This is a genomic window from uncultured Frigoribacterium sp., assembly GCF_963515265.1.
Lineage (GTDB): Bacteria > Actinomycetota > Actinomycetes > Actinomycetales > Microbacteriaceae > Frigoribacterium.
In genome coordinates this window covers 1-44081 of record NZ_CAUPYL010000008.1, presented here as the reverse complement: position 1 = coordinate 44081, position 44081 = coordinate 1, and the positions used below count along the sequence as shown (strand labels likewise).

Here is a 44081-nt window from a genome sequence, read left to right as displayed (position 1 = left end):
GTCATGCGAGGCACGAGCGCACCTCCTCCGCGGCGTCGCGGACGGCCGCGGCCATGCCGTCGGGGCCGGCGGCGAGGACGCCCCGGGAGGTCGAGACGAGGACGGTGCGCGCCGCCGCGCCGTAGAGGGCCGCCAGGTCGGAGACGCGAGCCCCCTGGTGGCCGAAGCCGGGCGCGAGGACGGGGACGCCGGTCAGCGCCGCCGTGTCGATGCCGTACGACGCGAGGTCGACGGTCGCCCCGAGCACGAGGCCCACGGAGCCGAGTCGGGTCTCCCCCGCTGCCTGGTCGTCGTCTCGCACCTGGTCGACGATACCTGCCGCCAGGGTCCGTGACGTGCCGTCGGGGCCGGCGACGCTCGCGGTCTGCCCGTCCCGCGCCTCCGGGTTGGAGGTCGCGGCGAGGACGAAGACGCCCGCGCCGACCTGACGGGCCCGGTCGATCGTGCTGCGGAGCGAGTCGAAGCCGAGGTACGGGGACACCGTGAGGGCGTCGACCCGGAGGGGCGAGTCGGGGGCGAACCAGGCCTCGGCGTAGCCGTCCATCGTGCTGCCGACGTCGCCGCGCTTGGCGTCCCCGATCACGATGAGCCCGGCGTGCCTGGCAGCCGCGAGGACGTCCTCGAGCGCGGCGAAGCCGGCCGAGCCCCAGCGCTCGAAGAAGGCCACCTGGGGCTTCACCACCCCGGCCGACCCGGCGGTCGCCTCGACCGCGCGCAGGCCGAGCTCGCGCGCGCCGGCCGCGCTGGTCGGCAGCCCCCACTCGTCGAGGAGCCACGCGTGCGGGTCGATGCCGACGCAGAGGCCCCCGGTCGTCTCGAGGACGTCGGCGAGGCGGGCGCCGAAGGAGGCGGCCGGGACGGCAGCGGCGACGGAGGCGCCCGTCACCGCCGTGCCGCCCGCGCCAGACCGTAGTCCTGCAGGCTCGTGACGTCGAACGGAGTGTGGATGGCCTCGATCGAGGCCACCGCCGCCCCGAGCTGCGCGATCGTGGTGAAGAGGGCCTTGTCGGCCGCGACGGTGGCGGCGCGGATCTCGTAGCCGTCCGCGCGGGCGCTAGAGCCGCTCGGCGTGTTGATCACGATGTCGACCTCGTCCCGGTTGATCAGGTCGACGACGCTCTCGCCGCCGGCGCTGTACTTGCCGACGATCTCGGCCGCGATCCCGTTGCGGATGAGCACGGTCGCCGTGCCCTCGGTCGCGAGCACGCGGAAGCCGAGCTGCTGGAGGCGCAGGACGGGCAGCACGATGGCGCGCTTGTCACGGTCGGCGACGCTGACGAAGACGGTGCCCGTCGTGGGCAGCCCGCCGTACGCCGCCGTCTGGCTCTTCGCGAAGGCGCGGGGGAAGTCCCGGTCGATGCCCATGACCTCGCCGGTGGAGCGCATCTCGGGGCTGAGGACGCTGTCGACGACCTGGCCCTCCTTCGTGCGGAACCGCTTGAACGGGAGCACCGCCTCCTTGACGGAGATCGGGGAGTCGAGCGGCACGTCCGAGCCGTCCTGGGCGGGCAGCAGCCCGCTCTCGACGAGCTCGCGGACGCCCTGGCCGACCATGACGAGCGACGCCGCCTTGGCGAGCGGGATGCCGAGCGCCTTCGAGACGAACGGCACCGTGCGGCTCGCCCGGGGGTTCGCCTCGATCACGTAGAGGACGCCGGCCGCGATCGCGAACTGCACGTTGAGCAGGCCGCGGACGCCGATGCCCTCCGCGATGGCGAGCGTGGCCTCGCGGACGCGGTCGATCTCGCCCTTGCCGAGGGTCACCGGAGGCAGGGTGCAGCTCGAGTCGCCCGAGTGGATGCCCGCCTCCTCGATGTGCTCCATGACGCCGCCGACGTAGAGCTCGGTGCCGTCGTAGAGGGCGTCGACGTCGATCTCCACCGCGTCGTCCAGGAACCGGTCGACGAGCAGGGGCGCGTCCGGTCCGATGATCGCCTGGTCGCTCACGCGGACGAAGTAGTCGGCGAGGGAGGGGCTGTCGTAGACGATCTCCATGCCGCGGCCGCCGAGCACGTACGAGGGGCGGACGAGCACGGGGTAGCCGATCTCCTCGGCGACGGAGACGGCGGTCTCGTAGTCGGTCGCGGTGCCGTTGCGCGGGGCCAGCAGGCCGGCCTCGTCGAGGATCGCGGAGAACAGCCCTCTCTCCTCGGCGGAGTCGATGGCGTCGGGCGAGGTGCCCAGGATCGGGACGCCGGCCGCCTCGAGGCCCTTGGCGAGGCCGAGGGCGGTCTGGCCGCCGAGCTGCACGACGACGCCGACGAGCTCGCCGCTGGCGGACTCGGCGTGCACGACCTCGAGGACGTCCTCGAGGGTGAGCGGCTCGAAGTAGAGCCGGTCGCTCGTGTCGTAGTCGGTCGAGACCGTCTCGGGGTTGCAGTTGACCATGATCGTCTCGTAGCCCGCGTCGCTCAGGGCGAAGCTGGCGTGCACGCACGAGTAGTCGAACTCGACGCCCTGGCCGATGCGGTTCGGGCCCGAGCCGAGGATGACCACCTTGCGGCGGTCGCTCGGGGCGACCTCCGTCTCGAGGTCGTAGCTCGAGTAGTGGTACGGGGTCAGCGCGGGGAACTCCCCCGCGCAGGTGTCGACCGTCTTGAACACGGGGCGCACGCCGAGCGACCAGCGCAGCTCGCGCACCTCCTGCTCGCCGAGCCCGCGCAGCTGGCCGATCTGGACGTCGCTGAAGCCGTGGTCCTTGGCGTGCGCGAACAGCTCGGCGTCGAGCTCGGCCGCGGCGGCGATCTCGTCGGCGACCTCGTTGATGAGGACGACCTGGTCGATGAACCAGGGGTCGATGGCGGTCGAGTCGAAGACCTGCTCGGCCGTGGCGCCGGCACGGAGGGCCTGCTGGACGGTGACGATGCGGCCGTCGGTGGGCGTGTGCGCCAGCGCGAGCAGCGCCTCCCGGTCGCCGGGCTCGCCCTCCCAGTGGAAGCTCGACCCGCGCTTCTCGAGCGAGCGCAGCGACTTCTGCAGCGCCTGGGCGAAGTTGCGGCCGATGGCCATCGCCTCGCCGACGCTCTTCATCGTCGTGCTGAGGGTCGTGTCGGCCGCGGGGAACTTCTCGAAGGCGAACCGGGGCACCTTGACGACGACATAGTCGAGGGTGGGCTCGAAGGAGGCGGGCGTCACCTTCGTGATGTCGTTCGGGATCTCGTCCAGGCGGTACCCGAGGGCCAGCTTCGCGGCGATCTTGGCGATCGGGAAGCCCGTCGCCTTCGACGCCAGCGCGCTGGAGCGCGAGACGCGCGGGTTCATCTCGATGACGATGACACGGCCGTCGGCAGGGTCGATGGCGAACTGGATGTTGCAGCCTCCGGTGTCGACGCCCACCCGGCGGATGATGTCGATCGAGATGTCGCGGAGGTTCTGGTACTCGCGGTCGGTGAGCGTGAGCGCGGGGGCCACCGTGATCGAGTCGCCCGTGTGCACGCCGACCGGGTCGACGTTCTCGATCGAGCAGACGACGACCGTGTTGTCGGCCGTGTCGCGCATCATCTCGAGCTCGTACTCCTTCCAGCCCAGGATGCTCTCCTCGAGCAGGACCTCGGTGGTGGGGCTCTGGTGGAGGCCGTCGGTGACCATGCGGACGAGCTCGTCGCGCGTGTACGCGAAGCCCGAGCCGAGGCCGCCCATCGTGAACGACGGACGGATGACGAGCGGGTAGCCGAGGTCCTCGGCGAAGTCGACCGCCTCCTCGACGGTGTGCGCGATGTACGACTTCGCGACGTCGGCGCCCGACTCGAGCACCAGCTCCTTGAAGAGCTGGCGATCTTCGCCCTTCTGGATCGCCTCGACCTTGGCGCCGATCAGCTCGACGCCGTGCTTGGCGAGGATGCCCTCCTCGTCGAGCGCGATGGCGGCGTTGAGCGCCGTCTGGCCGCCGAGGGTCGGCAGGATCGCGTCGGGTCGCTCCTTGACGATGATCGCCTCGAGGACCTCGGACGTGATGGGCTCGACGTAGGTGGCGTCGGCGAAGTCGGGGTCGGTCATGATCGTGGCCGGGTTCGGGTTCACGAGGATGACGCGCACCCCCTCCTCGCGGAGGACGCGGCACGCCTGGGTGCCCGAGTAGTCGAACTCGGCCGCCTGGCCGATGACGATCGGCCCGGAGCCGATGACGAGGACCGAGTTGATGTCTGCGCGCTTGGGCATCAGTTGCTGCTTTCGAGGTCGGAGCCGAAGTCGACGGGCTGGCCGGACTTGCGGGCCACGACCGCCTCGCGGAAGCGGTCGAAGAGGTGGTTGCTGTCGTGGGGCCCGGCCGCCGCCTCGGGGTGGTACTGCACCGAGAAGGCCGGGATGTCGAGGGCGCGGAGGCCCTCGACGACGTTGTCGTTGAGGCTGAAGTGGCTGACCTCGACGCGGCCGAAGCCGGCGGGCGAGTCGAGCACGCCCTCGACGGGGGCGTCGACCGCGAAGCCGTGGTTCTGGCTCGTGATCTCGACCTTGCCGGTCGTCTTGTCGAGCACCGGCTGGTTGATGCCGCGGTGCCCGAAGGGCAGCTTGTACGTGTCGAAGCCGAGGGCCCGGCCGAACAGCTGGTTGCCGAAGCAGATGCCGAAGTAGGGCAGGCCGTCGCGGAGGGCGCCGCGCAGCAGCTCGACCTGGGCGTCGCTGGCCGCGGGGTCGCCGGGGCCGTTCGAGAAGAAGAGCGCGTCGGGCGCGAGGGCGCGGAGCTGCTCCGGCGTCGTGTCCTGCGGGAGGACGTGCACGCGGAAGCCGCGCTGGGCGAGGTAGCGCAGCGTCGACGTCTTGACTCCCAGGTCGAGCACCGCGACGGAGCCGACGAGCTCGCCCTCGGCCTCGAGCACGTAGGGCTCGACGGTCGAGACCTGGCTCGAGAGGCTGAGGCCGCGCATGTCGGCCGAGCCGCGCACGAGGGCGAGCTGCTCGTCGTCGCCGAGCTCGGCGTCGGGTCCGCTGAAGACGCCGCCGCGCATCGAGCCGACGTCGCGGAGGCGGCGGGTCAGCGCGCGGGTGTCGATGCCGCGGATGCCCACGACGCCGTCGGCGACGAGCTGGTCGTCGAGGCTGCCCTGGGCACGGTGGTTCGAGACGACGCGGCTGGCGTCGCGGACGACGAAGCCCGAGACCCAGATGCGACGTGACTCGGGGTCTTCGTCGTTCACGCCCGTGTTGCCGATGTGCGGGGCCGTCATGACGACGATCTGCCCCGCGTAGGACGGGTCGGTGAGGGTCTCCTGGTAGCCGGTCATGCCGGTGGCGAAGACGGTCTCCCCGAGCGTCCGCCCGACGGCGCCGTAGGCGCGGCCGGCGTAGCGGGTCCCGTCTTCGAGCACCAGGACGGCCCGGGTGGTGGTGGACGCGTCAGTCAATGGTCTGCTCTCCTGTGGTGGTGCCGGCCGTGGGGGCCGAGGTCGTGATGGTGCGGACGGCGTCGACGAGCGGGCGGGGGTCGTCCGTGACGCGCAGGTAGGTGTCGACGTCGGTGTCGCCGAGGCTCCAGGCGACGAGCACGAGCCCGTCGGTCTCGACCACGCGGTCGATGGTCCAGGTCGCGCGGCCGACGTCGCGGATCGAGGAGGCGCGGACCAGCTTCGCGGGCTCGCCCGCGATCTCGAGGCGCACGCCCTCCCGGTGCACCGAGATGACGGCCCTGCCCCGGAAGCCGAGCCCGCCGACCACGATCCGGTCGAGCGGGTCGCCCGCCCGGGTCGTCGCGACGTAGAACCCGTCGTGCTCGACGAGCGCCGGCGACAGCGCGTCGGGTGCCGTCTCGGGCAGGGCGATGTCCGCCTGTCGTCGACCTCGGGCGCGCCAGGAGCGGACCATGAGGAGGACGACGAACACGAGCAGGACGAGGATGCCCGCGCCGATCACCCAGCGGTTCACGGGGCACCCGCGGGCTCGGGGGCGGCCAGCACGGCCGCCGCGGCCACCCGTGCGGCGCGGTCGGCGATCTCGCGCTCGTCGACGACGAGGCCGTCACGGACGGTGGCGTAGCCCTGGTGCAGCGTCGCGACGACCTGCCCGGGCAGCGTGTGCCCGAGGAAGGGCGAGTTGCGGCTGCGGCCCGCCAGGTGCTCGGTGCCGAAGGTCCTGCTCACCCCTCGATCGTAGAGGGTGAGCTCGGCGGGCTCCCCGACGGCCAGCGGTCGTCCGTGCCCCTCCACCTGCCCGATGCGCGCCGGTGCGACCGACAGCACGCGGGCCACGTCCGCCCAGCCGATCAGGCCCGTCTCGACCATCGTCCGGTGCACGACGGAGAGAGCGCTCTCGAGGCCGACCATGCCGTTCGCGGCGGCGTCCCACTCGCAGTGCTTCGCCTCCGAGGTGTGCGGGGCGTGGTCGGTGGCGACGATGTCGATCGTGCCGTCGGCGAGGGCCGCCCGCAGCGCCTCCACGTCCTCCGCCCGGCGGAGCGGCGGGTTGACCTTGTAGCGCGAGTCGTAGCTCGAGACCAGGTCCTCGGTGAGGAGGAGGTGGTGCGGAGTGACCTCGGCGGTCACGTCGATGCCCCGCGCCTTGGCCCAGCGCACGACCTCGACGCTGCCCGCGGTCGAGACGTGGCAGACGTGCAGGCGGGCGCCGACGTGGTCGGCGAGCAGGACGTCGCGGGCGATGATCGACTCCTCGGCGACGGCGGGCCAGCCGCCGAGGCCGAGCTCGGCCGACAGGGCGCCCTCGTTCATCTGGGCCCCCTCGGTGAGGCGAGGTTCTTGCGCGTGCTGGGCGACGACTCCCCCGAAGCCCTTGACGTACTCGAGCGCGCGGCGCATCAGCAGGGGGTCGGAGACGCAGTGGCCGTCGTCGGAGAAGACGCGGACGGCCGCGCGGGACCGGGCCATGGCGCCGATCTCGGAGAGCCGGCGGCCCTCGAGGCCCTGGGTGACGGCTCCGATCGGCCGGACCGTGACGTAGCCCGCTCGCTCGCCGAGGGCCTGCACCTGCTCGACGACGCCCGCGGTGTCGGCGACCGGCGACGAGTTGGCCATGGCGTTGACGGCGGTGAACCCGCCGGCGGCGGCCGCGCGGGACCCGGTGAGGACCGTCTCGGCCCCCTCGCCGCCCGGCTCGCGGAGGTGCGTGTGCAGGTCGACGAGGCCGGGCAGCGCCAGCAGGCCGTCGGCGTCGATCACCTCGGCCCCCGTGGCGCTGAGGCCTGAGCCGAGCTCGACGACGACCCCGTCGCGCACGAGGACGTCGGTGCGGGTGCCGTCGACGGTCTCGACGGCGCGGAGCAGGTGGGTGGTGGTCACAGGGAGTCCTCCCGGTCGCCGGCGAGTGTGAGGTAGAGCACGGCCATCCGCACGGCCACGCCGTTGCCGACCTGCTCGCGCACGGTCGAGCGGGGCGAGTCGGCGGCGTCGTCGCCGATCTCGAGGCCGCGGTTCATCGGGCCCGGGTGCATGACGAGCGCCGCGGGCGGCAGGGACCGGAAGCGTGCCGCCCCGAGGCCCCAGGAACGGGCGTACTCGCGGGCGTTGGGGAAGAACGCCTCGGCCATGCGCTCCTGCTGGATGCGCAGCATCATGACGACGTCGGGCTGCACCCGGGCGATCGCCTCGTCGAGGTCGTAGTGCACGTCGACGCCCAGGCGGCTGACGTCGACCGGCAGGAGCGTGGGAGGCGCCACCACCGTCACGTGCGCCCCGAGGGTCCGCAGCAGCCACGCGTTGGACCGCGCGACCCGCGAGTGCAGGATGTCGCCGACGATCAGCACCTCGAGGCCGTCGAGGTCGCGGCCGCGGCTCGCGTCGCCGTGCACCCGACGACGCATCGTGAAGGCGTCGAGCAGGGCCTGCGTCGGGTGCTCGTGCGTGCCGTCGCCCGCGTTGACGATCCCGGCGTCGACCCAGCCGCTGTCCGCGAGGACACGGGGAGCCCCGGACGCCGGGTGCCGGATGACGATGCCGTCGGCGCCCATCGCGGCCAGCGTCTGGGCGGTGTCCTTGAGGGACTCGCCCTTCGAGACGCTCGATCCCTTGGCGGCGAAGTTGATGACGTCGGCGCTGAGGCGCTTGGCCGCCGCCTCGAACGAGATGCGGGTGCGGGTGCTGTCCTCGTAGAAGAGGTTCACGACGGTCGTGCCGCGCAGGGTCGGCAGCTTCTTGACCTGACGGGTCGAGACGTCGGCCATGTCCTCCGCGACGTCGAGGATGCGCACGGCGTCGTCGCGACCGAGGTCGGCGGTGCTGAGGAGGTGCTTCACGCGTCGGCACCGCCCTCGATGGCGACGAGCTCGTCGTCGTCGACGCCGTGCAGCCGCACGAAGATGCGCTCGGCCGCCGACGTGGGCAGGTTCTTGCCGACGAAGTCGGCGCGGATCGGCAGCTCGCGGTGGCCCCGGTCGACGAGCACGGCGAGGCGGACGGCCCGGGGGCGTCCCAGCGCGCTGAGGGCGTCGAGGGCGGCACGGATGGTCCGGCCGGAGTAGAGCACGTCGTCGACGAGCACCACGGTCGCGCCGTCGATGCCGCCGTCGGGCAGGCGCGTGGGCTGGCTGGCCCGCGTCGGGTTGCGGCGCAGGTCGTCGCGGTACATGGTCACGTCGACGGAGCCGGTCGGGACCGCGACGCCGGAGATCGACGAGAGCTGGGCGCCGATGCGCTCGGCGAGGACGACGCCTCGCGTGGGGATGCCCAGCACGACGAGGCCGTCCGGACCCCGGTTCGACTCCAGGACCTCGTGGGAGATGCGCGTCAGGGCGCGCGTGATGTCAGCCTGACTCAGCACGGTGCGTGTGCTCAATCGGACCTCCTTCCCCGCCTCTCGGGACGGAACTTAAAGGACGTCGGTGGTGGTGGTGCCGGCTCGGTCGCCACCCCGTGGAGGGTGCCCGTCGCCGGCACCGAGCCTAGCCGCTCGTGGCGATGCGCCCGAGCAACCCGTTCACGAAGGGAGCCGAGTCGTCCGTGCTGAGCGACTGGGCCAGCTCGACCGCCTCGCTGATCGCCACGTGGTCGGGGACCTCGTCGTTGTGCAGCAGCTCGAAGACGCCGATCCGGAGGATGCCCCGGTCGAGCGTCGGCATGCGGGCCATCGTCCAGCCCTGGGCGTACGTCTCGATCAGCTCGTCGATCTCGCCCTGGTGGTCGATGACGCCCTGGACGAGGTCGCGGGCGTAGCCCCAGCTGGAGTTCCGCTCTGGCTCCTGACGGGCCCGTGCCGTCTCGGCGGCCAGGGCGTCGGTCATGCTGATCTGGCGGATGTCGGCGACGTACAGGACGTCGAGGGCGCGCTTGCGCGCCTTGGTGCGTGCGCTCACTGTGCGGGTGGCCGCCGACTACTCGTTGACGCGGCCGAGGTAGCCGCCGTCGCGCGTGTCGACCTTGACCTTGGTGCCGGTCTCGAGGAACAGCGGGACCTGGATCTCGTAGCCGGTCTCGACGGTGGCCGCCTTCGTGCCGCCGGTGGAGCGGTCGCCCTGCAGGCCGGGCTCGGTGTAGGTGACCTCGAGGACGACGGAGGCGGGGAGCTCGATGTAGAGCGGGTTGCCGTCGTGCAGCGCCATCTGGACGTTCTGGTTCTCGAGCATGAAGTTCTTCGCGTCGCCGACGATGGTGGCGGGCACGTTGATCTGGTCGTAGTCCGTGGTGTCCATGAACACGTACCCGTCGGCCTCGGCGTAGAGGTACGTGTACTCGCGGCGGTCGACGTTGGCGAACTCGATCTTGGTGCCGGCGTTGAAGGTCTTGTCGACGACCTTGCCCGAGCGCACGTTCTTCATCTTGGTGCGGACGAAGGCGCCGCCCTTGCCCGGCTTCACGTGCTGGAACTCGATCACGTTCCAGAGCTGGCCGTCCAGGTCGAGGACGGCGCCGTTCTTGATGTCGTTGGTGGTCGCCATGCGTGCGAGGTCCGATCGGAGTGAGGTGGGTGGGGCCGGATCTGGCCGGGTTCGAGTGTAGCGGACGGGCCGCGAGCCCTCAGGAGCCGATCTCCTGGTACGCCGCGAAGAGCAGGCTCGAGTCGGGGCCGGTTACGACCGTCGGCTTGCCGATGTCGTCGAGCACGATGAACCGGAGCATGCCGGCTCGGGCCTTCTTGTCGCGCTGCATCGTGGCGAGGAGCGTGTTCCAGCGGCCGAGGGGGTAGCTCGTCGGCAGGGTCAGCGACTCGAGGATGCGCCGGTGGCGGTCGACGGCGTCGTCGGACAGACGCCCGGTCAGCCGGCCGAGCTCGGCGGCGAAGACCATCCCGACCGACACCGCGGCCCCGTGCCGCCACTGGTAGCGCTCGGCGTGCTCGACGGCGTGGCCGAGCGTGTGCCCGTAGTTGAGGATCTCCCGGAGGCCCTGCTCGGTGAAGTCCTGGCCGACGACCCGTGCCTTGAGGGCGATCGACAGCTCGACGACCCGTCGGAACTCGGGGGTCGTCGGGTCGACGGCACGGTCGACGTCGGCCTCGACGATGTCGAGGATCTCGGGCTCGGCGATGAAGCCGGCCTTCACGACCTCGGCGAAGCCCGCGAGGATCTCGTTGCGGCTCAGCGTGTCGAGCATGTCGAGGTCGGCCACCACGGCCGTCGGGGCCCAGAAGGCGCCCACGAGGTTCTTGCCCTCGGCGGTGTTGATGCCGGTCTTGCCGCCGACGCTCGCGTCGACCATGCCGAGCACGGTCGTCGGCACCTGGACGAGCTGTACGCCTCGGAGCCAGGTCGCGGCGACGAAGCCGGCGAGATCGGTCACGGCTCCCCCGCCGAGGCCGATCACCGCGTCGGTCCGGGTGAAGTCGGCCTGGCCCAGCACCTGCCAACAGAACGCCGCCACCTCGACGCGCTTGGCGTCCTCCGAGTCGGGGACCTCGGCGATGAGGGCCTCGAGGCCGGCCTCGACCAGCGCGTCGCGCAGCTCGTTCGCCTTGCGCCCGAGCGTCGGCGCGTGCACGATCAGGACCTTCTTCGTCTGCGGTCCGAGCAGGGCGGGGATGCGCGAGCGGACCCCGTGGCCGACGAGGACGTCGTAGGGGGCCTCGCCCTCGACGCGGATGGTGGTGACATCGGTCGTCTCGTCGGTCATGCGTCGTCTTCCTGTCGGTGGTGCGGGAGGTCGGGTGAGCCGGCAGCGGCAGCGGCAGCGGCAGCGGCGGCGGCGAGCCAGGCGACCACGTCGTCGACGACGTGGGAGACGGGGCGTCTCGACGTGTCGACGACCACGTCGGCCAGGCTGCGGTAGACCGGCTCGCGCTCGAGCGCGATGGCCCGCCAGGCGTCCATCCCGCCCTCGGCGAGCAAGGGACGGCTCGAGCCCGCGAGCCGATCCGCCACCGCCTCGGGCGTCACCGTGAGGAGGACCACGGAGGCGCTCCGGAGGCGCTCCCGGGTGAGCGGGTCGAGCACCGCGCCTCCTCCGAGCGAGACCACGCCGGTCGAGGCGAGCGCCTCGGCGACGACATCGCGCTCCAGCTCGCGGAAGCGCGGCTCGCCGTCACGGGAGAAGATGTCGGCCACGGGGCCGTGCCGTTGCACGAGCAGGCGATCGGTGTCGAGGAACCCCACGCCGAGGCGCCGGGAGAGCTTCTTGCCGATGCTGGACTTGCCCGCGCCCATCGGGCCGATCATCGCCACGGGGCGGTCGAGCGGTGCCGCGCCCGCGGCGTTCGTGTCGGTCGAGGGGGTCACTGGTACTCGGGGTGCTCCCGCATCCACGCCTGCCACACCTTCACGGCGGCCTCGTGCTCGGCCAGCGTCGTCGAGAACGTCGTCTCGCCCGTGTCGAGGTTCGTCGTCACGAAGTACAGCCACGTGCCGTCCGCCGGCGCGATGGCCGCGTTGATCGCGAGGTCTCCCGGGTTGGAGATGGGCCCGACCGGCAGGCCGAGGTGCTGGTACGTGTTGTACGGGTTCGACTCGTCACCGCGCTCCTCGTCGGTCGTCGTGACCCGGTGGGTGTTGCCGGTGCCGTAGGCGACGGTCGCGTCGGACTGCAGGAGCATGCCGTCGTCGAGGCGGTTCTGGAAGACGCGCGCGACCTTCGGGTAGTCGTCCGCGAGACCGGCCTCGCGCTGGATCAGCGAGGCGAAGACGATGACGTGCTGCTGGTCGGCCGGTGCGACGCCGGCGTCGACCAGTCGCTGCTTCATCGTGTCGACGAGGAGCTGCAGGTAGCCGTGCGCGTCGAGCCCGGGATCGAGCTCGTACGTCGCGGGGAACAACCAGCCCTCGAGGGAGGTGGCCTCGGCAGGGAGGCCGAAGGAGGCCACGTCGGCCGCCGCGGCCTGGACGTCGGCCTCGGGGATCTCGGTCGCCGACGAGATGAGGCTGTAGACGTCGGCGGCGGCGGTGCCCTCGGGGATCACGAGCTTGTCGGTAACCCGGTTCGCGCTGTCCTGCAGGGCGCTGACCGCCGACGTCGCGCTCATCTCCTGCTGGAGCGTGTACGTGCCGGGCTGGAAGGTGAGGGTGGTGTCGGCGACGAGCATCGCGTAGACCGACTCGAAGCTGGCAGTGACGCCGCTGTCGAAGAGGTTCGTGGCGATGTCCGAGCCGTTCTCGCCGCTCGTGATCGCGAATGAGACCTCGGTCCCGTTGCCGGCGCCCGGGTAGTCCTCGGGCGCGTCGTTCCCCCCGAGCTTCGCGACGAGGGGCGCGACCGCGCCCCACGCGGCGACGACGCCGGCGGTGCCGCCTCCCACGACGACGAGGGCGATGACGAGGAGGACGATGCCGCCCTTGCGGCTGCGACGGGGCCGGTGGCCGCCGTCGTCGCGGGCGGCACGGCGCTCAGCTCGACGAGGGGCCTTCTCCTGCTCGCGCGTCGCCTTGCGGGTGCTCGGTGCTGCGGCGGGAGGTCGACCGGCGTCGTCCTTCGCCTCGGTGGGGGGCTGGGAGGAGAAGATGTCGTCCCAGTTCGGATCGTCGGCCACGCGTCATCGTCTTTCGTCGGTGTCGGGTCGGTCTCCGGCGCCGTCGTCGACGACCGGGGCGCTCACGAGATGGCCGGGCGGGAGACCGCTCGACCGCTCGAGCTCGAGCGCGTGCTGGACGATGATAACAGCGGCGACTTGATCGATGACGGATCGTTGTCTCTTGCCCTTGCGCCCTGAAGCGCGAAGTGCAGTCTGCGCACTCACCGTCGACAGCCGCTCGTCCACCAGCCGCACGGGAACAGGACACCGGGCCGCGATGGCCGCCGCGAAGTCGCGGGCGTCGCCGGTGGACGCCGTGTCGCCGCCCGACAGCGACAGCGGGAGGCCGACCACCACCTCCACGGCGTCGAGCTCCGACACGTGGCCGAGGATGGCGTCGACGTCAGCCGACCCCGACGCCGCTCGCGGCACCGTCTCGACGGGCGTCGCGATCATGCCTGACGGATCGGTGCGGGCGACGCCGATGCGGGCCTTCCCCACGTCGATGCCGAGGCGCACTCCCGTCCTCACGCGGCGCTCAGGACCGCAGCGCGGCGACGATGCCCGTGAGCGCCGTCGTGATCGCGGTGACGTCGGATCCGCCGCCCTGCGCCAGGTCGTCCTTCCCGCCGCCGCCTCCGCCGAGGATCCCCGCCGCCGTGCGGGCGAGCTGACCCGCCTTGACGCCGGCCGAGCGGGCGGGGGCCGTCGTGGCGACGATGACGGCGGGCTTGCCGGCGACGTCGGCCGCCAGCGCGACCACCGAGGCGGAGTCGCTGCCGAGGCGCTCGCGCACCGACAGGACGAGCGACCGCAGCTCGTCGGTCGTCTTGACCGTGCCCACCGACTCGGCGACGACGGTGAGGGACCCGACGGCAGCTGCCTGCTCGACGAGCGCGGGGACGCGCAGCGACAGCTGCGCCGATTCGAACTCCGCGATCTTCTTCTCGGCCGCGCGCAGGCTGGACACCAGGTCGCCGATCCGCTCCGGGAGCTGCTCGCGCGGCGTCCGGAGCGAGGACGTCAGCTGCGAGACGATGGCCCGCTCCGCGGCGAAGTCGCGGAACGCGTCGAGGCCGACGAGCGACTCCACCCGACGGTTCGTGGAGCCGACGGAGGTCTCGCTGACGAGGTTGATGAGGCCGATCTGGGCGCTCGTGGCGACGTGGGTACCTGCGCACAGCTCCCGCGACCACGGGCCGCCGATGTCGACCATCCGGACCGTCTCGCCGTACTTCTCGCCGAAGAGCGCCATCGCGCCCATCGACCGGGCCTCGTCGAGGGGCAGCACGCGGGTGGTGACGGCGAGGTCCTCGCGCACGGCCGCGTTCGCGACCTCCTCGACCTCGCTGCGGGTGGCCGGGCTGAGCGCCTGGCTCCAGTTGAAGTCGAGGCGGAGGTAGCCGGCCTTGTTGTACGAACCGGCCTGGTGCGCCTCCGGTCCGAGCACCTCCCTGAGCGCGGCGTGCACGAGGTGCGTCGCCGAGTGGGCCTGCGTGGCGCCGCGGCGGTAGGCAGGGTCGACGACGCTGGTGGCGGCGTCGCCGACGCCGACCTCTCCCGAGCGCACCTGGACACGGTGGCTGACCAGGCCCTTGACCGGCTTCTGGACGTCGAGGACCTCGAGGTCGAAGCCCGTGCCGACGATGCTGCCGGCGTCGGCGTCCTGGCCGCCCGACTCGGCGTACAGCGACGTCTCGGCGAGGATCACCTCGGCGATGTCGCCCGCGACGGCGCGGTCGACGCTGGCGCCGTCGACGATGAGGCCGAGCACGCGCGTCTCGGTGTCGAGCACGTCGTACCCGGTGAACACGGTCTCGCCCTGCGCACGGAAGGCGCTGTAGACGCTCAGGTCGGCGAGGGCCACCTTGCGCGACTTGGCGTCGGCCTTGGCGCGGGCGCGCTGCTCGCTCATGAGCCGGTCGAACGCCTCACGGTCGACCGTGAGGCCGCTCTCCTCGGCGATCTCGAGGGTGAGGTCGATCGGGAACCCGAAGGTGTCGTGCAGCAGGAAGGCCGTGTCGCCGGCCAGGCGGGGCTGGGTGCCTGCCCCTGCCGCGTCCTTGGTGTCCTCGACGGCGATGTCGAGGATGCTCGTGCCGGCGGCCAGGGTGCGGAGGAACGTCTCCTCCTCGGCGAAGGCGAGGCCCGAGATCCTGTCCCAGTCGCGCTCGACCTCGGGGTAGGCCGACTTCATCGCGTCGCGGGACGCTGCGAACAGGACCGGGAAGGTGGTGCCCTCGACGCCCAGGAGGCGCATCGATCGGACCGAGCGCCGCAGCAGGCGGCGCAGGATGTAGCCGCGGCCCTCGTTGGACGGCCGGACGCCGTCACTCATGAGCATCAGGGCACTGCGGACGTGGTCGGCGATGACGCGCATCCGCACGTCGTCGTCGTGGACGGCGCCGTAGCGGCGCCCGGACAGCTCGGAGGCGGCGTCGAGCACGGGACGGACCTGGTCGATCTCGTACATGTTGTCGACGCCCTGCTTGAGGAACGCGACACGTTCCAGGCCCATGCCGGTGTCGATGTTCTTGTTCGGCAGCTCGCGGACGATGTCGAAATCGACCTTCGACCGGACGTTCTCGATCTGGTACTGCATGAACACCAGGTTCCAGATCTCGACGTAGCGGTCGTCGTCCGTGGCGGGGCCTCCGTCGGCGCCGTAGGCCGGGCCGCGATCGAAGAAGATCTCGGAGCACGGGCCCGCGGGGCCGGGCTGGCCGGTGTGCCAGTAGTTGGTGTCCTTGCCGAGGCGCTGGATGCGCTCGTCGGGGAGGCCCGCCACCTTCTTCCAGAGGGCGATCGCCTCGTCGTCCTCCTCGTAGACGGTGACCCAGAGGTCGTCGGGCGAGAACGCGAGGCCGCCGTCGGCCTCGCTCGAGGTCAGCAGCTCCCAGGCGTAGCCGATGGCCTCCTCCTTGAAGTAGTCGCCGAACGAGAAGTTGCCGTTCATCTGGAAGAACGTGCCGTGCCGGGGGGTCTTGCCGACCTCCTCGATGTCGTTGGTGCGGATGCACTTCTGCACGCTCGTCGCGCGCGCGTACGGGGTCGGCACGAGACCGGTCAGGTACGGGATGAACGGCACCATGCCGGCCACGGTGAAGAGCAGCGACGGGTCGTCGCTGACCAGCGAGGCGGACGGGACGACGGTGTGCCCGCGCTCCCCGAAGTAGTCGAGCCAACGGCGGCGGATCTCGGCGGTCTGCATGGTTCTCCTGAGGGAGGGGGTCGGTCGGTGGGGCTGCTGACGAGGAGGCGGCGGGCGCCTCGCGCGGTCAGCTCGCGTTGATGGTGCCGGCCGGCCCTGCCGTGGGCTCGCCGTCGTCGCTCGGGTCCGCGGCACGGAGCTCGGCGTCGCGGGAGCGGTACCCGTCGACCACCGCGGCGCGGAAGTGGTCGAGTCCGCCGTCGAGCTCGCCGAAGAACCGGCGGCCACGCGGGGTCGAGTTGAGGAGGTGCGCACCGACGAGGCCGAGCGCGACTCCGACGGACAGCAGGACCAGGTTCTTCACGGGTGCTCCTCACGACGTGTCCCGTGACGAGCACACGGGACGACACGTCAGCCTACTTCGTCGTCGTCGTCCGCCGGGAACGGCGGAGGGAGGAGCTCGATCGGGAACGACCGAGGGAGCGCCCCACGTGACGTGGAGCGCTCCCTCGGAAGCGGTGCGGGTGGTGCTAGCGGGCTGCGTAGTACTCGACGACCAGCTGGACCTCGCAGGTCACGGGGACCTCGGCGCGCTTCGGGCGACGCACGAGGCGGGCCTGCAGCTTGTCGATCTCGACCTCGAGGTAGCCCGGGGTCTTGGGCAGCAGGTCGACGTGGCCGCCGGCCGCGGCGACCTGGAAGGGCTCGGTCGTCTCGCTCTTGGCCTTGACGTGGATCATCTGGCCGGGCTTGACGCGGAACGAGGGGCGGTCGACGAGCTTGCCGTCGACGAGGATGTGACGGTGCACGACCATCTGGCGAGCCTGCGCCGTGGTGCGGGCGAAGCCGGCACGCAGGACGAGGGCGTCGAGACGGGTCTCGAGCAGCTCGACCAGGTTCTCACCGGTCAGGCCCGAGGCCTTGCGGGCCTCGTTGAAGACGATCTTGAGCTGGGCCTCGCGGATGCCGTACTGGGCACGCAGGCGCTGCTTCTCGCGGAGACGGACGGCGTAGTCGCTGTCGGTCTTGCGCTTGGTGCGGCCGTGCTCGCCGGGAGCGTAGGGACGCTTCTCGAGGTAGCGGGCGGCCTTCGGGGTGAGGGCGATGCCGAGAGCACGCGAGAGACGCGTCTTGCTCCGGGTGCGGGACTTGGTGGACATGCGTGTTCCTATCGAGATCTTGTCGGTGGTGATGTTCCGCCAGCCAGGCGCGTGAGCGCCGACGGGCCTAACAAGAGGGATGATCGCCGCGGTGGAGACCGGCTACAGGTCGGACCACCTTGGTCGGGTCGTCATCAGCAGCCGCGCGTCGACGCCCGAGTGCAGGCAACCCCCCGAGCATACAGGAGCACGGTCTGGCGGGCGACCCCGACGTGGGCGCGTGTCGCCGACCAGCTGACGGCCTCTCGCCCGGCATCAGCCGCCGCGGGTGATCCGACGCAGCTTCTCGAGCCGGGCGGCGACGTCGCGCTCGTTGCCGTTGGCCGTCGGGTCGTAGTACGTGCGACCGACGAGCTCGTCAGGCAGGTACTGCTGCTCGACGACCCCGAACTCGGAGTCGTGCGAGTACTTGTAGCCCTTGCCGTGGCCGAGGCGCTTCGCACCCGGGTAGTGCGCGTCGCGGAGGTGCTTGGGCACCGGGCCGGCCGCACCGGCACGGACGTCGGCGATCGCGGCGTCGAGGGCGCTGTAGGAACGGTTGGACTTCGGTGCGGTCGCCAGGTAGACGACGGCCTCGGCCATCGGGATGCGCCCCTCCGGCATGCCGATCATCTGCACGGCGGTGGCCGCCGAGACGGCGACCGTGAGGGCGTTCGGGTCGGCCATGCCGATGTCCTCGCCGGCGGACACGATGATGCGACGGCAGATGAAGCGAGGATCCTCGCCGGCCTCGATCATCCGGGCGAGGTAGTGCAGCGCGGCGTCGACGTCGGAGCCGCGGACCGACTTGATGAAGGCGCTGATGACGTCGTAGTGCTCGTCGCCGTTGCGGTCGTAGCGGAGCAGCGCCCGGTCGACCGACTGGGCCACCGTCTCGGCCGTGATCACCGGCCGGTCGTCGGCGTCGTCCGGGTCGTCGTACTCGGCGTCGGGGTCGTAGTCGGCGTCGGCGTCGGCGGACGGGTCGTCAGGACGGGCTCCGCGCGCCTCCTCGGCGGTCGCGGCGGCGGAGTGGGCCGAGGCCTCGAGGGCGGTCAGCGCCCGACGGGCGTCTCCGGACGCGAGGCGGACGATCGTCGCCAGCGCCTCGTCGTCCAGCACGACCCTGTCGGCCAGGCCGCGGGGGTCGACGACCGCCCGCCGGACGAGGTCTCCGAGGTCGTCGTCGCTCAGCTGCTCGAGCGTGAGCAACAGCGACCGGGAGAGCAGCGGCGTGATGACGGAGAACGACGGGTTCTCGGTCGTCGCCGCGATGAGGATCACCCAGCCGTTCTCGACTCCCGGCAGCAGCGCGTCCTGCTGCGCCTTCGTGAAGCGGTGGATCTCGTCGAGGAACAGGACGGTCGTCGTGCCGTAGAGGTCGCGGTTCGTCAGCGCCTTCTCCATCACCTGCCGGACGTCCTTCACGCCGGCCGTCACCGCCGAGAGCTCGATGAACTGCCGCCCCGACGTGTGGGCGATCGCCTGCGCGAGCGTGGTCTTGCCGGTGCCGGGCGGGCCCCAGAGGATGACGGAGACGGCGCCCTGCTCGCCGGTGGTGTCGCTCGCCAGGGTGACGAGCGGGGAGCCGGGCCGGAGGAGGTGTCGCTGACCGGCGACCTCGTCGAGGCTGGTGGGGCGCATGCGGACCGCGAGGGGGGTCGAGCTCTGCGGGAGCGGGCTCATGAGGACCAATGGTAGACCGGGCCGCCGACACCGACCGGCGGCTCGGATACAGTCGTCCGGGACATCACCGGCATGGAGGACACGTGGCACCGAGCAGGAACCAGGACCGTGAGGCACGCGACCGGCTGAGGGCGTACACGGCCCGCCAGCGGGTGCACGAGACGCAGGTGCGCCGCCGTCGCCGGGACAACCTCCTCGCCGCCGTCGGCGTCGTGGTCGTGGTCGGCCTCGCGGTCGTCACCCAGGTGGTGTGGAACACGGACGGCAGCGCCGACGAGGCCACCGCCTCCGCCAGCCCCTCCCCCTCGGAATCGGCGTCGGCGACCGGGGACGTCCCCAGCGCCGACATCGCCGAGGGACGCACCTGGACGGGGCAGCTCGACCTCAACGACGACGTCCAGCTCGGCGTCGAGCTCGACGGGGCCACGGCGCCCCAGGCCGCCTCGGTGATCATCGACCTCGCGCAGCAGGGCTTCTACACCGACACGACCTGCCACCGGATGAGCGACGCCGAGACGGCGAAGTTCATCCAGTGCGGCTCGGCGAACGGCGACGGCACGGGCGACGCGGGCTTCACCTTCGGGCCCCTCGAGAACGTGCCGGCCGACGGCCTCTACCCGACCGGCACCATCGCGATGGCGAGGGGCGCCGAGCCGGACTCGCAGTCGACCCAGTTCTTCGTCACCTACGGGGACACCTACCTCGACGCGTCGACGGGCGGCTACACCGTCGTCGGCCGGGTCACGAGCGGCCTCGACCAGCTCACGGCGAACATCACGGACGCGGGCCTGACCCCGTCCACCGCCGAGGTCCCGAACGACGGCGCCCCGGTCGTGCCGACCACGATCACGTCACTGACGCTGGAGTAGGCGGGCGTCCCTGCTCGTGCAATAGGCTGGGCACCCATCGCCGGGGCCCGTCCTGGGCTCCGCGACGAGCACCTCCAGCAAGGGATGACAGTGGCTACTGACGATCAGGCACCCTGGGGCCGCGTCGACGACGACGGAACCGTCTACGTGCGCGAGGGCGACGGCGAGCGGGCTGTGGGGCAGTACCCCGACGCCACGCCCGCCGAGGCCCTCGCCTACTACGAGCGCAAGTACACCGAGCTGAACGGGCAGGTCACCCTGCTCGAGCAGCGGGTCAAGCGGGGCGCCTCGGCGTCGGACGTGACCAAGACGGTCGCGCACCTGAAGCAGCTGCTCGTCGAGCCGAGCGCCGTCGGCGACCTCGCCGCGCTCCGCACCCGCGTCGACGCCCTCGACAGCACGGTGGGCGAGCTGACCGAGAAGCAGAGCGCCGAGGCGCAGGAGGCGCTGGTCGAGGCCGTCGCCTACCGCACCTCCCTGGTCGCGGAGGCCGAGGCCCTCGCCGCGCAGGACCCCGCGCGCGTGCAGTGGAAGCAGGTCACCGCCTCCGTCGACGACATCTTCGCCCGCTGGCAGAAGCACCAGACCGAAGGCCCCCGGATCCCCAAGGGCGAGGGCAACGACCTCTGGAAGCGGTTCCGTACGGCTCGCTCGACCATCGACCAGCACCGCAAGGCGTTCTACGCCGACCTCGACGCCACGCACCGCGAGGCGCGCCAGCGCAAGCAGGCGCTCGTCGAGTCCGCCGACGCCCTCGCGAGCAAGGGCGCCGACGGCATCCCCGAGTACCGGCGTCTGCTCGACGACTGGAAGCGCGCCGGTCGTGCGGGCAAGAAGTACGACGACGCGCTCTGGGCCCGCTTCAAGCGCGCCGGCGACGTGCTCTACGCCGCCAAGGGCGAGATCGTCGCGCAGGACGACGCCGAGTACGCGGACAACCTCACGGCCAAGCTCGCCCTGCTCGACGACGCCGAGAAGATCCTCACGAACGACGACCGCGTGTCGGCACGAGAGGCGCTCACCACGATCCAGCTCCGCTGGGACGAGATCGGCCGTGTGCCGCGCGACCAGGTCCGACCCGTCGAGGACAGGCTGCGCAAGGTCGAGTCGCACGTCCGTCAGCTCGACGAGACGCACTGGGAGAAGAACAACCCCGAGCGCAAGGCCCGGTCCGAAGGGCTCGCGAGCCAGCTGCAGGACGCGATCACCAAGCTCGAGGACGAGCTCGCCGAGGCCGAGGCCGGCGGCGACGCCCGCAAGGTGAAAGAGGCGCGCGAGGCCCTCGACGCTCGTCGCGTCTGGCTGGACGCCCTCGGGTCCTGACCCGCGCCTCCCCCGGGTCCTGACCGCCCGCCGTTCTCCACAGGAGGCGGCGGGCGGTTCGTCGTCCTGGGCCTCGGCGGCCATGCTGGGGCGGTGTCCCCCGCCCTGCCCAGACTCCTGACCGCTCGTGACCTTCCCGAGGTCGAGCTGCAGGCCGCGGCGCTCGACGGCGAGGTCTGCCGGGTGGCCGACAGCTGGGCGTCGATCGCCGATCCCGACGACGCGTGGCGGCGGGCGGAGGCCCTGGCCAACCGCCTCGGCACGGTGGTCGTGGCGGCACGGGGCACGGCCGCCTGGATCTGGGGAGCACGGGCCGGGGCTCCCCGCAGGCTGGAGGCGGTGGTGCCGTCGTGGGCACGTCACCACGACGACAGGCCCGACGTCGCGGTGGGCGAGGTCCTCATCGACGCCGACGAGATCTCGCAGGTCGGGCGCGTCCGGGTGACGACCCCGACCCGCACCGTCCTCGACCTGCTCCGGGCCGACGACTGGTCGGTCGAGGCGGAGCGCCTCGTGCGCACCCTGCTCGTCGAGCACCGCGTCGATCCGCGTCGGGTCACCGGCCTCGTGCGACGACACGGCCGCCTGCCGGGCCGACGGCGGGCGGCGGACCGACTGCGGACGCTCGTGGACCCCCTAGTGGTCTGATCCCCGTGGTGCGGCATCCGCGCTCCTCGCGGGCCCGCCGTGCGCGGCCCGTGCCGGACGCCCCGGCTCAGCCGGCGCTGACCCGGTAGACGTCGTAGACGGCGTCGATCCGACGCACGGCGTTGAGCACACGGTCGAGGTGCGTCGTGTCGCCCATCTCGAAGACGAAGCGGCTGATCGCCAGGCGCTCGTCCGAGGTGGACACGTTGGCCGAGAGGATGTTCACGTGGTGCTCGGACAGCACTCGCGTGACGTCGGACAGCAGGCCCGCGCGGTCGAGGGCCTCGATCTGGATCTGGACCAGGAAGACGCTCTTCGACGACGGGGCCCACTCGACCTCGATCATCCGCTCGGGCTCCTGCATGAGGCCCTGCACGTTGTGGCAGGTGGCCTGGTGCACGCTGACGCCCTGCCCACGCGTCACGAACCCGACGACCTGGTCGCCGGGGACGGGCGTGCAGCACTTCGCGAGCTTCACGAGGATGTCGGGCGCGCCGCGGACGAGGACGCCCGAGTCGCTGTTGCGGAGGGGACGGGACACGCCCTTGCTCGGGAACTCGTACTCCCCCTCGACCTCGGTCTGCTGCTGGACGGAGGCGAGCACCTTCTCGATGACCGACTGGGTCGACAGGTGGCCCTCGCCGACGGCGGCGTAGAGGCTCGAGACGTCGTCGTAGCGGAGCTGGGACGCCACCTCGGAGATGCTGTCCTGGTTCATCAGCTTCTGCAGCGGCAGGTTCTGCTTGCGCATCGCACGGGCGATCGCGTCCTTGCCCTGCTCGATCGCCTCGTCGCGGCGCTCCTTCGTGAACCACTGCCGGATCTTGTTCCGGGCACGCGGGCTCTTGACGAAGCCGAGCCAGTCCTGGCTGGGACCGGAGTCGGGGTTCTTCGAGGTGAAGACCTCGACGACGTCGCCGCTGTTGAGCACGCTCTCGAGCGGGATGAGACGGCCGTTGACCTTGGCACCCATCGTGCGGTGCCCGACCTCGGTGTGCACGGCGTAGGCGAAGTCGACGGGCGTCGCTCCCGAGGGGAGGCCGATGACCTTGCCCTGGGGCGTGAAGACGTAGACCTCCTTCGCGCCGATCTCGAAGCGGAGGCTGTCGAGGAACTCCCCTGGGTCGGCGGTCTCGGCCTGCCAGTCGGAGATGTGCGCCAGCCACGCCATGTCGGTCTCGGTACGGGCGCCGGTGGCCGTGTCGTCACGACCGCCGTTCATCCTCTGCTTGTACTTCCAGTGGGCTGCGACGCCGAACTCGGCCCGCTGGTGCATCTCGTGCGTGCGGATCTGGATCTCGACCGGTCGCCCCTTGGGGCCGATGACCGTCGTGTGGAGCGACTGGTACAGGTTGAACTTGGGCGTCGCGATGTAGTCCTTGAAGCGACCGGGGATCGGGTTCCAGCGGGCGTGGATCGAGCCGAGCACGGCGTAGCAGTCGCGCAGCGACGTGACGAGCACGCGGATGCCGACGAGGTCGTAGATCTCGTCGAACTCGCGACCCCGCACGATCATCTTCTGGTAGATCGAGTAGTACTGCTTCGGCCGACCGACCACCTCGCCGCGGATCTTCGTCGACTTGAGATCGGACTTGACCGCGTTGATGACGTTCTGGACGAACTGCTCGCGCTGCGGCGTGCGCTGCCTGACGAGGTTGTCGATCTCGACGTAGAGCTTCGGGTGGAGGACGGCGAAGCTCAGGTCCTCCAGCTCCCACTTGATGGCCTGGATGCCCAGCCGGTGAGCGAGGGGGGCGTAGATCTCGAGCGTCTCGGTCGCCTTGCGCGTCGCCGACGACGACTCGACGAAGCCCCACGTGCGGGCGTTGTGCAGCCGGTCGGCGAGCTTGATCACGAGCACCCTGATGTCCTTCGACATCGCGACGACCATCTTGCGCACGGTCTCGGCCTGGGCGCTGTCGCCGTACTTCAGCTTGTCGAGCTTCGTCACCCCGTCGACGAGCATGGCGATCTCGTCGCCGAAGTCGCGCTGCAGCATGTCGAGCGTGTAGTCGGTGTCCTCCACGGTGTCGTGGAGCAGCGCAGCGGCGATCGTCTTCGAGCCGATGCCGAGGTCGGCGAGGATCTGCGCGACGGCAACCGGGTGCGTGATGTAGGGCTCGCCGCTCTTGCGGAGCTGGCCACGGTGCGCCTTCTCGGCGACCGTGTAGGCACGCTCGATGACGACGAGGTCGGCCTTCGGATGGTGCATCCGGACCGTCTTGACGAGGCGGTCGACGGCGCCGGCGGGCTGGCTGCGGGAGAAGAGCCTCGGCAGCAGGGTGCGGAGCGACGCCGTGCCGCCCTGCTCGGGACTGGGGGGTGTCTCCCTCGTGGTGATCTCGGTCACGACCGCGCCTCCTCGTCGTCGCTCGCGCACGGTGACGCGCCTCCGGGAACGGGCATCGGGTCGTGCACGAGTCGGGACAACGCTACTCGCTCCCGGTCAGTCGACCGTCGGGCGAGCGTCGCCGTCGCTGACGACGTCGCCGTCCGCGTCGCGCCAGGCGAGCATGCCGCCCTCCACGTTCACGGCCCGCAGGCCGGCGCGACGGAGCGCGGCGGTGGCCCGCATCGAGCGCATGCCCGAGTGGCAGACGACGAGCACGTCCCGGTCCGTGGGGACCTCGTCCACCCGCTCGCCCAGCTCGGAGAGCGGCAGGAGCACGGCCCGCGACGCGTGGCCCTCGTCCCACTCCGACTGCTCGCGCACGTCGAGGAGGTAGGCGCCGCCGCCCACGAGGGCCACCGCCTCCTGCGCGGTCACCTCAGGCATCGAGGAGGCGGGACCTCCGCCCAGGGGCGCGCTCACGACGCGATCACCGAGGCCGCCGCGGCGTCGGCGTCACGCGCACGATCGGCGCGCTTGCGGTCGTCGCGCTTCTTGATGTCGGACTCCCCGATCCGGAGCGTCGCGTAGAGCGGCGACGCGATGAAGATCGTCGAGTAGGTGCCCACCAGGATGCCGATGAAGAGGGCGAGCGAGATGTCTCGGAGCGTGCCGGCGCCGAGGACGAACGCACCGATGAAGAGGATCGCGGCGACGGGGAGCAGGGCGACGACCGAGGTGTTGATCGACCGGACCAGCGTCTGGTTGATCGCGAGGTTGATCGACTGGCCGAAGGTGCGCCGGGAGCCCTCGCCGTCCTCCGCGGTGTTCTCGCGGATCTTGTCGAAGACCACGACGGTGTCGTAGAGGGAGTAGCCGAGGATGGTGAGGAAGCCGATGACCGCGGCGGGCGTGACCTCGAAGCCGACGATGCCGTAGATGCCGGCGGTGAGCACGAGGTCGTGCAGCAGCGCCGTCATGGCGGCGAGCGACATCTTCCAGGTGCGGAAGTAGAGCGTCATGCCGATGGCCGCGAGGATGAGGAAGATCACGAGGCCCTTGATGGCCTGGCCCGTGATGTCGGCACCCCAGGAGGCGCCGATGAACGAGGAGGTGACCCGCTCAGCGGGAACGTCGTAGGCCGTCGCGAGGGCGTCGGCCACGTCGTTCGTCTGCGTCGCCTCGAGCTGCGAGGTCTGCACGCGGATGGTGTCGCTGCCGACCTGGGTGACCCGGGGGTTCGAGCCCGGGGCGACGTCCTCGACCGTCTGCGTCGCGACGTCCTGGTCGAGCTCGGCGGGCTGGGCCACCTGGAACTCGGAGCCGCCGGTGAACTCGATGCCGAAGTGGTAGCCGCCCCGGAGGAACGGCACCGTCGCGCAGATCACGATGACGACCGCGGCGATGATGTACCACGTGCGCCGGCGGCCCACGATGTCGTAGGAACGAGCCCCTGTGTAGAGGTCGTTGCCGAACTTGGAGAAGCTGGCCATCAGCTGTCCTTCCCTTCACCGCGCGCAGAGTCGTCGACTCGGGTGCTCGTGCTCTCTGCCGCCTTGCGTTCGGCGATGGTCTGGCGCTTGGCCGCCTCTCGGCCGCCCGCGCCCTTGCGGGCCCCCGTGGGGACGGGGGTGCGGAACTGGGCCCGACCGCGGTACACGGCGCCGAGCGCCTTCGGGTTCAGCCCGCTGAACGCGTGGCCCTCGCCGAAGAACCGCGTGCGAGCGATCAGCTGCAGCATCGGGTGCGTGAAGAGGGCGACGACGATCAGGTCGATCACCGTCGTGATCCCGAGCGTGAGGGCGAAGCCCTTGACGTTGCCCACCGCGAGGATGAACAAGGTGATGGCGGCGAGGAAGTTCACGGTGTCGGAGGCGACGATCGTGCGGATCGCGCGCTTCCAGCCGGACTCGACGGCGCTCTCGAGGATGCGCCCGTCACGCAGCTCGTCGCGGATGCGCTCGAAGTAGACGATGAACGAGTCGGCCGTGATGCCGATCGCCACGATCAACCCCGTCACGCCGGCGAGGGAGAGCCGGTAGCCCTCGCGCCAGGACAGGATCGCGATGACGAGGTACGTGAGCAGCGCGGCGATCATCAGCGACAGGACGGTGACGAAGGCGAGCGCACGGTACTGGATCAGGGAGTAGATCACGACGAGGATCAGGCCGATGAGGCCGGCGATCAGGCCGCTCACCAGCTGGGTCTGGCCGAGGGTCGCGGTGATGTTCTCGTTGCTCTGCACGGAGAAGCTGATCGGCAGGGCGCCGAACTTGAGCTGGTCGGCCAGGGTCTTCGAGGTGTCCTGCGTGAACGAGCCCGTGATCTGGGCCTTGCCGTCGGTGATGGCGGCGTTCGCGGACGGGGCCGTGATCACCTGGTTGTCGAGCGTCACCGCGAACTGGTTCTGCGGGGCCTGGAGGGCCACCAGCCGTGACGTGACGTCGCTGAACCGGTCGGTGCCCTGACGGTCGAACTCGAGGTTGACGGCCCACGTGTTCGTCGAGTTGCCCTGCGAGTCAGTGGCGAGGCCGTTGGTGGCGTCGCTGATGTCGCTGCCCTGCACCTCGACCGGGCCGAGGATGAACTTGGCGGTGCCGTCGGTCGAGCAGGTGACGAGCGGCTCGTCGTCGCGAGCCGTCGACAGGTCGTTGTCGGCGGCGCACTGGTAGTTCGTGTACTCGTCGGCGAGCTGCTCCGTGATCCAGTTCAGGTCGGAGGCGTTCGTCGGCGAGGCCGTCGGGGTCGAGTTGAGATCGGGGTTCGGCGTGTAGGGCGTCGCCGAGGGGCTCGCCGTGGCGTCGGCGTCGCCGCCCACCGCGGCGTTGCTCACGGCCTCGGTGTAGAGCACGGGCCGGAAGGTCAGCTTGGCCGAGGCCTCGATGCGCTCGAGCGTCTCGTTGTCGGGCCGACCGGGGATCGACACGACGATGTTCTGCGCGCCCTGGCGGGTGATCTCCGACTCGGAGACGCCGGCGCTGTCGATGCGCTGGCGGATGATCGTCACGGCCTGGTCGAGCTGCTGGCTGGACACGGACTGGCCGTCGTCGAGCTGCGCGGCGAGGGTGATCTGCGTGCCGCCCTGCAGGTCGAGCGCCAGCTCGGGGACCCAGCTCGCGCCGTCCCACCAGCCGTCACGACCCGAGTCGTTGAGGGCGGTGGCGGTGCCGTTCAGCGCGGCGAGGCCCGCGATGATGACGAGCAACCACGTCAGGGAACGAATTGCCTTCTTGACCGGCGTCGAACGTGCCACGGAGGTTCTGCTTTCTCATGGGAGCGCGCGCCCCGAGGGGCGCGCGCCGTCGTCTGGGCCGGGGCTCACGAGTGGGCCCCGGCTGTCGGCGGGTCAGGCCTTGTTCGGCTTGTCCGTGTCGGTGGTGGAGTCGAGGCGCGTCTCGTCGACCCGCTCGCCGTAGGCGGGCGACGTGCGGTCGGCGGTCGTGGCGTCGTCGACGATCAGGTCGTCGGCCGGGCGGGCGCCGAGCTCGTCGGCGTCGGTGACCACGGCGTCGTCGGCGACGACGGGCTCGACGACGCGGCCCAGGGTCTGGCGGTGCACGCGCAGGACGGTGCCGGGCGAGACCTCGACCTCGGCGATGTTGGCCTCGTCGTCGATCGACACGAGCGTGCCGTAGACGCCGAAGCTCAGCATCACCTCGACGCCGGGGACCATCTTCGACTGCAGCGTCGCCTGCTGGGCGTCACGCTTGCGCTTGTTGCGGAACATGAAGAAGACGAGGACCACCAGGAGGAGGACCATGATGATTGTTGTGGCGTCCATGAGGAACTGCCTTTCGAAGCTCGTGGGGATGGGCGGCGCGGGCGGTGGTGAGGGTGCCTCGCGCCGACAGGCCTAGCGGCGATCATAGTTCATCGCCGAACAGCGCCCCTGACGGGCGCTGGAGCCCGAAGTGCCGCCAGGCCTCCGGCGTCGCCACGCGGCCCCGGGGGGTGCGGATCAGCAGGCCGATGCGAACGAGGAACGGCTCGACGACGGACTCGATCGTGTCCGCCTCTTCTCCGACCGAGACGGCGAGCGTGCCGAGCCCGACGGGGCCGCCGCCGAATCTCGTGAGCACGGTCGACAGGACCTCGCGGTCGAGCCGGTCGAGGCCGAGGTCGTCGACGTCGTAGAGCGCCAGGGCGTCCCGCACCGTCGCCAGGTCGGCGTCCCGTCCGTGGACCAGCGAGTAGTCGCGGACGCGACGGAGCAAGCGATTCGCGATGCGCGGCGTGCCGCGGCACCGACCGGCGATCTCGGCCAGGGCGTCGCCGTCGACGGGGATGCCGAGCAGGGAGGCGGCGCGGCGGAGCACCTCGGTGAGCTCGGCGGCGTCGTAGAACTCGAGGTTGGCCGTGAAGCCGAACCGGTCGCGGAGGGGGTTCGGCAGCATGCCGCTCCTCGTGGTGGCGCCGACGAGCGTGAAGGGCGACAACTCGAGCGGGATGCTCGTCGCGCCGGCGCCCTTGCCGACCATGATGTCGATCCGGTAGTCCTCCATGGCGAGGTACAGCATCTCCTCCGCGGAGCGCGCCATGCGGTGGATCTCGTCGATGAAGAGAACCTCGCCGGGGACGAGGGCCGACAGCACGGCGGCGAGGTCGCCCGCGTGCTGGATGGCCGGACCGGACGACATCCGGAGCGGCCGCCCGCTCTCGTGCGCCACGATCATCGCGAGGGTGGTCTTGCCGAGCCCGGGAGGACCAGCCATGAGGATGTGGTCGGGCGTCCGCCCCTGCATCGACGCCGCCTTGAGCAGCAGCTCGAGCTGTCCGCGCACCTTCTTCTGGCCGACGAACTCGTCGAGCGAGGTGGGGCGGAGCGCTCCCTCGAAGGCGAGCTCCGCCTCGGACTCGACGACGGGTCGGGTGAGGTCGGCGTCGGTCACGCGCGTGCGCCCAGCGACTTCTGAGGGCCGAGGTGGCCGAGGGCGGCGCGCAGCAGCGACGGCACGGAGACGGCGACGTCGGGCCCGCGGTCGGCGACCACCGAGTCGACGGCGGCCTGCGCCTCCTTCTCGGACCAGCCCAGCCCGACGAGGGCCGTGAGGACGTCGGCCGAGGTCGAGGAGGCGGCGGTCACGGTGGGCGCGACAGCCCGGACGTCGAGCTTGCCCGCCAACGAGAGGACGATCAGCTTCGCGGTCTTGGGCCCGATGCCGGACACGCGTCGGAAAGGCGCGTCGTCGTCGTCGGCGACCGCGTGCGCGACCTGCGACGGGCTGAGCGTGGCGAGCACGCCCTGTGCCGATTTCGGGCCGACGCCGGTGACGCTCCGCAGCAGATCGAACACCTCGAGTTCTTCGAGCTCGGCGAAGCCGAAGAGCGAGAGGTCGTCTTCTCGTACGATCAGCGTCGTGAACAGCTGGAGCGTCGTGCCGACCGCCGCCGTGAGGGCGAGCTGGGGCGTCACTCCGACCCGGAGGCCCACTCCCCCGACCTCGACGACGACGCTGGTTCCGGAGGCGGACAGCACGGTGCCGCGGACGCTCGAGATCATCTGCCCAGCCTAGGAGTCCGGGCCGACTTCTCCGCCTCGCGCCACGCCTTCTGCGCGGTCGTGAGACCGCCGCCGCTCGGTGCCGAGGGGAGGCCGCCGCGACGCCACGCGTGGCAGATCGCCAGCGCGAGGGCGTCGGCGGCATCGGCCGGCTTCGGCGCTTCGGCGAGGCCGAGCAGGCGGGCGACCATGGCACCGACCTGGGCCTTGTCCGCCGAGCCGTAGCCGGTCACGGCCGCCTTGACCTCGGACGGGGTGTGCATGGCCACGGGGACGGAGCGCTCGGCGGCGGCGCGCAGCGCCAGTCCGCTCACCTGGGCTGTGCCCATCACGGTGGACAGGTTGTTCTGCGCGAAGACGCGCTCGATGGCCATCGCGTCGGGACGGTGCTCGTCGACCAGCTGCTCGATGCCGCGCCCGATCGTGAGGAGGCGCTGCTCGAGCGGCATGTCGGCCGGCGACCGGATCACGGTCACCGCCACGAGGGTGGCCCGGCGGCTCGCGTCGACCTCGACGACCCCGACCCCGCAGCGGGTCAGGCCGGGGTCGATGCCGAGCACCCGCAGGGTCACCTCGGCGGCTCAGTCGTCGTCGTCGTCGAGCGCGGCCTGCACGTCGGCGGGGACGTCGTAGTTGGCGTAGACGTTCTGCACGTCGTCGTCGTCGTCGAGCGCGTCGACGAGGCGGAACACCTTGCGGGCGGTCTCGAGGTCGACCTCGATCTTGAGGCCGGGGACGAACTCGACGTCGGCGGAGTCGTAGTCGATGCCCGCCTCCTGGAGCGCCGTGCGCGCGGGCACCAGGTCGGACGGCTCGGTCACGATCTCGAAGCCCTCGCCACGGTCGGTGACCTCTTCGGCGCCGGCGTCGAGCACGGCCGCCAGCACGTCGTCCTCGCTGAGCTCGCCGGTCTTCATGACGGCGATGACGCCCTTGCGGCTGAAGTTGTAGGCGACGCTGCCCGGGTCGGCCATGGTGCCCCCGTTGCGCGACATGACCGTGCGGACGTTCGCCGCCGCGCGGTTCTTGTTGTCGGTGAGGCACTCGATCAGCAGGGCGACGCCGTTGGGGCCGTAGCCCTCGTAGACGATGGTCTGGTAGTCGACGGACTCGCCGCTGAGGCCCGCGCCGCGCTTGACGGCACGGTCGATGTTGTCGTTGGGGACCGAGGTCTTCTTGGCCTTCTGGACGGCGTCGACGAGCGTCGGGTTGCCGGACATGTCGGCCCCGCCCTGCTTGGCCGCGACCTCGATGTTCTTGATGAGCTTGGCGAACGACTTGGCGCGACGGCTGTCGATGACGGCCTTCTTGTGCTTGGTCGTGGCCCACTTGGAATGCCCGGACACGGTGCTCCTCACTTCCGGTTGACGATCCGGACCATCCTACCGGCAGGCCCGCCGCCGGGGCGGCAGCGACGGGTCAGGACGGGGCAGGACCCGGGACGAGGAGGCGCGTCAGCGCGAGGACCAGGCGCGCGCCTTGTCGAGGAACCGAGCGTGGAAGCGGAGCTCACCGGTCACCTCGGGGTGGAAGGACGTGCCGAGCAGGTTGCCCTGCTCGACGGCGACGACGCGGCCGTCGTCGAGCACGCCGATCGCGGTGGCGAGCGGGCCGACCTCGGCGACCACGGGCGCCCGGATGAAGACGGCGTGCACGGGCGGGACGCCGACGACGGGGACGAGGAGATCGGTCTCGAAGGACTCGTTCTGGCCGCCGAAGGCGTTGCGGCGCACGGCGACGTCGAGCCCGCCGATCGTGCGCTGCCCCGTCAGGTGCTGGCTGGCCGGCCCGTCGACGACGCGGTCGGCCAGCATGATCAGCCCGGCACAGGTGCCGTAGACAGGCAGGCCCGCGTCGACGGCCGCGCGCAGCGGCTCGGCCATGCCGAAGGTGCGGCTGAGCTTGTCCATCACCGTGGATTCGCCGCCGGGGATCACGAGACCCGACACCGCCGCGAGCTCGTCGGGCCTGCGTACCGGGACGGCGACCGCTCCGAGGGCGGTCAGGACCGCGAGGTGCTCACGGAAGTCGCCCTGGAGGGCGAGGACCCCGACCCGCGGGGCCGCCGCCTCCTCGTGTCGGCTACCAGCCACGCTCGGCGAGGCGGTGCGGCGCGGGCAGGTCGGGCACGTTGATGCCGACCATGGCCTCGCCGAGGCCGCGCGACGCGTCGGCGACGACCTGCGGGTCGTCGAAGAACGTCGTGGCCTTGACGATCGCGGCGGCTCGCTCGGCGGGGTTGCCCGACTTGAAGATGCCGGAGCCCACGAAGACGCCGTCGGCGCCCAGCTGCATCATCAGCGCCGCGTCGGCGGGCGTCGCGACGCCGCCGGCGGTGAAGAGGACGACGGGCAGCTTGCCGGTCCCCGCGATCTCCTTGACGAGCTCGTACGGCGCCTGCAGTTCTTTCGCGGCCACGTACAGCTCGTCCGTCTTGAGCCCCTGCAGCTGCGCGATCTCCTTCGAGATGGTGCGGATGTGCTTGGTCGCCTCGGACACGTCGCCGGTGCCGGCCTCGCCCTTGGAGCGGATCATCGCGGCACCCTCGGTGATGCGGCGGAGCGCCTCGCCGAGGTTCGTCGCACCGCAGACGAAGGGGACCGTGAAGTTCCACTTGTCGATGTGGTTGACGTAGTCGGCGGGGCTGAGCACCTCGGACTCGTCGATGTAGTCGACGCCGAGCGTCTGGAGGATCTGTGCCTCGACGAAGTGGCCGATGCGCGCCTTCGCCATGACGGGGATGGAGACGGCCGCGATGATCTCGTCGATCATGTCGGGGTCGCTCATGCGGGCGACGCCGCCCTGCGATCGGATGTCGGCGGGCACGCGCTCGAGGGCCATGACCGCGACGGCGCCCGCCTCTTCGGCGATCTTCGCCTGCTCGACGTTGACGACGTCCATGATGACGCCGCCCTTGAGCATCTCGGCGAGACCGCGCTTGACGCGGTCCGATCCGGTGGTGCTGCCGGCGGACGGGACGGAGGTGGGGGTGCTGTCGCTCATGATGCCCTCAGTTTAGGCGCTGCCCGGGGGTGTGCGTCGCCGATGTGCCGCTCGTCACCGAGTGGCCTGGTCTCCCCCGGCGGGCCAGGCGGCCGCCAGCGCATCGCGGACGTCGCCGAGCAGCTGCGTGACGGCCTTGGTCTGGGCGATGATCGGGAAGAAGTTCGAGTCGCCGCCGTAGCGCGGCACCACGTGCTGGTGCAGGTGCTCGGCGATGCCGGCGCCGCCGACCGACCCCTGGTTCATGCCCATGTTGAAGCCCTGGGCGTGCGAGACCTCGCGGACGACGCGCATGGCGGTCTGGGTCAGGGCACCGATCTCGGCGACCTCGTCGGGCGTGGCCAGGTCGTAGGTCGAGATGTGCCGGTAGGGGCAGACCAGCAGGTGGCCGGGGTTGTACGGGTACAGGTTCAGCAGCACGAAGGCGTGCTGTCCCCGGGCGACGATCAGCGCTTCCTCGTCGCTGCGCGAGGGCGCGGCGCAGAACGGGCACGCGTCGTCGTGGGCGCCCTGGCCCAGGCTGACGTACACGGCACGGTGCGGCGTCCAGAGGCGCTGGAACGCGTCGGGCGCCGACGCGAAGTCGTCGGCCGACTCGGCGCGCGCCGGCCCGTCGCCGTCCGGGTCGACGTCGGCCGGCAGCTCGTCGGCGCCCGCCCCCACGGTCAGACCTGGGCCTTCGTCTCGATCGCCTGGAGGATCTTGGCCACGGCGTCGGCGACGGGCACGCCGTTCTCCTGGGAGCCGTCGCGGTAGCGGAAGCTCACGGCGCCGGCCGCGCGGTCCTCCTCGCCCGCGATGAGCTGGAAGGGCACCTTGGACTTCGTGTGCGTGCGGATCTTCTTGGGGAACCGGTCGTCGCCGTGGTCGACCTGGGCGCGGACGCCCTTCTCGCGCAGCTGGCGCACCACGTCGTCGAGGTAGTCGCCGTACTCGTCGGCCACGGGGATCGCCACGACCTGGACCGGGGACAGCCACACGGGGAACGCCCCGGCGTAGTGCTCGGTGAGGACGCCGAAGAAGCGCTCGATGGTGCCGAACAGCGCACGGTGGATCATGACCGGACGCTGCCGCGTGCCGTCCGCGGCCGCGTACTCGAGCTCGAAGCGCTCGGGCAGGTTAAAGTCGAGCTGGACGGTCGACATCTGCCAGGTGCGGCCGATGGCGTCGCGGGCCTGCACCGAGATCTTGGGGCCGTAGAACGCGGCTCCGCCCGGGTCGGGGACGAGCTCGAGGCCGGACTCCTCGGCGACCTCGCGGAGGGTCTGCGTCGCGGTGTCCCAGATGTCGTCGTCGCCGACGTACTTCACCGGGTCCTTCGTCGAGAGCTCGAGGTAGAAGTCGGTCAGGCCGTAGTCACGGAGCAGGGACAGGACGAAGTTCAGGGTGCCGGTCAGCTCCTCCTTCATCTTCTCGCGCGTGGTGAAGATGTGCGCGTCGTCCTGGGTCATGCCCCGCACGCGGGTGAGGCCGTGGATGACGCCCGACTTCTCGTTGCGGTAGACGGTGCCGAACTCGAAGAGGCGCATCGGCAGGTCGCGGTACGACCGCGGCTGCGAGCGGTACGCGAGGATGTGCATGGGGCAGTTCATCGGCTTGAGGTAGTAGTCGGCGCCCTGGCGGGTGACCTCGCCCTCGTCGTTCCTGGCCTCGTCGAGCTTCATGGCCGGGAACATGCCGTCCTTGTACCAGCCGAGGTGGCCTGAGGTCTCGAACAGGCTCGCCTTCGTGATGTGCGGCGTGTACACGAAGTCGTAGCCGGCGGCCTCGTGGCGTCGGCGCGAGTAGTCCTCCATCTCGCGACGGATGATGCCGCCCTTCGGGTGGAAGATCGCGAGGCCGGAGCCGATCTCGTCCGGGAACGAGAAGAGGTCGAGCTCGACGCCGAGCTTGCGGTGGTCGCGCTTCGCCGCCTCCTCGAGCCGGGCCTGGTACTCGCGCAGTTCGTCCTTCGTCGGCCAGGCTGTGCCGTAGATGCGCTGCAGCTGCGGGTTCTTCTCGGAGCCGCGCCAGTAGGCGGCGGCGACGCGCATCAGCTTCGTGGCGTTGCCGAGGACGCGGGTGGTGGGCACGTGCGGACCGCGGCAGAGGTCGGACCAGAGCACGTCGCCGCTCTTCGGGTCGACGTTGTCGTAGATGGTCAGCTCGGCGCCGCCGACCTCGACGGACTCGCCGTCGTCGCCGATCTCGTCGGCCGAGCCGCCCTTGAGGCCGATCAGCTCGAGCTTGTAGGGCTCGCCGGCGAGCTCGGCGCGGGCCTCGGCCTCGGTGACGACGCGGCGGCGGAAGCGCTGGCCCTGGCGGATGATCCGCTCCATGCCCTTCTCGATCGCCTTGAGGTCGTCGGGGGTGAAGGGCTCGGCGACGTCGAAGTCGTAGTAGAAGCCGTCGGTGACGGGCGGGCCGATGCCGAGCTTCGCCTCAGGGTTGATGCCCTGCACGGCCTGCGCCATGACGTGCGCCGCCGAGTGGCGGAGCACGGCCAGGCCGTCGGGCGAGCCGATGGGGACGGCCTCGGCGACGTCGCCCGCGTGCAGCTCGGACGCGAGGTCGCGGAGCTCGCCGCCGACGCGCATCGCGACGACGCCCTTGTCCGTGAACAGCTCGAGCCCCGTCGTGGTCTCGGTCGCCTCGACGGTCACGGGCGCGGCGGCGAGGGCGGCGGGGGCAGGCTGGTCTGACACGGTGGAGGGCTCCTGACGATCGAGGGGACGCGCGCCAGTTTAGTGCCGCCGGCAGTGGCACCCGCCGCCGGTCACGCCTCCCTCGGCGCCGTCCAGCCCAGGTCGAGGTCGTGCTGGTCGACCTCGCCGGGGCCGAGCTGCCAGACGTACTCGTTCTTCAGCTTCGCGCCGTCGTGGGCGAAGGGGCCCGTCCTGTGCGCGTAGAAGGCGACGGTCGGGAGGGTCGCGGGCGCCGCGGTGCGGACCGCGTTCGAGAAGTCGAGGTTGAGGCGTCTCAGGCCGCCCACGACGACGTCCCGCCACGGGCCGGTGTCGACGTCGCCGGCGTGGGGCGAGAGCTGCAGCGCGATGTGCAGCTGACGGTCGCCCATCGCGTCCTCGAAGGCGATGAGCCGGTGGTTCTCGACGGCCTGCAGCAGGGCCGGGTCGCCCTGGAGCACGTCCCGGAGAGCGTCGGGCGCGACGACGGCGCCGTTGTAGTCGACCGAGAGGTCGCTCCGGCCGTAGTGGAACAGCAGCGGCAGGTCGAGGAACTTCTCGGTGACGACCGCCGACAGTCCCTTCTCGCGCAGCACCGGCAGGACGTCGCGCATCCGGGTGACGTGTCCCCGGTCGTGGATGTTGTAGCGGATGCGGGGGCTGATGTTCTCGGCGCGGGCGATCGTGACGACGAGCTCGCCGGCCTCGTTCGTCTCGATCAGGTAGCCGAAGGGGTTGAACTGGAAGATCATCGGCAGCACGCCGTACTCCTGCTGCCGCGTGAGCCGGGCCGCGAGGTCGGGGTCGTCGGCGATCGCGCGGCGGAGGGCCACGGTGAACTCGGTCTCGATGCCGAGGTTGATCTCGAGGTCGCTCGCCCCGTACGAGCCGAGGACCGCCCGTGCGTACTTCAGGATGTGCCCCCGCATGTTCTCGCTGATGCCCTCGCCCCCGAACGCGGCGACGATCGTGTACTGCGACCAGTCGAGCCGGTCGTCCTCGAAGAGGCCCTTGAGGAACGGCGGGTAGCTGAGGATGACGTAGGTGAACCCGGTGCCGAACTCGCGCATCGTCTGGATGATCTTGTCCGGGTCCGGTCCGATCGACTTGATCATCGTCGACTCGGTGAGGGAGGCGGTGACGTTCATGCCGGTGGCCCAGGCGCCCAGCGAGAACGCGTTGAGCACGAACGGCGGGTGCGGCAGCTCGGCCGACGTGCGCGCGAACCCGAGCTGCAGCAGCTGTCGCGTGGCCTGGCGCTCGTCGGGGCCGCGCACCCAGCTCGTCGGCACGCCCGAGCTGCCCGACGACTCGTCGACGACCACCCCTCGACGAGGCAGGCGGCCGCCGAGGCAGCGCTCGGCGATGCTCCAGCGCTTGACGTACGACTCCTTGTCCATCTCGGGCAGGCGGGCGAAAGCGGCCTCGACCCCGTCACGGGTGTCGAGGCGACGGCCCTGCCCGTGCTCCCGCAGGAACGCCCGGTAGGCAGGCACCGACCGCGCCGCTCGCTCCATGGTGCGCCAGGCGCGCCAGCGCCCGAGCCGCCAGCGGAGCGGCTCGATGCCGGGGACGAGCAGGAGACGGTGCGTCTCGACCCGGGGCATCGCGAGCTTGACGAGGCCGTCGACGACCCGGAGGAGCGTGAAGACCACGAGCCGCTTCATCGTCCCTCCCCCGCCCCGATCGTCATCGCGGCGGCCGGGCGGCGGTGGGCCACGGGCGGCGCAGCGCTCCGCCCCAGCCGGAACAGCATCCAGGCCATGCGCCCGTCCTGCTCGTCGACGTCGACGGCGCGGACGAACGCGGTGTGCGACCGCGGGTTGGTGATGACGGTGCCGAACGGGTGCAGGGCCACGCCGTGCCGCGACAGCTCGAGCCACACCTCGAGGAACGCCCGGCCTGCCTCGACGTGGTCGGCGGGGCTCGCGAACGGGCCTTCGAGCCAGGCGAGCTGGCGGACGCCCTTCATGGTGCCGAGGTAGACCCGCCTGACGGCGTCGCCGACGACCGGCGCCGTCCAGAGCCCGCGGTGGCCCATGGCGAACCGGAGCACCGGCCCCGGCATCAACATGGTCTCGGCGCTCAGGCCGTCGCCGGTCTCCGCGGCCTCCCTCGCCGAGAAGCGCAGCCAGGTCATGATCTCGGCGTGCACGTCGTCGTCCTGCAGGTCGTCGAAGAGCGTCTCCTGGTTGATGCGGACGACGTCGTCGACCGTCGCGGCGTCGGTCGTGCTGCGGAGGAGGTGGCCGTGGGAGGCGGCGATCGCTCGGGCGCCGGCCAGCACCTCCTCGTCCACGGTCGTCGCGTCGTAGGGGCGGCGCGACGTCTGCCGGGCGAGGAAGGCGTCGCGGGCGGCGCGGTCGGCGTCGGTCGCCTCGTGCAGCTCGAGGACGACCTCGGCCAGGCGGTGCAGCCGGACCTCCCCGCCGAAGTCCATCGGCGCGAGGTCGAGCGCCTCACGGACGACGAAGCCCTGGGCGCGGGCGACGATCGCGAGGCCGGCGAGGAACACCCCGCCGCAGACGTGGGCGAACGGGATGCCGAACGACTCGGCGGGCAGGCCCCGGTCGAGGTCGTAACAGACGGTCGCCGTCGTCGCGGACGTCGGCTGCACGACGATCGGCTGCGAGTTGTGCGGCGACGGGTAGTGCCGCGCCTGGTCGATCAGTGCCGGCCAGGGCGTCGTCGGCCGCTCGCTCCCCCGAGGTTCCATGGGCCGACACTAGTGCGGCGACTCGCCCGGGCACCTGCACCTCAGGGATGAACCCCGGACCGGCGCACCGGGTTGCCCTCGCGGGTCACCGAGCCGAGAGCTCCTCGCCGCAGGCCTCGGCGGCGACCCAGGCGAGCATGCCGCACTTGACGCGCATGACGAACTTCGAGACGCCGTGCAGCGCGACGGCGTCGCCGAGGACCTCGTCGTCGGGCTCTCCCGCGCCGCGGGACCGCATCATCGCGCGGAACTCGCCGACCAGCGCCGCGAGCTCGGGCAGCGTCCGGCCGGGCGCGAGACCGGAGAGGACCGACGCCGACGCCATCGAGATGCTGCAGCCCGCGCCCTGCCATCGCAGGTCTGCCACGCGGTCGGTGCCCGGCTCGAGCCGGACCCGCACCGTGATCTCGTCGCCGCAGGTGGGGTTCCGCTCGAAGTGCTCGGCGTCGGCGCCCGTGAGCTCGCCGTCGCCGTGCCGCGCCTTCGCGTGGTCGAGGATCACCTGCTGGTAGAGCGAGTCGAGGGAGGCGCTCATCGGGCGTCCTCCGCCCCGAAGTAGCCGCGGACCCCGGCGACGCCGGCGACCAGACGGTCGACCTCGGCGGCGGTCGTGTACAGGTAGGTGCTCGCCCGCGTCGTCGCCGTCACGCCCAGCCGCCGGTGCAGCGGCTGCGCGCAGTGGTGGCCGACGCGCACCGCGATCCCCTCGGCGTCGAGGTACTGGCCGACGTCGTGCGCGTGCACGCCGTCGACGACGAAGCTGGCGAGGCCCGAGCGCGGCACGCCGGCGGGCGGGCCGACGACGCGGACCCCTGGGAGCGCGGACAGGCCGACCACCAGCTGCTCTGCCAGCGCCTCCTCGTGGTCGCGGATGCGCTCGAGGCCGACGGCCTCGAGGTAGCGGACGGCCTCGGCGAGGGCGACGGCCTGCGAGACCGGCTGCGTGCCGGCCTCGAAGCGCTGGGGCGCGGGCAGGTACTCGGCGGACTCGAGCGTCACGGTGGTGATCACGGAGCCGCCGGTGCGGAACGGGGGCAGGGCGTCGAGCAGCTCCCCGCGGCCGACGAGGACGCCGATGCCGGTGGGCCCGAGCATCTTGTGGCCGCTGAACGCCGCGAAGTCGACGCCGAGGGCACGGAAGTCGACGGGGCGGTGGGGCACCGACTGGCAGGCGTCGAGCACGACCAGCGCGCCGACCCCGTGGGCGAGCTCGACCAGCTGCTCGACGGGCGCCACCAGCCCGGTCACGTTCGACACGTGGGCGAAGGCGAGCACCCGCGTGCGCTCGCCGACGACGGCACGGGCGTCGTCGAGCGTCCAGACGCCGTCGTCGTCGACCGGCACGACACGCAGGACCGCGCCCGTGGTGGCCGCCACCTCTTGCCAGGGCACGAGGTTCGCGTGGTGCTCGGCCTCGGTCACGACGATCTCGTCGCCCGGGCGGAGCGCGAAGCGGCGGGCGGACTCGCCGCCGCGGCCGAGGGTCGCGGCCGTGAAGCCGTGCGCCACCAGGTTGATCGCGTCGGTCGCGTTCGCCGTCCAGACGACCTCGTGGGAGGCGGCGCCCACGAAGCGCGCGACGGTCTCGCGCGCCTCCTCGAACGACTCGGTCGCGAGGGCGGCGAGGGTGTGCGCGCCGCGGTGCACGGCCGAGTTGTCGGTCTCGAGGAACCGGCGCTCGGCGTCGAGCACGGAGCGCGGGCGCTGCGCCGTCGCGCCGGAGTCGAGGTAGGCCAGGGGCTCGCCCGAGACCTGCTGCGCGAGGATCGGGAAGTCGGCGCGGAGTCGCTCGACCTCGACGTCGTCGAGGGGGCGGGCGGGGCCGGCGGTGGTCTGTTGCGGTGTCTGAGTCTGCTGCTGTGTCTGAGTCACGGTGTCCCTTCCCGACGATCGTAGCCAGGGCCGGTCGGCGGTCGACGGCCGACGGCCGACGGGGGCAACGATCAGCGTGCCCGTCCTGTTCCGCCGCCGCGGCCTCCTGCGCCATCGTGACGGCGCATGACGCAGCACGTGACAGCGAGGAGGGCCGGGTCCACCATCGGGACATGACGAACCAGAGGATCGAGACCAGCCACGCGGGCAGCCTGCCCCGCACGCCCGAGCTCATCGCGGCCAACGACGCCCGCCGCCTGGCCGACGACGGCCTCACGCTCGAGCGCACGCCCGAGTTCGACGAGCTGCTGACCGCCGCGGTGATCGACCTCGTGCGCCGCCAGCAGGACCTCGGCATCACCGTCGTCGGCGACGGCGAGTACGGCAAGGCGATGACGAGCGCGGTCGACTACGGCGCGTGGTGGTCGTACTCGTTCCAGCGGGTCTCGGGCCTGTCGGTCACGGGCGCGGACATCTTCTCGCAGGAGCCGGTGCGCTCGTCGCCCGGGAACGTGCGGCTGACGTCGTTCCCCGACCGTCGCGACTGGACGATCTTCGCCGACGCCTACCAGGACCCGACCTCGGGCATCAGCACCGGCACGACCGCGACGGCGTTCCCCAGCACGACGGGTCCGCTCGCGTACGTGGGTCAGTCGGCCATCGCCTCCGACATCGCCAACCTGAAGGCGGGGCTCGCCGCGACCGGCGCCGACCCGTCGTCGGGCTTCATCACGTCGCTGTCGCCCGGCAGCGGCGCGCGCATCGCGAACGACTTCTACGCGACCGAGGAGGAGCACATCTGGGCCTGGGCCGAGGTGCTTCGGGAGGAGTACACGGCGATCGTCGAGGCCGGACTCACCGTGCAGATCGACGACCCCTCGATCGCCGAGAACTGGGACCAGATCGTCCCCGAGCCGAGCGTCACGGACTACCGCGCCTTCACGCGCATCCGGGTCGAGGCGCTGAACCACGCCCTGCGCGGCCTGCCCGAGGACCAGATCCGGTTCCACCTCTGTTGGGGCAGCTGGCACGGACCGCACACCACGGACATCGAGTTCCGGCACATCGCGGACCTCATGCTCGAGATCACCGCCGGTGCCTACTCGTTCGAGGCGGCCAACGTGCGGCACGAGCACGAGTGGAAGGTCTGGCGGGACCTCGACCTGCCGGCGCACAAGAAGATCATCCCGGGCATCGTGAGCCACGCGACGAACGTGGTCGAGCACCCCGAGCTCGTCGCCGACCGCATCGAGGCGTTCGCGTCGGTCGTCGGGCCCGAGCGGGTCGTCGCCTCGACGGACTGCGGCCTCGGCGGGCGGATCCACCCGCAGATCGCCGTGGCGAAGCTCGCCGCGCTCGGCGAGGGCGCGCGCATCGCGAGCTCACGCCTGTTCGGCTGAGGCGAGGTCAGTCGTCGAGGGGCTTGAGCACGCGGCGGAGGAACTGCTGCGTGCGCGGCTCGCGGGGGCGGTTCAGCACCTCGGCGGGCGCGCCGCGCTCGACCACGACGCCGTCGTCCATGAAGACGACCTCGTCGGCGACCCGGCGAGCGAACTCGAGCTCGTGCGTGACGACGACCATCGTCCAGCCCTCGTCGGCGAGCTCCTTGACGACGGTGAGGACGTCGCCGACGAGCTCGGGGTCGAGGGCGCTGGTGGGCTCGTCGAAGAGCAGCAGCTCCGGCCGGAGGGCCAGGGCGCGGACGATGCCGACCCGCTGCTGCTGGCCGCCCGACAGCTCGACCGGCCAGGCGTCGACGCGGGAGGCGAGGCCCACCCGCGTGAGCAGCTCGCGTGCCTCGGCCCGCGCCTCCTCGGGGTCGCGGCCCTGGACGCGGATCGGCCCCTCGACCACGTTCTGCAGCACGGTCAGGTGCGGGAACAGGTTGAAGTGCTGGAACACCATCGACGACCGGTCGCGGAGGGCGAGCAGGTCGCGCTTGGCGACCTTGCCGCCGAAGTCGACGACCCGCCCGTCGGACAGGGTCGCCCGTCCGCCGTCGGGGACCTCGAGGCTGTTCAGGGACCGCAGCACGGTGGTCTTGCCCGAGCCGGACGGGCCGATGATCGCGACCACGCGGCCGCGTCGCACCTCGAGGTCGATGCCCTTGAGCACCTCGGTCGCGCCGAACGACTTGCGGAGGCCCTCGACGCGGAGGACGAGCTCGGCCGCCTGGCCGGGGCGACCGGGCCGGGAGGAGGCGCCGGACAGGGGCGGGTCAGCGGGCGACATGTCGGTCCAGTCTCTTCTCGAGGGCGTCCTGCCCGAACGACAGCACGAGGCAGATGACCCAGTAGATCAGGGCCGCCTCGAGGTAGATCAGCAGGAACTGGTTCGACACGGTCGCGATCTGCTGCGCCTGCCGGAACAGCTCGACGACGAGGATGACGCTGGCGAGCGAGGTGTCCTTGACGAGGCTGATGAACGTGTTCGACAGCGGGGGCACCGAGACGCGCGCCGCCTGCGGCAGGATGATGCGCCGCAGCGCCAGGGCGCGCGACATGCCGATGGTGTGGGCCGCCTCCCACTGGCCCTTGGGCACCGAGAGGATGGCCGCCCGGATCACCTCGGCCGCGTAGCCGCCGACGTTGAGCGAGAACGCGATGATCGCGCTCGGCCACGGATCGAGCCGGACGCCGATCGACGGCAGCCCGTAGAACACGACGAACAGCTGCACGAGCAGGGGCGTGCCCCGGATGACCGACGTGTAGAACCGCGCCAGCCCGGACAGCCAGGCGCGCCCCGACAACCGCATCATCGCCACGACGAGGGCGATGACCAGGCCGATCGCCATGGAGGCGAGGGCCAGCGGGATCGAGGCGACCAGGGCACCCGACGCGATCGGCCAGAACGCCCGGCCGAAGAGGTCGAGTGAGGACTGCACGTTACTCGCTGACGTCCTGGCCGAAGTACGTGGAGGAGATCTGAGCCAGCGTGCCGTCGGCCGCCAGCTCGGCCAGGGCGTCGTCCATCGCCTGCACGAGGTCGTCGCTGCCCTTGGTCGTCACCAGCGCCGAGCGCGACACGTCGTCGGTCGTCGCCGCGATCTTGATCGCCGCCGCCTGCTCGGGGTTGGTCTTCACATAGTCGAGGAAGGTGAGCTCGTCGTTGACGGTGGCGTCGATGCGCCCCTGCTCTACGAGCGCGACCGACTGGGCCCAGCCCTCGACGACCTGGACGTCGGCGCCGGCCTCCTTGGCGGTGTCGTAGAAGTTGCTCGACTGCGACTGCGCGGTCGTCTTGCCCGCGAGGTCGGCGAGCGACGTGATGGAGGTGTCGTCGGCGGCCGTCACGACGACGCCGCGGCTGACCGTGTACGGCGTCGAGAAGTCGAAGGTCGCCTCGCGCTCGTCGGTGATCGAGATCTGGTTCGCGACGACGTCGAAGCGCCCGGCGTCGAGCCCGGCGAGCAGCGCGTCGAACTGGGTCTCCTCGAACTCCACGTCGACGCCGAGCTTCTCGGCGACGGCGGTGGCCACGTCGACGTCGTAGCCGGTCAGGGCTCCCGAGCCGCCCTCGTGGTACGTGAAGGGCTGGTAGGTGCCCTCGGTGCCGACGACGAGCACGCCGGCGTCCTGGATGTCGGAGAGGCTCTTCGCCGCACTGGTGTCCGCGGTGGCGCTCCCGGTCTGCGAGACGACGTCGTCGGTCGAGGCGGGCGCGCACGCCGTCAGCAGCAGGGCTGCGGCGGAGGCGACGCCGACGGCGAGGATCCGGGTCGTGCGGGAGAGGCGAGGAGTCGAGAACGTCACGGGTGGTCTTCCTGGTCGATGAGCTGCCCGGGTCTGCCGGGCCTCCGACCCTAACCGCGCAGGCGCGGCGCTGATTCCCTGTGTCGTCTCGTGACGTCGGAGAGGGTGCTCGCGGCAGCGTCAGCGGGCGGCGAGGGCGCCCGGCAGGTCGACGCCCCAGCCGGCGTCGAGCCGCAGGTGCTCGTGGGCGACGCGGTCGGCGGACAGCGCCACGAGGCTGAGCGAGAGCGAGCCGAACCAGGTGCCCTGCAGCAGGTCGGCCCGGACCAGCGCCTCCTCGTCGGACAACGGGAGCGCGCTGCTCTCGCGCAGGAGGTCGAGCCACGGCCGCCAGCTGCCCTCGTCCCGCTCGGGGAGCGGGCCCACCGGTGCGGCGACGCCGCGGAACCGGGGCAGCCAGCGCGCCACCCGGGCCACCTGGTGGTCGTCGGGCGCACCGTGCGTGAGGACGTGCACGCCCGGCGAGAGCGGAACGCTCGCGAGGCGGTCGCCGTCCCAGCTCGTGTGGACGGCTCCGGAGGCGTCGGCCGAGAGGAGGTTGAAGGTGCGGGTCGCGGGACGCCCGCGGGGCAGCCGGCCGGCCGAGGCCGCCTCGAGCGGCAGCGCCCCGCGGG

At 71.5% G+C, this 44081-nt stretch carries 41 protein-coding genes and 1 pseudogene; 4 read left to right on the top strand and 38 right to left on the bottom strand.

Going from position 1 to position 44081, the window contains the following annotated elements; genetic code table 11:
* Position 1 precedes the first annotated feature (1 nt).
* From pyrF to RWM17_RS02030, 17 genes are all read right to left on the bottom strand, one after another.
* Positions 2 to 886, bottom strand: coding sequence for an orotidine-5'-phosphate decarboxylase (gene pyrF, locus RWM17_RS02110; RefSeq protein WP_314100911.1), 885 nt, complete (start codon positions 884 to 886; stop codon positions 2 to 4).
* Positions 883 to 4158, bottom strand: a complete 3276-nt coding sequence (gene carB, locus RWM17_RS02105) for a carbamoyl-phosphate synthase large subunit (RefSeq protein WP_314100909.1) — start codon at positions 4156 to 4158, stop codon at positions 883 to 885. Before carB ends, pyrF begins: the two co-directional genes overlap by 4 nt.
* Complete coding sequence (gene carA, locus RWM17_RS02100; RefSeq protein WP_314100907.1) at positions 4158 to 5342, bottom strand: glutamine-hydrolyzing carbamoyl-phosphate synthase small subunit; 1185 nt, start codon at positions 5340 to 5342, stop codon at positions 4158 to 4160. The genes carB and carA overlap by 1 nt, the downstream gene beginning before the upstream one ends.
* Complete coding sequence (locus RWM17_RS02095) at positions 5335 to 5859, bottom strand: hypothetical protein (protein ID WP_314100906.1); 525 nt, start codon at positions 5857 to 5859, stop codon at positions 5335 to 5337. Before RWM17_RS02095 ends, carA begins: the two co-directional genes overlap by 8 nt.
* Positions 5856 to 7226, bottom strand: coding sequence for a dihydroorotase (locus RWM17_RS02090; RefSeq protein ID WP_314100904.1), 1371 nt, complete (start codon positions 7224 to 7226; stop codon positions 5856 to 5858). The genes RWM17_RS02095 and RWM17_RS02090 overlap by 4 nt, the downstream gene beginning before the upstream one ends.
* Complete coding sequence (locus RWM17_RS02085) at positions 7223 to 8179, bottom strand: aspartate carbamoyltransferase catalytic subunit (protein ID WP_314100902.1); 957 nt, start codon at positions 8177 to 8179, stop codon at positions 7223 to 7225. The genes RWM17_RS02090 and RWM17_RS02085 overlap by 4 nt, the downstream gene beginning before the upstream one ends.
* Entirely contained in the window at positions 8176 to 8718 is a 543-nt protein-coding gene (gene pyrR, locus RWM17_RS02080; RefSeq protein WP_314100899.1) for a bifunctional pyr operon transcriptional regulator/uracil phosphoribosyltransferase PyrR, read from the bottom strand. Before pyrR ends, RWM17_RS02085 begins: the two co-directional genes overlap by 4 nt.
* A gap of 106 nt (positions 8719 to 8824) precedes the next feature.
* Entirely contained in the window at positions 8825 to 9235 is a 411-nt protein-coding gene (gene nusB, locus RWM17_RS02075; RefSeq protein WP_146900715.1) for a transcription antitermination factor NusB, read from the bottom strand.
* Positions 9236 to 9253: 18 nt separating this feature from the next.
* Positions 9254 to 9817 carry an elongation factor P gene (gene efp, locus RWM17_RS02070; RefSeq protein WP_123545904.1) on the bottom strand — a complete coding sequence of 188 codons (564 nt, stop codon included), beginning with the start codon at positions 9815 to 9817 and terminating at the stop codon, positions 9254 to 9256.
* Between the two features lie 79 nt (positions 9818 to 9896).
* Entirely contained in the window at positions 9897 to 10988 is a 1092-nt protein-coding gene (aroB, locus tag RWM17_RS02065) for a 3-dehydroquinate synthase (RefSeq protein ID WP_314100896.1), read from the bottom strand.
* Entirely contained in the window at positions 10985 to 11590 is a 606-nt protein-coding gene (locus tag RWM17_RS02060; protein ID WP_314100894.1) for a shikimate kinase, read from the bottom strand. The genes aroB and RWM17_RS02060 overlap by 4 nt, the downstream gene beginning before the upstream one ends.
* Complete coding sequence (gene mltG, locus RWM17_RS02055) at positions 11587 to 12834, bottom strand: endolytic transglycosylase MltG (protein WP_314100893.1); 1248 nt, start codon at positions 12832 to 12834, stop codon at positions 11587 to 11589. Before mltG ends, RWM17_RS02060 begins: the two co-directional genes overlap by 4 nt.
* Positions 12835 to 12837: 3 nt before the next feature.
* A complete protein-coding gene (gene ruvX / locus RWM17_RS02050) occupies positions 12838 to 13347 on the bottom strand; it encodes a Holliday junction resolvase RuvX (protein ID WP_314100892.1) in 510 nt (169 codons plus the stop codon).
* A gap of 7 nt (positions 13348 to 13354) precedes the next feature.
* Positions 13355 to 16027: an alanine--tRNA ligase gene (gene alaS / locus RWM17_RS02045; protein WP_314100891.1), complete on the bottom strand. Its 2673-nt coding sequence runs from the start codon at positions 16025 to 16027 to the stop codon at positions 13355 to 13357.
* Between the two features lie 67 nt (positions 16028 to 16094).
* Positions 16095 to 16331: a hypothetical protein gene (locus tag RWM17_RS02040; protein WP_314100890.1), complete on the bottom strand. Its 237-nt coding sequence runs from the start codon at positions 16329 to 16331 to the stop codon at positions 16095 to 16097.
* Positions 16332 to 16497: 166 nt separating this feature from the next.
* Positions 16498 to 17127 carry a 30S ribosomal protein S4 gene (gene rpsD / locus RWM17_RS02035; RefSeq protein ID WP_146900693.1) on the bottom strand — a complete coding sequence of 210 codons (630 nt, stop codon included), beginning with the start codon at positions 17125 to 17127 and terminating at the stop codon, positions 16498 to 16500.
* A gap of 255 nt (positions 17128 to 17382) precedes the next feature.
* A complete protein-coding gene (locus tag RWM17_RS02030) occupies positions 17383 to 18792 on the bottom strand; it encodes a replication-associated recombination protein A (protein WP_123545918.1) in 1410 nt (469 codons plus the stop codon).
* A gap of 83 nt (positions 18793 to 18875) precedes the next feature.
* Between RWM17_RS02030 and RWM17_RS02025 the strand changes: the two genes are divergently transcribed.
* The 3 genes from RWM17_RS02025 to RWM17_RS02015 all read left to right on the top strand — a co-directional run bounded on the left by RWM17_RS02025 (position 18876) and on the right by RWM17_RS02015 (position 21632).
* Positions 18876 to 19661: a peptidylprolyl isomerase gene (locus RWM17_RS02025; RefSeq protein ID WP_314100889.1), complete on the top strand. Its 786-nt coding sequence runs from the start codon at positions 18876 to 18878 to the stop codon at positions 19659 to 19661.
* Between the two features lie 84 nt (positions 19662 to 19745).
* Positions 19746 to 20984, top strand: coding sequence for a DUF349 domain-containing protein (locus tag RWM17_RS02020; RefSeq protein WP_314100888.1), 1239 nt, complete (start codon positions 19746 to 19748; stop codon positions 20982 to 20984).
* Between the two features lie 93 nt (positions 20985 to 21077).
* On the top strand, positions 21078 to 21632 hold the full coding sequence (locus RWM17_RS02015; protein WP_314100887.1) for a type IV toxin-antitoxin system AbiEi family antitoxin: 555 nt from the start codon (positions 21078 to 21080) through the stop codon (positions 21630 to 21632).
* 67 nt (positions 21633 to 21699) lie between these two features.
* Here the strand turns inward: RWM17_RS02015 and RWM17_RS02010 are convergent, their stop codons facing one another.
* The 17 genes from RWM17_RS02010 to RWM17_RS01930 all read right to left on the bottom strand — a co-directional run bounded on the left by RWM17_RS02010 (position 21700) and on the right by RWM17_RS01930 (position 39715).
* Positions 21700 to 23982 carry a bifunctional (p)ppGpp synthetase/guanosine-3',5'-bis(diphosphate) 3'-pyrophosphohydrolase gene (locus tag RWM17_RS02010; RefSeq protein ID WP_314100886.1) on the bottom strand — a complete coding sequence of 761 codons (2283 nt, stop codon included), beginning with the start codon at positions 23980 to 23982 and terminating at the stop codon, positions 21700 to 21702.
* 96 nt (positions 23983 to 24078) lie between these two features.
* Positions 24079 to 24444: a rhodanese-like domain-containing protein gene (locus tag RWM17_RS02005; protein WP_314100885.1), complete on the bottom strand. Its 366-nt coding sequence runs from the start codon at positions 24442 to 24444 to the stop codon at positions 24079 to 24081.
* On the bottom strand, positions 24441 to 25454 hold the full coding sequence (secF, locus tag RWM17_RS02000) for a protein translocase subunit SecF (RefSeq protein ID WP_314100884.1): 1014 nt from the start codon (positions 25452 to 25454) through the stop codon (positions 24441 to 24443). The genes RWM17_RS02005 and secF overlap by 4 nt, the downstream gene beginning before the upstream one ends.
* A complete protein-coding gene (secD, locus tag RWM17_RS01995) occupies positions 25454 to 27214 on the bottom strand; it encodes a protein translocase subunit SecD (RefSeq protein WP_314100883.1) in 1761 nt (586 codons plus the stop codon). Before secD ends, secF begins: the two co-directional genes overlap by 1 nt.
* Positions 27215 to 27307: 93 nt before the next feature.
* On the bottom strand, positions 27308 to 27742 hold the full coding sequence (gene yajC / locus RWM17_RS01990) for a preprotein translocase subunit YajC (protein WP_314100882.1): 435 nt from the start codon (positions 27740 to 27742) through the stop codon (positions 27308 to 27310).
* 82 nt (positions 27743 to 27824) lie between these two features.
* Entirely contained in the window at positions 27825 to 28850 is a 1026-nt protein-coding gene (ruvB, locus tag RWM17_RS01985) for a Holliday junction branch migration DNA helicase RuvB (RefSeq protein WP_314100881.1), read from the bottom strand.
* The gene (gene ruvA, locus RWM17_RS01980; RefSeq protein ID WP_314100880.1) at positions 28847 to 29461 is read right to left on the bottom strand and encodes a Holliday junction branch migration protein RuvA; all 615 of its coding nucleotides are present in this window, start codon (positions 29459 to 29461) and stop codon (positions 28847 to 28849) included. The genes ruvB and ruvA overlap by 4 nt, the downstream gene beginning before the upstream one ends.
* Positions 29458 to 30033: a crossover junction endodeoxyribonuclease RuvC gene (gene ruvC / locus RWM17_RS01975; protein WP_314100879.1), complete on the bottom strand. Its 576-nt coding sequence runs from the start codon at positions 30031 to 30033 to the stop codon at positions 29458 to 29460. Before ruvC ends, ruvA begins: the two co-directional genes overlap by 4 nt.
* 9 nt (positions 30034 to 30042) lie before the next feature.
* Positions 30043 to 30807: a YebC/PmpR family DNA-binding transcriptional regulator gene (locus tag RWM17_RS01970; RefSeq protein ID WP_123545939.1), complete on the bottom strand. Its 765-nt coding sequence runs from the start codon at positions 30805 to 30807 to the stop codon at positions 30043 to 30045.
* Between the two features lie 108 nt (positions 30808 to 30915).
* Complete coding sequence (gene pdxT, locus RWM17_RS01965; RefSeq protein WP_314100878.1) at positions 30916 to 31554, bottom strand: pyridoxal 5'-phosphate synthase glutaminase subunit PdxT; 639 nt, start codon at positions 31552 to 31554, stop codon at positions 30916 to 30918.
* The gene (gene pdxS / locus RWM17_RS01960) at positions 31544 to 32464 is read right to left on the bottom strand and encodes a pyridoxal 5'-phosphate synthase lyase subunit PdxS (RefSeq protein WP_314100877.1); all 921 of its coding nucleotides are present in this window, start codon (positions 32462 to 32464) and stop codon (positions 31544 to 31546) included. Before pdxS ends, pdxT begins: the two co-directional genes overlap by 11 nt.
* A 54-nt stretch (positions 32465 to 32518) precedes the next feature.
* Positions 32519 to 33127, bottom strand: coding sequence for an HIT domain-containing protein (locus RWM17_RS01955; RefSeq protein WP_314100876.1), 609 nt, complete (start codon positions 33125 to 33127; stop codon positions 32519 to 32521).
* A gap of 2 nt (positions 33128 to 33129) precedes the next feature.
* Positions 33130 to 35040, bottom strand: a complete 1911-nt coding sequence (thrS, locus tag RWM17_RS01950) for a threonine--tRNA ligase (protein ID WP_314100913.1) — start codon at positions 35038 to 35040, stop codon at positions 33130 to 33132.
* A 179-nt stretch (positions 35041 to 35219) separates the two neighbouring features.
* Positions 35220 to 36794: a CoF synthetase gene (locus RWM17_RS01945; RefSeq protein ID WP_314100875.1), complete on the bottom strand. Its 1575-nt coding sequence runs from the start codon at positions 36792 to 36794 to the stop codon at positions 35220 to 35222.
* Complete coding sequence (locus tag RWM17_RS01940) at positions 36791 to 37843, bottom strand: hypothetical protein (RefSeq protein ID WP_314100874.1); 1053 nt, start codon at positions 37841 to 37843, stop codon at positions 36791 to 36793. Before RWM17_RS01940 ends, RWM17_RS01945 begins: the two co-directional genes overlap by 4 nt.
* 85 nt (positions 37844 to 37928) lie before the next feature.
* On the bottom strand, positions 37929 to 38378 hold the full coding sequence (gene sufU / locus RWM17_RS01935; protein WP_314100873.1) for a Fe-S cluster assembly sulfur transfer protein SufU: 450 nt from the start codon (positions 38376 to 38378) through the stop codon (positions 37929 to 37931).
* On the bottom strand, positions 38375 to 39715 hold the full coding sequence (locus RWM17_RS01930) for a SufS family cysteine desulfurase (RefSeq protein ID WP_314100872.1): 1341 nt from the start codon (positions 39713 to 39715) through the stop codon (positions 38375 to 38377). The genes sufU and RWM17_RS01930 overlap by 4 nt, the downstream gene beginning before the upstream one ends.
* 173 nt (positions 39716 to 39888) lie before the next feature.
* Between RWM17_RS01930 and RWM17_RS01925 the strand changes: the two genes are divergently transcribed.
* Positions 39889 to 41115 (top strand): cobalamin-independent methionine synthase II family protein, encoded by a 1227-nt coding sequence (locus RWM17_RS01925; protein ID WP_314100871.1) that lies wholly within the window; start codon positions 39889 to 39891, stop codon positions 41113 to 41115.
* A gap of 7 nt (positions 41116 to 41122) precedes the next feature.
* Here RWM17_RS01925 and RWM17_RS01920 read toward each other — a convergent pair whose 3' ends face one another.
* From RWM17_RS01920 to RWM17_RS01905, 4 genes and pseudogenes are all read right to left on the bottom strand, one after another.
* On the bottom strand, positions 41123 to 41947 hold the full coding sequence (locus RWM17_RS01920; RefSeq protein WP_314100870.1) for an amino acid ABC transporter ATP-binding protein: 825 nt from the start codon (positions 41945 to 41947) through the stop codon (positions 41123 to 41125).
* Positions 41934 to 42599, bottom strand: coding sequence for an amino acid ABC transporter permease (locus tag RWM17_RS01915; protein WP_233568945.1), 666 nt, complete (start codon positions 42597 to 42599; stop codon positions 41934 to 41936). The genes RWM17_RS01920 and RWM17_RS01915 overlap by 14 nt, the downstream gene beginning before the upstream one ends.
* Position 42600: 1 nt before the next feature.
* Positions 42601 to 43467 carry a transporter substrate-binding domain-containing protein gene (locus RWM17_RS01910; protein ID WP_314100869.1) on the bottom strand — a complete coding sequence of 289 codons (867 nt, stop codon included), beginning with the start codon at positions 43465 to 43467 and terminating at the stop codon, positions 42601 to 42603.
* Between the two features lie 120 nt (positions 43468 to 43587).
* Positions 43588 to 44081, bottom strand: a pseudogene (locus RWM17_RS01905) (hypothetical protein); the annotation flags it as partial.

Coding starts and splice junctions, on each gene's coding strand:
- RWM17_RS01925 (WP_314100871.1), top strand. CDS start 39,889: ATGACGAACCAGAGGATCGAGACCAGCCACGCGGGCAGCCTGCCCCGC.
- RWM17_RS02030 (WP_123545918.1), bottom strand. CDS start 18,792: ATGAGCCCGCTCCCGCAGAGCTCGACCCCCCTCGCGGTCCGCATGCGC.
- thrS (WP_314100913.1), bottom strand. CDS start 35,040: ATGCGCGTCGGCGGCGAGCTCCGCGACCTCGCGTCCGAGCTGCACGCG.
- secF (WP_314100884.1), bottom strand. CDS start 25,454: ATGGCCAGCTTCTCCAAGTTCGGCAACGACCTCTACACAGGGGCTCGT.
- sufU (WP_314100873.1), bottom strand. CDS start 38,378: ATGAGCGCCTCCCTCGACTCGCTCTACCAGCAGGTGATCCTCGACCAC.
- RWM17_RS01940 (WP_314100874.1), bottom strand. CDS start 37,843: ATGGAACCTCGGGGGAGCGAGCGGCCGACGACGCCCTGGCCGGCACTG.
- RWM17_RS01920 (WP_314100870.1), bottom strand. CDS start 41,947: ATGTCGCCCGCTGACCCGCCCCTGTCCGGCGCCTCCTCCCGGCCCGGT.
- yajC (WP_314100882.1), bottom strand. CDS start 27,742: ATGGACGCCACAACAATCATCATGGTCCTCCTCCTGGTGGTCCTCGTC.
- RWM17_RS01945 (WP_314100875.1), bottom strand. CDS start 36,794: ATGAAGCGGCTCGTGGTCTTCACGCTCCTCCGGGTCGTCGACGGCCTC.
- RWM17_RS02020 (WP_314100888.1), top strand. CDS start 19,746: ATGACAGTGGCTACTGACGATCAGGCACCCTGGGGCCGCGTCGACGAC.
- ruvA (WP_314100880.1), bottom strand. CDS start 29,461: ATGATCTCGAGCGTCCGCGGCACCGTGCTGTCCGCCTCCGGAACCAGC.
- aroB (WP_314100896.1), bottom strand. CDS start 10,988: ATGACCGACGAGACGACCGATGTCACCACCATCCGCGTCGAGGGCGAG.
- pdxS (WP_314100877.1), bottom strand. CDS start 32,464: ATGAGCGACAGCACCCCCACCTCCGTCCCGTCCGCCGGCAGCACCACC.
- alaS (WP_314100891.1), bottom strand. CDS start 16,027: ATGCAGACCGCCGAGATCCGCCGCCGTTGGCTCGACTACTTCGGGGAG.
- rpsD (WP_146900693.1), bottom strand. CDS start 17,127: ATGTCCACCAAGTCCCGCACCCGGAGCAAGACGCGTCTCTCGCGTGCT.
- carB (WP_314100909.1), bottom strand. CDS start 4,158: ATGCCCAAGCGCGCAGACATCAACTCGGTCCTCGTCATCGGCTCCGGG.
- efp (WP_123545904.1), bottom strand. CDS start 9,817: ATGGCGACCACCAACGACATCAAGAACGGCGCCGTCCTCGACCTGGAC.